Origin of the sequence: Clostridium moutaii (assembly GCF_041205085.1) — a bacterium.
In the GTDB taxonomy this organism is placed as follows: Bacteria; Bacillota; Clostridia; order Clostridiales; family Clostridiaceae; genus Clostridium_B; species Clostridium_B moutaii.
Genome location: NZ_JBGEWD010000012.1, coordinates 1 through 57,671, shown reverse-complemented (window position 1 = coordinate 57,671; position 57,671 = coordinate 1). Strand labels below are relative to the sequence as shown.

55 protein-coding genes, 3 tRNA genes, 4 riboswitches and 1 other annotated feature (1 of these 63 running past the window's edge) are annotated in these 57,671 nt (G+C 32.4%); of the genes, 51 read left to right on the top strand and 7 right to left on the bottom strand.

All coding sequences use genetic code 11. From position 1 onward, the window contains the following. The 12 genes from pheA to AB8U03_RS12545 form a co-directional block, all read left to right on the top strand. Nucleotides 1-796 carry the 3' portion of a prephenate dehydratase gene (gene pheA, locus AB8U03_RS12600; RefSeq protein ID WP_369704907.1) on the top strand. It extends 344 nt beyond the left edge of the window, so the window shows 796 of its 1,140 coding nt (coding positions 345-1,140); the start codon falls outside the window, past its left edge; its stop codon occupies nt 794-796. Then, nucleotides 793-1,632, top strand: a complete 840-nt coding sequence (gene aroE, locus AB8U03_RS12595) for a shikimate dehydrogenase (RefSeq protein ID WP_369704906.1) — start codon at nt 793-795, stop codon at nt 1,630-1,632. The genes pheA and aroE overlap by 4 nt, the downstream gene beginning before the upstream one ends. Nucleotides 1,633-1,635: 3 nt before the next feature. Continuing rightward, nucleotides 1,636-2,145 (top strand): shikimate kinase, encoded by a 510-nt coding sequence (locus AB8U03_RS12590; protein ID WP_369704905.1) that lies wholly within the window; start codon nt 1,636-1,638, stop codon nt 2,143-2,145. Nucleotides 2,146-2,318: 173 nt separating this feature from the next. Further along, nucleotides 2,319-2,750 carry a hypothetical protein gene (locus tag AB8U03_RS12585; RefSeq protein ID WP_369704904.1) on the top strand — a complete coding sequence of 144 codons (432 nt, stop codon included), beginning with the start codon at nt 2,319-2,321 and terminating at the stop codon, nt 2,748-2,750. A gap of 50 nt (nt 2,751-2,800) precedes the next feature. Continuing rightward, on the top strand, nt 2,801-3,454 hold the full coding sequence (locus tag AB8U03_RS12580) for a L,D-transpeptidase family protein (RefSeq protein ID WP_369704903.1): 654 nt from the start codon (nt 2,801-2,803) through the stop codon (nt 3,452-3,454). Nucleotides 3,455-3,542: 88 nt separating this feature from the next. After that, a complete protein-coding gene (locus tag AB8U03_RS12575) occupies nt 3,543-4,301 on the top strand; it encodes a YncE family protein (protein ID WP_369704902.1) in 759 nt (252 codons plus the stop codon). Between the two features lie 215 nt (nt 4,302-4,516). After that, nucleotides 4,517-4,789, top strand: coding sequence for a metal-sensing transcriptional repressor (locus tag AB8U03_RS12570; RefSeq protein WP_369704901.1), 273 nt, complete (start codon nt 4,517-4,519; stop codon nt 4,787-4,789). Nucleotides 4,790-4,819: 30 nt separating this feature from the next. Beyond that, nucleotides 4,820-7,060, top strand: a complete 2,241-nt coding sequence (locus AB8U03_RS12565) for a heavy metal translocating P-type ATPase (RefSeq protein WP_369704900.1) — start codon at nt 4,820-4,822, stop codon at nt 7,058-7,060. An 85-nt stretch (nt 7,061-7,145) separates the two neighbouring features. Next, complete coding sequence (locus AB8U03_RS12560) at nt 7,146-7,373, top strand: heavy-metal-associated domain-containing protein (protein ID WP_369704899.1); 228 nt, start codon at nt 7,146-7,148, stop codon at nt 7,371-7,373. Between the two features lie 266 nt (nt 7,374-7,639). Then, the gene (locus AB8U03_RS12555; protein WP_369704898.1) at nt 7,640-9,820 is read left to right on the top strand and encodes a heavy metal translocating P-type ATPase; all 2,181 of its coding nucleotides are present in this window, start codon (nt 7,640-7,642) and stop codon (nt 9,818-9,820) included. Nucleotides 9,821-9,988: 168 nt separating this feature from the next. Next, nucleotides 9,989-11,503, top strand: coding sequence for a phosphohexomutase domain-containing protein (locus AB8U03_RS12550; protein ID WP_369704897.1), 1,515 nt, complete (start codon nt 9,989-9,991; stop codon nt 11,501-11,503). Nucleotides 11,504-11,643: 140 nt separating this feature from the next. Then, on the top strand, nt 11,644-13,644 hold the full coding sequence (locus AB8U03_RS12545; protein ID WP_369704896.1) for a fructose-1,6-bisphosphatase: 2,001 nt from the start codon (nt 11,644-11,646) through the stop codon (nt 13,642-13,644). Nucleotides 13,645-13,697: 53 nt separating this feature from the next. Here AB8U03_RS12545 and cls read toward each other — a convergent pair whose 3' ends face one another. Continuing rightward, nucleotides 13,698-15,125 carry a cardiolipin synthase gene (cls, locus tag AB8U03_RS12540; RefSeq protein WP_369704895.1) on the bottom strand — a complete coding sequence of 476 codons (1,428 nt, stop codon included), beginning with the start codon at nt 15,123-15,125 and terminating at the stop codon, nt 13,698-13,700. Nucleotides 15,126-15,663: 538 nt separating this feature from the next. On the opposite strand from cls, the gene AB8U03_RS12535 reads away from it, so the two are divergent. The 4 genes from AB8U03_RS12535 (at nt 15,664) to AB8U03_RS12520 (ending at nt 18,105) form a co-directional block, all read left to right on the top strand. Continuing rightward, complete coding sequence (locus AB8U03_RS12535) at nt 15,664-16,059, top strand: HNH endonuclease (protein ID WP_369704894.1); 396 nt, start codon at nt 15,664-15,666, stop codon at nt 16,057-16,059. A gap of 237 nt (nt 16,060-16,296) precedes the next feature. After that, nucleotides 16,297-16,476 carry a hypothetical protein gene (locus AB8U03_RS12530; protein ID WP_369704893.1) on the top strand — a complete coding sequence of 60 codons (180 nt, stop codon included), beginning with the start codon at nt 16,297-16,299 and terminating at the stop codon, nt 16,474-16,476. A gap of 204 nt (nt 16,477-16,680) precedes the next feature. Next, a complete protein-coding gene (locus tag AB8U03_RS12525; RefSeq protein ID WP_369704892.1) occupies nt 16,681-17,118 on the top strand; it encodes a CBS domain-containing protein in 438 nt (145 codons plus the stop codon). A gap of 80 nt (nt 17,119-17,198) precedes the next feature. Beyond that, nucleotides 17,199-17,439, top strand: a binding site (T-box leader). A 150-nt stretch (nt 17,440-17,589) separates the two neighbouring features. Then, nucleotides 17,590-18,105: a tryptophan transporter gene (locus AB8U03_RS12520; RefSeq protein WP_369704891.1), complete on the top strand. Its 516-nt coding sequence runs from the start codon at nt 17,590-17,592 to the stop codon at nt 18,103-18,105. Between the two features lie 49 nt (nt 18,106-18,154). On the opposite strand, the gene AB8U03_RS12515 is transcribed toward AB8U03_RS12520, so the two are convergent. Then, the gene (locus AB8U03_RS12515) at nt 18,155-18,550 is read right to left on the bottom strand and encodes a ferritin family protein (protein ID WP_369704890.1); all 396 of its coding nucleotides are present in this window, start codon (nt 18,548-18,550) and stop codon (nt 18,155-18,157) included. 254 nt (nt 18,551-18,804) lie between these two features. Next, a riboswitch (cobalamin riboswitch) is annotated at nt 18,805-18,977 on the top strand. A gap of 153 nt (nt 18,978-19,130) precedes the next feature. Between AB8U03_RS12515 and AB8U03_RS12510 the strand changes: the two genes are divergently transcribed. The 20 genes from AB8U03_RS12510 (at nt 19,131) to AB8U03_RS12415 (ending at nt 36,766) form a co-directional block, all read left to right on the top strand. Continuing rightward, nucleotides 19,131-19,799: an energy-coupling factor ABC transporter permease gene (locus AB8U03_RS12510; RefSeq protein WP_369704889.1), complete on the top strand. Its 669-nt coding sequence runs from the start codon at nt 19,131-19,133 to the stop codon at nt 19,797-19,799. 2 nt (nt 19,800-19,801) lie between these two features. After that, a complete protein-coding gene (locus AB8U03_RS12505; protein ID WP_369704888.1) occupies nt 19,802-20,140 on the top strand; it encodes a hypothetical protein in 339 nt (112 codons plus the stop codon). A gap of 3 nt (nt 20,141-20,143) precedes the next feature. Next, on the top strand, nt 20,144-20,923 hold the full coding sequence (cbiQ, locus tag AB8U03_RS12500) for a cobalt ECF transporter T component CbiQ (protein WP_369704887.1): 780 nt from the start codon (nt 20,144-20,146) through the stop codon (nt 20,921-20,923). Nucleotides 20,924-20,936: 13 nt separating this feature from the next. Then, nucleotides 20,937-21,770, top strand: a complete 834-nt coding sequence (locus AB8U03_RS12495) for an energy-coupling factor ABC transporter ATP-binding protein (RefSeq protein WP_369704886.1) — start codon at nt 20,937-20,939, stop codon at nt 21,768-21,770. Nucleotides 21,771-22,016: 246 nt separating this feature from the next. After that, entirely contained in the window at nt 22,017-22,802 is a 786-nt protein-coding gene (locus AB8U03_RS12490; protein WP_369704885.1) for an ABC transporter permease, read from the top strand. Then, nucleotides 22,771-23,514 (top strand): ABC transporter ATP-binding protein, encoded by a 744-nt coding sequence (locus AB8U03_RS12485; protein ID WP_369704884.1) that lies wholly within the window; start codon nt 22,771-22,773, stop codon nt 23,512-23,514. Before AB8U03_RS12490 ends, AB8U03_RS12485 begins: the two co-directional genes overlap by 32 nt. Beyond that, nucleotides 23,507-24,490, top strand: coding sequence for an ABC transporter substrate-binding protein (locus AB8U03_RS12480; protein ID WP_369704883.1), 984 nt, complete (start codon nt 23,507-23,509; stop codon nt 24,488-24,490). Before AB8U03_RS12485 ends, AB8U03_RS12480 begins: the two co-directional genes overlap by 8 nt. A gap of 162 nt (nt 24,491-24,652) precedes the next feature. Further along, entirely contained in the window at nt 24,653-24,850 is a 198-nt protein-coding gene (locus AB8U03_RS12475; protein ID WP_369704882.1) for an alpha/beta-type small acid-soluble spore protein, read from the top strand. Between the two features lie 80 nt (nt 24,851-24,930). Next, nucleotides 24,931-25,107: riboswitch (cobalamin riboswitch) on the top strand. A 263-nt stretch (nt 25,108-25,370) separates the two neighbouring features. Further along, the gene (locus AB8U03_RS12470) at nt 25,371-26,888 is read left to right on the top strand and encodes a hypothetical protein (protein WP_369704881.1); all 1,518 of its coding nucleotides are present in this window, start codon (nt 25,371-25,373) and stop codon (nt 26,886-26,888) included. 147 nt (nt 26,889-27,035) lie between these two features. After that, entirely contained in the window at nt 27,036-27,626 is a 591-nt protein-coding gene (locus AB8U03_RS12465) for an ECF transporter S component (RefSeq protein ID WP_369704880.1), read from the top strand. Between the two features lie 58 nt (nt 27,627-27,684). Next, nucleotides 27,685-28,656, top strand: a complete 972-nt coding sequence (locus AB8U03_RS12460) for a P1 family peptidase (protein WP_369704879.1) — start codon at nt 27,685-27,687, stop codon at nt 28,654-28,656. 121 nt (nt 28,657-28,777) lie between these two features. Continuing rightward, on the top strand, nt 28,778-29,956 hold the full coding sequence (rpsA, locus tag AB8U03_RS12455; RefSeq protein ID WP_369704878.1) for a 30S ribosomal protein S1: 1,179 nt from the start codon (nt 28,778-28,780) through the stop codon (nt 29,954-29,956). Between the two features lie 174 nt (nt 29,957-30,130). Next, the gene (locus tag AB8U03_RS12450) at nt 30,131-32,035 is read left to right on the top strand and encodes an EAL domain-containing protein (protein ID WP_369704877.1); all 1,905 of its coding nucleotides are present in this window, start codon (nt 30,131-30,133) and stop codon (nt 32,033-32,035) included. Nucleotides 32,036-32,178: 143 nt separating this feature from the next. Then, a tRNA-Gln gene (locus tag AB8U03_RS12445) sits at nt 32,179-32,253 on the top strand. A 2-nt stretch (nt 32,254-32,255) separates the two neighbouring features. Then, nucleotides 32,256-32,331, top strand: a tRNA-Lys gene (locus AB8U03_RS12440). Between the two features lie 69 nt (nt 32,332-32,400). After that, nucleotides 32,401-32,484, top strand: a tRNA-Leu gene (locus AB8U03_RS12435). A 154-nt stretch (nt 32,485-32,638) separates the two neighbouring features. Then, nucleotides 32,639-33,958, top strand: a complete 1,320-nt coding sequence (locus tag AB8U03_RS12430; RefSeq protein WP_369704876.1) for a hemolysin family protein — start codon at nt 32,639-32,641, stop codon at nt 33,956-33,958. Between the two features lie 44 nt (nt 33,959-34,002). After that, on the top strand, nt 34,003-35,187 hold the full coding sequence (locus AB8U03_RS12425) for a class I SAM-dependent methyltransferase (RefSeq protein WP_369704875.1): 1,185 nt from the start codon (nt 34,003-34,005) through the stop codon (nt 35,185-35,187). A gap of 225 nt (nt 35,188-35,412) precedes the next feature. After that, nucleotides 35,413-36,072: an HAD family hydrolase gene (locus AB8U03_RS12420; RefSeq protein ID WP_369704874.1), complete on the top strand. Its 660-nt coding sequence runs from the start codon at nt 35,413-35,415 to the stop codon at nt 36,070-36,072. Between the two features lie 82 nt (nt 36,073-36,154). Continuing rightward, nucleotides 36,155-36,766, top strand: a complete 612-nt coding sequence (locus AB8U03_RS12415; protein WP_369704873.1) for an IDEAL domain-containing protein — start codon at nt 36,155-36,157, stop codon at nt 36,764-36,766. A gap of 184 nt (nt 36,767-36,950) precedes the next feature. Here AB8U03_RS12415 and AB8U03_RS12410 read toward each other — a convergent pair whose 3' ends face one another. Next, nucleotides 36,951-37,703, bottom strand: coding sequence for a polysaccharide deacetylase family protein (locus AB8U03_RS12410; protein WP_369704872.1), 753 nt, complete (start codon nt 37,701-37,703; stop codon nt 36,951-36,953). A 129-nt stretch (nt 37,704-37,832) separates the two neighbouring features. On the opposite strand from AB8U03_RS12410, the gene AB8U03_RS12405 reads away from it, so the two are divergent. Together AB8U03_RS12405 and thiI are read left to right on the top strand one after the other, a co-directional pair. Next, nucleotides 37,833-38,969: a cysteine desulfurase family protein gene (locus AB8U03_RS12405; RefSeq protein WP_369704871.1), complete on the top strand. Its 1,137-nt coding sequence runs from the start codon at nt 37,833-37,835 to the stop codon at nt 38,967-38,969. Then, nucleotides 38,966-40,108: a tRNA uracil 4-sulfurtransferase ThiI gene (gene thiI / locus AB8U03_RS12400; RefSeq protein ID WP_369704870.1), complete on the top strand. Its 1,143-nt coding sequence runs from the start codon at nt 38,966-38,968 to the stop codon at nt 40,106-40,108. Before AB8U03_RS12405 ends, thiI begins: the two co-directional genes overlap by 4 nt. 48 nt (nt 40,109-40,156) lie before the next feature. Here the strand turns inward: thiI and AB8U03_RS12395 are convergent, their stop codons facing one another. Genes AB8U03_RS12395 through AB8U03_RS12385 form a run of 3 tightly spaced genes read right to left on the bottom strand, consistent with a single transcriptional unit; the run spans nt 40,157 to nt 42,969 of the window. Next, nucleotides 40,157-41,296 carry a S1C family serine protease gene (locus tag AB8U03_RS12395; RefSeq protein ID WP_369704869.1) on the bottom strand — a complete coding sequence of 380 codons (1,140 nt, stop codon included), beginning with the start codon at nt 41,294-41,296 and terminating at the stop codon, nt 40,157-40,159. Then, nucleotides 41,283-42,608, bottom strand: coding sequence for an FxLYD domain-containing protein (locus AB8U03_RS12390; RefSeq protein ID WP_369704868.1), 1,326 nt, complete (start codon nt 42,606-42,608; stop codon nt 41,283-41,285). Before AB8U03_RS12390 ends, AB8U03_RS12395 begins: the two co-directional genes overlap by 14 nt. 22 nt (nt 42,609-42,630) lie before the next feature. Continuing rightward, a complete protein-coding gene (locus AB8U03_RS12385; RefSeq protein ID WP_369704867.1) occupies nt 42,631-42,969 on the bottom strand; it encodes a HesB-like protein in 339 nt (112 codons plus the stop codon). A gap of 185 nt (nt 42,970-43,154) precedes the next feature. Here AB8U03_RS12385 and AB8U03_RS12380 point away from each other — a divergent pair, with 185 nt between their 5' ends. The 12 genes from AB8U03_RS12380 (at nt 43,155) to sufU (ending at nt 55,853) form a co-directional block, all read left to right on the top strand. Next, nucleotides 43,155-44,339 carry a DUF4317 domain-containing protein gene (locus AB8U03_RS12380; RefSeq protein ID WP_369704866.1) on the top strand — a complete coding sequence of 395 codons (1,185 nt, stop codon included), beginning with the start codon at nt 43,155-43,157 and terminating at the stop codon, nt 44,337-44,339. A gap of 83 nt (nt 44,340-44,422) precedes the next feature. Beyond that, nucleotides 44,423-44,526, top strand: a riboswitch (SAM riboswitch). A gap of 210 nt (nt 44,527-44,736) precedes the next feature. Next, entirely contained in the window at nt 44,737-45,516 is a 780-nt protein-coding gene (locus AB8U03_RS12375; RefSeq protein WP_369704865.1) for a methionine ABC transporter ATP-binding protein, read from the top strand. After that, entirely contained in the window at nt 45,513-46,181 is a 669-nt protein-coding gene (locus AB8U03_RS12370) for a methionine ABC transporter permease (protein WP_369704864.1), read from the top strand. Before AB8U03_RS12375 ends, AB8U03_RS12370 begins: the two co-directional genes overlap by 4 nt. A gap of 24 nt (nt 46,182-46,205) precedes the next feature. Beyond that, on the top strand, nt 46,206-47,039 hold the full coding sequence (locus AB8U03_RS12365; RefSeq protein WP_369704863.1) for a MetQ/NlpA family ABC transporter substrate-binding protein: 834 nt from the start codon (nt 46,206-46,208) through the stop codon (nt 47,037-47,039). 15 nt (nt 47,040-47,054) lie between these two features. Next, nucleotides 47,055-48,527, top strand: coding sequence for a nitrogenase component 1 (locus tag AB8U03_RS12360; RefSeq protein WP_369704862.1), 1,473 nt, complete (start codon nt 47,055-47,057; stop codon nt 48,525-48,527). Further along, complete coding sequence (locus tag AB8U03_RS12355; RefSeq protein ID WP_369704861.1) at nt 48,520-49,857, top strand: nitrogenase component 1; 1,338 nt, start codon at nt 48,520-48,522, stop codon at nt 49,855-49,857. Before AB8U03_RS12360 ends, AB8U03_RS12355 begins: the two co-directional genes overlap by 8 nt. Before the next feature lie 79 nt (nt 49,858-49,936). After that, a riboswitch (SAM riboswitch) is annotated at nt 49,937-50,045 on the top strand. Nucleotides 50,046-50,355: 310 nt separating this feature from the next. After that, the gene (locus tag AB8U03_RS12350; RefSeq protein WP_369704860.1) at nt 50,356-50,517 is read left to right on the top strand and encodes a DUF2292 domain-containing protein; all 162 of its coding nucleotides are present in this window, start codon (nt 50,356-50,358) and stop codon (nt 50,515-50,517) included. Nucleotides 50,518-50,786: 269 nt separating this feature from the next. Then, nucleotides 50,787-51,533 (top strand): Fe-S cluster assembly ATPase SufC, encoded by a 747-nt coding sequence (sufC, locus tag AB8U03_RS12345; RefSeq protein ID WP_369704859.1) that lies wholly within the window; start codon nt 50,787-50,789, stop codon nt 51,531-51,533. Between the two features lie 29 nt (nt 51,534-51,562). Then, a complete protein-coding gene (gene sufB, locus AB8U03_RS12340) occupies nt 51,563-52,969 on the top strand; it encodes a Fe-S cluster assembly protein SufB (protein ID WP_369704858.1) in 1,407 nt (468 codons plus the stop codon). A gap of 11 nt (nt 52,970-52,980) precedes the next feature. Then, a complete protein-coding gene (gene sufD / locus AB8U03_RS12335; protein ID WP_369704857.1) occupies nt 52,981-54,159 on the top strand; it encodes a Fe-S cluster assembly protein SufD in 1,179 nt (392 codons plus the stop codon). Continuing rightward, nucleotides 54,152-55,414 carry a cysteine desulfurase gene (locus AB8U03_RS12330; RefSeq protein WP_369704856.1) on the top strand — a complete coding sequence of 421 codons (1,263 nt, stop codon included), beginning with the start codon at nt 54,152-54,154 and terminating at the stop codon, nt 55,412-55,414. Before sufD ends, AB8U03_RS12330 begins: the two co-directional genes overlap by 8 nt. Beyond that, entirely contained in the window at nt 55,401-55,853 is a 453-nt protein-coding gene (sufU, locus tag AB8U03_RS12325) for a Fe-S cluster assembly sulfur transfer protein SufU (protein WP_369704855.1), read from the top strand. Before AB8U03_RS12330 ends, sufU begins: the two co-directional genes overlap by 14 nt. Nucleotides 55,854-55,910: 57 nt before the next feature. Here the strand turns inward: sufU and add are convergent, their stop codons facing one another. Continuing rightward, nucleotides 55,911-56,945, bottom strand: a complete 1,035-nt coding sequence (add, locus tag AB8U03_RS12320; protein WP_369704854.1) for an adenosine deaminase — start codon at nt 56,943-56,945, stop codon at nt 55,911-55,913. Nucleotides 56,946-57,198: 253 nt separating this feature from the next. On the opposite strand from add, the gene AB8U03_RS12315 reads away from it, so the two are divergent. Beyond that, entirely contained in the window at nt 57,199-57,366 is a 168-nt protein-coding gene (locus AB8U03_RS12315; RefSeq protein WP_369704853.1) for a Spo0E family sporulation regulatory protein-aspartic acid phosphatase, read from the top strand. Nucleotides 57,367-57,671 lie beyond the last annotated feature (305 nt).

The following is a 57,671-nucleotide window of genomic DNA, read 5'->3' as shown; positions in this document are numbered from 1 at the left end:
GGCATCTTTTAGCCATGAAGCCCTAATTAATTATTTTGGAGATAAAGTAAAAACTGTAGGTTTTGATAATTTTAAAGATGTATTTCAAGCTTTAGAAAATGGAAATATAGATTATGGAGTTCTTCCTATTGAAAATTCTTCTACAGGAGGTATTTCTGAGGTTTATGATCTGCTGGAAAAACATAAATTTTATATAGTGGGAGAAAAATGTATTAAAGTAAATCACAATTTGATAGGCATTGAGGGAGCTTCAATTCAAGATATAAAGGAAGTGTATTCACACAGTCAGGCATTTATGCAGTGCAGCAGGTTTTTAGAAAGACATAAGGAATGGAGGCTTATTCCCTATTTTAATACAGCTAGAAGTGCTGAATATGTAAAGAAAGAAAATAATAAGAGCAGAGCTTCCATAGCCAGTAAAAAAGCGGCAGAATTTTATGGGCTGAATATATTGGAAGAAAATATAAATTACAACAGTGATAATTATACCAGGTTTATAATAATAGGCAGGAATATGGAATATGATAAAAAATATGATAAAATCAGTATTCTCGTTACCTTGCCCCATAAATCAGGCAGTTTATATAATATACTTAAGTTTTTTTGGCAAAATAATTTAAACATGACTAAAATAGAATCAAGACCCATGATAAATAGGCCCTGGCAATATTTCTTTTATATTGATTTCTGTGGAAACATAATGGAGAAGGGTACTAAAAATGCCATGGAGGGAATAGAAAGAGAGAGTTCCTATTTTAAATTATTGGGGAATTACAAGGGAGATGATTTAAGTTGAGTAATTTTTATGGACTTATAGGTAAAAGATTAATACACAGCTTTTCTGGTGTAATACATCATTTGATCTTAAAAAAAATAGGTAAAAATGGAGAATACAATCTTTTTGAAGTAGAAGAAAAAAACTTGAACAGATCTGTAGAGGCATTAAAAATTTTAGGATGCAGGGGTGCTAATGTAACCATACCTTATAAGGTCGGAATCATAAAATATATGGATGAGATATCTGAAGAAGCAGAGAATATAGGGGCTGTGAATACTATAGAGTTTACACGTAATAAACTAACAGGTTATAATACTGATTATTATGGGTTTGGGTTGACTTTAAAGAGATATGATATAGATGTATTGAATAAAGATGTAATATTATTGGGTACAGGAGGAGCATCTAAAGCTGTAGCCAGTTATATTTTAGATAAGGGAGCAAAAAGTATCATATATGTAAGCAGAAATCCTCATAAATTATGCAGTGATAAATTTAAAATTATTTCCTATGAAGAATTACATAAAATAAAAGGGGGAGATATTATAATAAATTGTACACCTTGTGGAATGTATCCAAATGTAGATAATTGCCCTGTAGATGAAGGTATTATAAGCAAGTTTAACACAGCTGTGGATTTAATATACAATCCCCAAAATACTTTGTTTTTGAAATTGGGAAACAAATTGGGACTTAATACTGTGAATGGATTGTATATGTTGGTAGCTCAGGCTGTGGCATCCCAGGAGATATGGCAAAAAAGAAAAATACCTTTAAAGATTGTGGATGAAATATATGATGAATTGTTAAATACATATAAAAATTTCAATTTAATGCATGAGGATATTGTGTAATCTATGAAAAGAGAATTTAAAAATATAGTTCTCATAGGTATGCCCGGTTCAGGTAAAACTACAATAGGTAAAATGTTATCTGATAAATTAAACAAAAAACTTATAGATATAGATGGGTGTATAGAAAAACAGCAGGGACGTACTATTTCGGAGATTTTTAAAGGTGGAGAAGAATATTTTAGAAATTTAGAATTAAAGGCAGTGGAACAAGCTAGTGAGAAAGAAGATGTTATAATATCTACTGGAGGAGGAGTAATAAAAAATAAAAAAAACATATTAAATCTCAGAAAAAAAGGATTGATAATTTTTATAGACAGGCCATTGAGGAATATAATTAGTGATTTGGATATAATGAACAGGCCTCTTTTAAAAAATGATATAGGACAAATTGAGAAAGTTTTTGAAGATAGGTACCATATTTATAAAAATTACTGTGACTTTTTTGTTGAAAATATATATACTATTGAAAAAGTATTGAAGGATATAATTAAAATTTATAATGACAATATGTAGCTCTATGATAAGAAGCTGATAGTAAATTTATTTTGCTGTCGGTTTTTTTATCATATTTTTTATCATAATAATAGTATTATATAGTATATAAGATTATTACAGCTATAAATGCAGCAGATTTATGGGTGAATTAAATTAGAGTAGTTTAGCTTCTAGACCGGGGGAGGGTATTTATGGAAAAATTAAAGTCCATTATAACCGAAATTTTAGTTGCGGTTATAATATTGCTGATTATATGTATGGCATCACTGGTGGATGTGAAATCCAGGGAGTCCTCCAAAACCTCTCAGGTGGTGCAGAGTATGTATAGTACGCTTCAACAGTATAAGAAGTCAGTAGATAATTTAGGAAATACTGTGCAAAAAGAAAGTATAGAGTTGAAAAAATTAAAAAATGACATGGATGCCGCACAATCAGGAGACACTTATAAATGGAACGAGGCAGTGGTAGCATATAATAGCAAATTGACAGAATATAATATGCATATGGATGAATACAATAAAAAAATGAATATTTATAATAAAAGCTACCAACAATATGAAAATATGAAAAAGAAAAATGAAAATATAATAGAATGGATTAAAACCATAATTGGAATAAGTTGAAAATTAATGTAAAATGAAATGTAGTAGAGGATAAAAATGGAGGGATGAAAATGAAAAATAAATACAAAAGGTTTCCTGTTCTATTTTTAATTTTTGGACTGATTTTAATAGGAACTATTTCAACAATATCCATAAAAAAGTATACTAGAGCAAATGCCAATGGAAAAATAACCTCGAAAAGTATTTTACCTCAAGAAAATAAAAATAAAAAAATATTTTTTAAAAAGCCTGAAAAATCTCCAGATAAAACTTCTATAAAAATATACAAGAGTAAAAGAATAATGGAACTTTATGGAGATGGGTATTTGATAGGAAGGTTTAAAATCGGTCTTGGAAGAAATCCACAGGGCGTAAAAGAAACAGAAGGAGACAACAAGACACCAGAAGGAGATTACTACATATGTTATATAAATTCTCAAACTAAATATACATATTTTTTAGGAATAAGCTATCCCAATATAGAAGATGCACAAAATGCATTGAATAAAAATATTATCAATAAATCTGAATATGAAAAAATAAAATCTGCTGCGGAAAATAAAAGACAACCACCTTGGAATACCCCACTTGGTGGTGCGGTAGGCATACATGGCGGGGGCTCTAAGTATGATTGGACATATGGATGTGTGGCTTTATCCAATGAAGATATAAATATATTAAAGAAATATGCACCTCTTAAAACACCTGTGGAAATATATAAATAGAAAATCTTGATTTATTATCATAAACAGGAATATATAGGACAAAAAAAGCACAAAATAAAATGAAAAACATATGAAAGGGTGCTTTATTATGTTCAAATATAAACATTATAAAATTTTATTGGCTTTGAGTTTATTGGTAGTATTTTTAATTGTTGTATTTGTAACCGTAGGTTACAGGGCAAAATCCTTGGCAAAAGAGGCACAAAATCCTAGAAGTTATTATTTTGTAGTTACTGGAGAAAAAACTATATGTAAAATGGATACAGTCACAAACCAAATTGTAAGCAAGATCAATGTGGAGGGCACACCTGAAGATATGAAAATCTCTTCAGATGGAAAAACTTTAGTGGTAGTGGTGTCAAATATTAAGGATGAAGATAATAATGGATTTGTATTATTTTATAATATTAAAGACAATAAACTTATAAAAAAATTAGAAATTGGAAAACATCCTTCACGCATTGCCTTTGTTCCCAATAAAAATTATATAATGATAACCAATACCAAAAGTAATGATATATCTCTAATCGATGTTGAAAATTATACTGTACTTCAGCCTATATCTGTTGGAAGAAGGCCTAAAGGCCTTTGTCTGTCTGCCGATGGTAGATATTGCTATGTGGCAAACACCGGCGAGGATACCATAACTGTGGTGGATATGAATAATTTTAAAAACATAAAAAAAATAAGGGTGGGAAGATATCCTGTAGATATATCTTTAAATAAGGACAGTGGTAACATTATGGTAACTTTAAGCAGAGAAAAAGCTGTGGCACTGATAAATCCCCATACAGAGGATATTGAAAAAGTTGATTTAGCTGATGAACCTAAAAACATTTATAGATAAAGACAAAATATAAATGGTCAAATAGTATATATGTATTTAATATTTTATCTGTGAATATATTTTAAAAAAGTATATACAAAATTATAATTTGAGTTATAATATATGTATAGAATGATTATCAATCAATAACAAAATTTAAACAAAAAAATATTTTTCTTGTTTAAATTTTATATTTTTTATAAAATACCACCCCACAGGGGTGGGGGGAGGTAAAAGTGAATGAAGAAAAAGAGAAAGCTTTTCAGGCATTAAAAACTTCAAAAGGACAAATTGAGGGAATAATGAAAATGATAGAAGACGGAAGGTATTGTATTGATATATCTAATCAAATAGTAGCAGCTCAGGCACTTTTGAAAAAAGCAAATCTATTAATACTGAAGCAGCATTTAAATCATTGTGTAAAAGATGCCTTTCTTCATAATTCTGGAGAAGAAAAGGTAGATGAAATAATGAGTTTATTGGGAAAACTATTGGATAAGAACGGGTAAAAACCAGGTATGATAAAAGGAGGTATTAAAATGAAAAGCAGAACTTTTCAAATAGAGGGAATGAGCTGTGCAGCTTGCGCCAGAACAATAGAAAAGGTAAGCAAAAAATTAGATGGAGTGGAAGAAGCTAATGTAAATTTTGCTACTGAAAAGTTAACTATAACCTTCGATCCTTCTAAAATGAAGGTTGATGATTTAAAAAAGGATGTTGAAAGGGCAGGATATAAGATTATTGAAGAAGGAAGCAATATTGACAAGAACAAGAAAAAAGAAGAAGAAATCAAAGAGTTAAAGCGAAGATTTATAGTATCAGCTGTATTTACAATTCCCCTTCTTGTCGTAGCCATGGGCCCCATGATAACTGAAAAATTGAATATAATGCTTCCGGGAGTAATAGATCCTATGGTACATCCCCGGGAATTTGCAGTAATTCAGCTTTTATTGGTTCTTCCGGTAATAACAGTTGGAAGAAAATATTTCACAGTGGGATTTAAATCTCTATTTAGAAGAAGCCCTAATATGGATTCTCTTATAGCTATAGGAACATCGGCAGCGTTTTTGTATAGTTTGTTCTCTGTATTCAAAATATTACTGGACAATAATTATTATCATATGTATTTTGAATCGGCAGGAGTTATACTCACTCTTATAACTTTGGGAAAGTATTTTGAAAATGTGGCTAAAGGAAAAACTTCTGAAGCCATAAAGAAGTTAATGGATTTAGCACCTAAAACTGCAAATGTAATAAAAGATGGAGAAGAGATAAAGGTTCCAATTGATGAGGTAGAAGTTTCCGATGTGATTGTTGTGAGACCGGGAGAAAAAATCCCGGTAGATGGTGAAGTTATAGATGGAATGACTTCTGTGGACGAATCAATGCTTACGGGAGAAAGTATACCAGTGGAGAAAACCCCAGGAAGTAAAATTATAGGTGCAAGTATAAATAAAAATGGCTCTATAAAATACAGGGCTACTAGAGTTGGAAAGGATACTGCACTTTCTCAGATAATAAAATTGGTTGAAGAGGCTCAAGGATCAAAGGCGCCTATTGCAAAACTGGCAGATGTAATAGCTGGTTATTTTGTACCTGTAGTTTTGATATTGGGCATAATAGCTTCAATAGCCTGGTATATATCCGGGCAATCCGGAGTATTTGCAATAACTATATTTATATCCGTACTTGTAATAGCTTGTCCATGTGCCTTGGGATTGGCCACTCCAACAGCTATAATGGTGGGAACAGGCAAGGGTGCAGAGTATGGAGTGCTTATAAAAAGTGGTGGAGCTTTAGAGATTGCGCATAGAATACAGACAGTGGTATTTGATAAAACTGGTACTATAACTGAGGGAAAGCCCAAGGTCACAGATATAGTGCTGTCAAGTGATTTAAAAGAGGATTATTTGATCCAAATTGCTGCATCTGCTGAGAAAGCATCAGAACATCCATTGGGGGAAGCCATAGTTAAAGAAGCTGAAAAAAGGAATATTCCATTAAAAAAAATAGAGTCCTTTCTTGCTGTACCTGGTTATGGCATCGAGGTCACACTGGAAGGCGACGACGTGCTTTTAGGTAATAAAAAGCTTATTATGGATAGAAAAATTTTTCTAAAAGATATGAAAGAAGTATCACAAAAACTGTCCAGTGAAGGTAAGACACCTATGTATATAGCATTAAATAATAAATTGATAGGAATAATAGCTGTGGCAGATACTGTTAAAGAAAATAGCAAAAAGGCCATAGAAAAGCTTCATTCTCTTGGAATAGAAGTAGTTATGATAACTGGTGACAATAAAAATACAGCTCAGGCTATATCAAAGCAAGTTGGAATAGACAGAATACTTGCGGAGGTACTTCCACAGGATAAGGCCAATGAAGTAAAAAAGCTGCAAAATGAGAATAAGAAGGTAGCTATGGTGGGAGATGGAATAAATGATGCTCCGGCTTTGGCTCAGGCAGATGTAGGTATAGCAATAGGTTCAGGGACGGATGTAGCTATGGAATCAGCAGATATCGTACTTATGAAAAGTGATTTGATGGATGTGGTTACAGCTATAGATTTAAGCAAAAAAACAATAAAAAATATAAAAGAAAATTTATTTTGGGCTTTTGGATATAATTCTTTAGGTATACCTGTTGCCATGGGAGTGCTTTTCATATTTGGCGGTCCACTTTTAAATCCTATGATAGCAGCATTGGCCATGAGCTTTAGTTCAGTTTCAGTGCTTTTAAATGCACTTAGGTTGAAGAGATTTAGACCAATGTATAATTAAAAAAATTTAAATTGATAATTTAAGTTGACAGCTTAATTATGGCTGCCAATTTAAAATAAATATAAAAATATAAAGAGGTGTAATTATGTTTTTTAAAGGAAAGATAAAGAAGATTGTACATGTAGAGGGAATGAGCTGTCAGCATTGTGTTAATCATGTAAAGTCAGCATTGGAGTCAATAGAAGGTGTTTCAAATGCCAAGGTGGATTTGGACAGTAAGACTGCCATTATAAAATCTTCGTCTGAAATCAATAACTCTGATATAGAAGCAGCTGTCAAGGATGCAGGTTATGAAGTAAAAAGCATAGAATAAGCAAATTTAATATGTCTTAATTGAATATTAAAATGGCCAATGAACAATTTTTCATTGGCTGTTTTAATTTATTCAGGTTCATTTAGATAAATTATTGACATTTATGAAGTATTAAAATATACTAATGGTATAAACATATGAACAAGTACTCATATATTCATATGTATATTTATACTTACATACTCATAATTTCGATTTTGCTAAAACTTTGAAAAGTAAAAGGAACTATTAGAACGGAATAAAAATAACAGGGGGAGGGAACTTAAATGAATGTCGTTGCTGATGGAAAGCTAAATGACAGTAGAATTATAAATATTAAAGATAATAATAAAAAGAGAGAGTTCATGCTGGAAAATTTATGCTGTGCCAATTGTGCTAATAAAATTGAAAATCAAGTAAAAAATATTCCCGAAATAAAAACTGCATATTTGAATTTCTTATCTAAAAAACTTATTGTACAATTGGAAGATGAAGAAAAACTGGATTGTGTTATAAAAAAGATAGAAAAAATAGTCCACAAAATAGAACCAGAAGTAAAGGTATTATATGAGATGAAAAACGGTGAATTAGAAAAAAACGAAGATGGCTCTGAGAAAAAAAAGTATAATATTGAAAATATAATTTTGGGTATAGGTGTTCTGATTTATGCCAGTGCCATAATCTTTAAGTTTCAATTTAGAATAGAATTGGCATTATATTTAATAAGCTACCTTATAATCGGGCAAGAAGTGTTATTAAAAGCGATTAAGAATATAGGCAGAGGTCAGGTGTTTGATGAAAATTTTTTAATGTGCATTGCAAGTATTGGGGCTTTTTGCATTAAACAGTTCCCAGAGGCTGTGGCAGTAATGTTGTTTTATAGAATTGGTGAATATTTTCAGGATAGAGCAGTAGATCATTCTAGAAAGTCTATATCTGATTTGATGAATATAAAGCCGGATTTTGCCAACGTAAAATCAAATGGTGAGATAAAGAAAGTAGATCCGGAAGATGTAAATGTGGGAGATATAATATTAGTTAAGCCTGGAGAAAAAATACCTCTGGATGGAGAAATAGTAGAGGGTAATTCTATGATAGATACCTCAGCGCTGACTGGTGAATCACTTCCTAGGGAGGTTTCCATAGATGACGAGGTATTGGGAGGATTTATAAATAAAAATGGAGTCATGTCTGTAAAAGTAACTAAAGCATTTGGACAATCTACTGTAGCCAAAATATTGGATTTGGTTGAAAATGCCAGCAGTAAAAAAGCTCCTACTGAAAATTTTATAACTAAATTTGCCAGATATTATACTCCCGCAGTAGTTGTATTATCTTTTATGCTGGCAGTACTGCCACCACTTTTGGTAACCGGGGCAACTTTTTCAACTTGGTTTTACAGGGCATTGGTATTTCTAGTTGTATCCTGTCCATGTGCATTGGTTATATCCGTGCCTCTAGGATTTTTTGGAGGTATAGGAAGTGCTTCTAAAAATGGCATTCTCATAAAAGGAGGGAATTATTTAGAAGCATTAAATTATGTAAATACAGTTGTATTCGATAAAACTGGAACTTTAACTAAAGGAGTATTTAAGGTCACAAAAGTTAAAGCCTATGGTAATTTTAAGGAGGAGGATGTTTTGAAATATGCATCATTTGCGGAAGCGTATTCTAATCATCCTATTGCCGTCTCCATTTTAAAAGCTTATAACCAAGAAGTAGAAAGAAATTTAATAAAAGACTACAGTGAAATTCCAGGTAAAGGCATAAGGGCCACCATAGATGAATGTGAAATATTAGCGGGAAACGAAAATTTTATGTCTGATAAAGGAATTTTATGTGAGCAGGTTGAGTCAGTGGGGACTATAGTGCATGTGGCTTTGAATAACAGCTATGTTGGGTATGTAATCATATCTGATGAGCTGAGAGAAGATTCTCGAAAGGCAGTAAAAGATTTAAAAAATCAAGAGATAAAAAAAGTGGCAATGTTAACTGGAGATAATTCTTTGGTGGGGAAAAAGATAGCTGAAAGTATTGGGTTAGATGAGGTGTATGCGGAGCTTCTCCCAGATGAAAAGGTAGAAAAATTAGAAGAAATATATAATGAAAACGGTAAAAATGGGAAATTAATATTTGTAGGAGATGGAATTAATGATGCTCCGGTACTTGCAAGAGCAGATGTGGGAGTGGCTATGGGAGGTATTGGTTCAGATGCGGCTATAGAAGCTGCAGATGTAGTTATAATGACGGATGAACCTTCTAAAGTATCAGTGGCCATCAAAATAGCCAGGAACACAAAAAAAATAGTTACACAAAATATAGTATTTGCCCTAGGGGTAAAGTTTATAATTATGATTTTGGGAGCTGTGGGAATTGCAAATATATGGGAAGCTGTATTTGGAGATGTGGGAGTTGCCCTTATAGCAGTGTTGAATTCCATGAGAACCATGAAATTTGACAATGAATAAGTTGAGAATATCAAGAAAATTGTACTATGCAGGCAGGGCTTTATATAAGCATCTGCCTGTTGTGAATTTAGGAAAGAAGTAATTGGAGATATTTTGCCATATGGGGATGTGTATGCTCTGTATTTTGTTATATAATATATATAAGAATTGGAGAGTAGGAGGACAAATATGCTAGAAAAGTTGTATGAGTTGCAAAATGGTACGGATATAAGAGGAATCGCCATTGAAAATAGGGAAAAAGATATAAATTTGACTGCTGAAAGGGTAAAGAAGATAATTCGGGGATTTGTAATATGGCTTGAAAACAAAAAAGGTATAGGAAGCGATAAACTAAAAATTGCAGTAGGCATGGATTCAAGGTTGTCAGGTCCTGAGCTTAAAGATGTTATATCAAGGGAACTTTTGAATTTAGGATGTACTGTATATGATTGTGATCTTTGCACTACACCAGCTATGTTTATGACTACTGTGCACCCTAGTTATAAATGCCAGGGTTCTATTATGATAACAGCAAGTCACTTGCCATATTATTATAACGGATTAAAATTTTTTACTGAAAGTGGTGGGTGTGAGAAGGAAGATATAAAGTATATATTGACAGAGGCTTCAAATAATAATTGTAAAATAACCTGTGATAAAGGTAAAATTTTAAAAGTAGATTTTATAACTGAATATTCCAATCTATTGGTTAAAAAGATCAGAAAAGGTATAAATTCAAAGATCAATTATGACAAACCGTTATTGGGATTTAAAATTATTGTAGATGGAGGTAATGGAGCAGGGGGATTTTTTACAAGTAAGGTTTTAGAACCTTTGGGAGCAGAGACTGATGGAAGCCAATTCATTGATCCAGATGGAAGATTTCCCAATCATATCCCGAATCCGGAGGCTAAAGAAGCCATGGAATCTATAAAAAGTGCAGTAATTGAAAATAAAGCAGATATGGGTATAGTGTTTGATGCGGATGTGGATAGGGCAGCTATTGTAGATGACAGTGGTAAAGGTATAAACAGAAATACACTGATAGCTTTAGTATCTTCCATAGTTTTGGAAGAACATCCAGGTACTACTATAGTCACTGATTCTGTAACTTCAAAAGGGCTAAATGAATTTATTCAAAATTTAGGTGGAAAACACCATAGATTTAAAAGAGGCTATAGAAATGTTATAAACGAGGGTATAAGGTTAAACCATGAAGGGGAAAAGTGCTTTTTAGCCATTGAGACTTCAGGTCATGCAGCTCTAAAGGAGAACTATTTTTTAGATGACGGAGCTTATTTAATAGCCAAAATATTGGTGAAAATGGCCAAAATACAAGAAAAGGGAAAAAATATAGAAAGTTTAATAGATACTTTAAAGATTCCCCTGGAGAGTTTAGAATTTAGATTTGATATTTTAAATGAGAATTTTAAAGATTATGGCTTTAAAATAATAGAAAATTTAGGAAAATATGTAAAAGAAATTAAGAGATGGAATGTAGCACCTCATAATTACGAGGGAATAAGAGTGGATTGTGACAGGTCAAATGGAGATGGATGGTTTTTGCTGAGGCTTTCACTTCACGAACCAGTATTATGCCTAAATATTGAATCGGACGTTACAGGAGGATCAAAAATAATCATAGATAAGTTAAAATCCTTTTTAATGAATTATAAAGATTTAAATATTAATAGCTTTAAATAAGCGTATATTTTTAAGATATATGTAGTGATGTGTTATATTAAATCCTGCAATTTATACTATACATGTTAAAAATGATATACTATAATATAATATAGTATATCATTTTTATATCTATAATATTTAAGAAGGAGAAAACAAGCATGATTTTCTATGATGATAACAATTTAGATATAATAGAAAAAGATTTAAGATATCTTCAATTATTATCTAGGGAATATCCAACAATATCCAGTGCAAGTACGGAGATTATAAATCTTCAGGCTATATTGAACCTGCCTAAAGCTACGGAACATTTTATAAGTGATATTCATGGGGAGTATGAATCCTTTACTCACATGCTTCGAAATGCATCTGGAGTAATAAAGAGAAAAATAGACGATGTATTTGGAAATTCACTGAGAGAGGAACAAAAGGCGGCACTGGCAACAGTAGTATATTATCCGGAAAGAAAATTGGAGTTAATTAAGGAAAAAGAAGAGAATCTACAGGATTGGTATAGAATAACCTTATATCAGTTAATTGAATTGTGTAAAAATGTATCTTCAAAATATACTCGTTCTAAAGTTAGAAAGGCTTTGCCCAAAGATTTTTCATATATAATAGAAGAGCTTCTTCATGAGCAGGATGACAGAGTGGACAAACAAGCTTACTATAATGGTATAATAAAGACTATTATAGATATTGATCGTGCTCCTGAATTTATTATAGTAATCTCAAATGTAATACAGAGATTAGTAGTTGATAGGCTGCATATTATAGGGGATATATATGACAGGGGACCTGGAGCTGAAATCATAGTTGATGCGCTTATGAAGCATCATTCTGTAGATGTTCAATGGGGAAATCATGATATGTTATGGATGGGGGCGGCTTCTGGCTGCAGATCCTGTGTAGCTAACGTATTGAGAATATCACTTAGGTATGCAAACTTAAATACTGTTGAAGATGGATATGGAATAAATCTGCTTCCTCTTGCAACTTTTGCCTTGGAATTTTATAATAATGATCCTTGTAAAAATTTTATTCCTAAAACTTTAGACAAGGATATAAATAAAAATGAGCTTCAGTTATTGGCAAAAATGCATAAGGCCATATCTATAATGCAGTTTAAAATAGAAGGTCAGATAATAAAAAGACATCCTGAATTTAAAATGGAAGACAGGTTATTACTGGATAAAATAAATAGAGAAAAATGGGAAATAAGTATATATGGTCATATTTATAAATTGAATGACACTGAATTTCCTACTGTAGACTGGAATGATCCTTATAAATTGACGGATAGAGAACAGGAAATTATTGAAAAGCTGACTAGCTCTTTTGTAAACAGTGAAAAACTACAGAGACATATTAAATTTTTATATGGAAAAGGCAGTATGTATTTAGTTTATAATTCAAATCTTCTCTATCATGGATGCATTCCGCTGAATAAGGATGGGAGTCTTAGAGAAGTCAAGATAGGAAAAATAAGTTACAGGGGAAAGGAACTTTTAGACAGATATGATCGTATAGCCAGGGATGCATTTTTCCTTAAATGCAATAGCAAGGGCAAAAAATATGCTATGGACATGATGTGGTATATGTGGTGCGGAGAGGATTCACCTATGTTTGGAAAAATCAGGATGACCACTTTTGAAAGATATTTCATTGATGATGATAAGGCTCATTGCGAACCAAAAAACTATTATTATCAATATAGGGACAATGAGCAGGTATGTAGAAATATATTATCGGAATTCAATTTAGACCCAGATAGCTCCCATATTATAAATGGACACATTCCAGTAAAGACCAAGGAAGGTGAAAGCCCCATAAAGGCAAATGGAAAACTGCTTGTAATAGATGGAGGATTTTGCAAGGCATATCAGCCTGAGACTGGAATTGCAGGATATACTTTAATATATAATTCCTATGGATTATTACTTACTTCTCACGAACCTTTTTCAGCTATAAAAAATGCTATAGAAGAGGACAAGGATATTATATCATCTACAATAATTTTGGAACATGTAGCTAAAAGAAAAAGAGTAGCAGATACGGATATAGGAAAAGAACTTAAAAAACAGATAGCCGATCTGGAGAAACTTTTAATAGCCTACAGAAAGGGACTTATCAAAGAATATAATAACCAGGTGGAATGAGGTTATAGATTGATAGCTGCTTCACAGCAATCTTAATATTTGCCGTGAAGCAGTTATAACAATGAAGAAAATATTTTGCAAAAAGCCTCAAAAGCTTTAATGAGAGGTGATAAACTGTCAAAGTATTTATCAGAAATCCTCTTGCTGTTTTGAAGATCTTGAAAAAATAAGTTTTCAAGTTCCTCTGTGGTTTCCTGGTCGTAAATCATTGCATTTATCTCATAATTTAATTCATAACTTCTTATATCCATATTGGCAGTGCCTATAGTACATATTTTGCCGTCTATACTAGTGGTTTTAGAATGGACAAAACAGTTCTTATTGTAGAAATAAACTTTTACTCCGTTTTTAATTAAGTCCTCAAGATAAGTCCTGGATGCATAGTATACAAGTATGTGATCATATCTGCCAGGGAATAGAATACGTACGTCTACTCCGCTTAAGGATGCAACTTTGATTGCATTCAATATGCTTTCTGTAGGCACAAAATAAGGGGTGGTAATGTAGATATGTTCTTTAGCCATACTTATCATTTTTAAAACTGATTGTTCGATAGCTGGAAATTCAGAATCCGGGCCGCTCTTTACAAGTTGCATTAATTTGTTATTACTATTAGAGGAAGCCTGGGGAAAAAATTCTTCAAAATTTCCATCATAGAAAAAGTATTCTTCATTTGCAGCTTTTATTGTAGCAAAGTCATCTATAAATACAGCCTGGAGGCCCAATACAAAATCTCCCTTTACCATTATATGAGTATCGCGCCAATAGCCATATTTACTTTTCCCGACGTATTCATTTCCTATATTTATTCCACCTACAAAGCCCACCTTGCCATCGATAACTACTATTTTTCTATGATCTCTATAGTTTATTTGAGTATTTATATGTCTTAAAATTGGAGCTAAGAAATATGAATATTGCACTAAGTCGACACCAGCTTTTTTTAGATCCTGTATAAAATTTTTGCTTAATTTTATACATCCTACCCTATCAAGTATAAGTCTTACAGTTACTCCTTCTAAGGCTTTTTTTATCAATATGTCCTTTATTTCATTTCCTGTTTCATCACTTTTTATTATAAAATATTCCATGTGAATATGATGTTTTGCTTTTAAAAGCTCTTTTTTTAAACAGATGAATTTTTCCAACCCATTTTTAAATAGCACTATGGAGTTGTTTGTAAATAAAGGCGATTCACTGTTTTTGGAAAGAAGTTCAATTAGGGGAGTATAAGTATTGTCTCCTATGTTTTTTGTAGCTTCATATATTAATTCCTCTATGTTTATATTTGTCTGGTCATGAAGTTTGTGCTTTTTCCAGTTTCTTCCCAAAAACATGTAAGCTATTAAACCAAAAGGCGGTAATAGTATGAAAACAGCTAACCAGGCAATTGTTTTTTCAGGATTTTTTCTTTCCAAAATTATAACGATTATAGATAGTATGGCGTTAATTAAAAATGTAAGGTAAAAAATATTACGCATTTTTTATTACCTCCTGAGTATTTGATTTTATCAAGTGATTCTTGGGTTTAAGCGGAGTTTGCCCATAAGGAATACTTTTCCGTACCTGAACCATTCAGGGTCACAGCAATTGCTTATCCACACCTTGCAAAGCTGCGGCCTTAGCAATGATATCCATTGGATAAATAAAAATATTATAAGTAATTTTTTTATTATAACATATATATTTACAAAATTTATAAATGTATGGATAAAAATAATTTTTTACTTTTTAAAGGATTTTTATTTTCAGTGTAGAAATTCTATAAATAGAAAATATAATAAAGGGGACTGAACTGATGAATTTTGATTTTGACGAAATAATATATTATTCTGCAGTACCTATTTTTGTAGTGTTATTTATTTTCCTTTTAATAGTTTTTATTAAAAATTTAAAAAATAATAAGAAATAATTCAAATAAATTTCACAAATTTTTATAAGTGAAATACAGTACAACCTGTGTTATAATGTTAATATAAATTATAATAAAATCCATTATAAAAACTGGGAGGGAAGAAATTGTTAAAATGCCAAGTATGTGGTAAACCAGCGGATAAGCATCATATAGTTTATAGAAGTCAGGGAGGCGTAGATTTTCCTTTGAATTTTAAATATTTATGTCCAGAACATCATAGGGGAGAATACGGACCGCATAAAAATAAAAAGTTGGATTTAGAATATAAACTGGAAATGCAGAAAAAGCTTGAAGAATTGCTTTGTAAGGAGTTTTATACGTTGGATGAATTAGTAACCCTTCTTCAAATAAATAAGGGTATGTTAAAAAAACTTTTAAAAGAATATAAATTATATAAAGAGGGATATAGAAGTTTTGATGTGATATACAGACTTATGGGGAGAAAGACATACACAGAATATATGATGGAAGAATATTATGATTTTATAGCAAATTTCTAATAACAGCTGTTTCAAAATACACTTTATAGTAAGGGTATTAAATGAAATTAAAGATAAATTGCAAGTTGATCATTTTAAACTTGCAAGTTATTATAAAAATATCTACTAAAACACTAATTAATAAAATTATCTCTAAATAAGCACTTTATATTAACTTAAATTTTACAAAATAAAATAAAGGGATAATGGATATAGTCGCTTTCCAAAAAAATTAAGTTAGATAAGGGGGTTATTGACATGAAAGAGAATATACTTATGTTGTTAACGCTGGAGGAAATAAGTAATATAACTAAAGGCTTGAAAATTGCAATTGATGCTGTAAATGAGGACAATGTAAAGATTGATGAAAAGTTAGTGGATAATATAGAGGACGTGCTTAGAAAATTACTTCAAGTAGAAGCTGAATGTTCGAAGTAGTATTTACTAAAATCCTATGCTGTTAGGTCAATTATTATCTGGAATCTATATTTTTCTATAATAAATATTAGTAGTGATAATTGGCCTATTAGTAAGGCTTAAATTTCGATGAACATTCTAGCTGTCTAATTGAGTTATTATAATGACTTGAAAAGAAATACAGAATTTTAGCATTAAAATAAAGATATTAAGGAGTAGAAATATATGAATATAGCATTTTTTCTCACACCTAAGGCAGATGTAGTTTATGAGACACCACACTCAACTATGAGACAAGCACTGGAGAGAATGGAGTTGTATAGGTATACAGCTATTCCACTTATTGATAATAAAGGTAAATATGTGGGTACGCTCACAGAAGGAGATTTACTTTGGAAGTTGAAAAACACTCCTGATTTGAACTTTAAGAATACAGACAAGGTACTTCTAAAAGAAATTTCCATGCGGATGAACAATAAATCAGTTCGAATTAATTCTGATATGAAAGATTTGATATCACTTGCTGTAAATCAAAATTTCGTACCAGTCATAGATGATAAAGATGTATTTATAGGAATTATAAAACGAAGTGATATAATAAATTATTGTTATAAAGGGTTATTTAATAAAAATTGCAGCCTAGCTGGTAAAATAGAAGAATGATTTTAATTAAAATCATTCTTCTATAAAAATACATGTTGACATTATAAAATTCAAGTGATATCATATACTTAATTTAAATATTAAATCCTTTGACGAGGAAGAGTAACTATATAATTAAGTTATAGAGAGTTGAGAATGGTGAAATCTCAATACTGGATATGTAGTGAATGGACCTAAGAGGAGTAAATTGAAATCTACTCAGGTAGAAAGTAGTGGTTAACGTTAGCCGTACGTTATAACGGATAGGATATGTTTGTATCTGAAAAAGGGGTGTTTAATAGACACAATTTAGGTGGTACCGCGGATATCTCCGTCCTAGTTTTTAGGATGGAGTTTTTTTATGGAAAAATATAGACATTGGTGGTGTTTATTATGTTATGAAAGAAATATTTCTCTCTCAATTATTGTATAAACTTAGGGATTGGCTTAGGGTTTAATATTTAAAATTATAATTTTAGGAGAGTGCCAATTATGAACTTAAAAAAAATGATTATAAATTCTATACTGCTTGCGATTGGTGCAGTATTGCATCAAGTTGTGCCTCCAATATTATTTGGAATGAAACCAGATATATCTCTTGCCATGCTTTTTATAATACTTATATTGAACAGGGATTACAAGACTTGTGTTTGTTCGGGTGTTGTGGCAGGTATTTTAGCGGCAGCAACTACAACTTTTCCCGGAGGACAATTTGCAAATGTAATTGACAAATTCATAACTATAAATGTAATGTTTATTTTAGTAAAACCTTTTAGGGATAAAGTGAATAATCAGATAAATATTGTATTGACTACAGCAATTGGAACAATAGTAAGTGGTACTGCATTTTTAACTGTGGTTTTGCTTACAGTAGGACTTGGGACTAGCTTTACGGCATTATTTTTAACTGTAGTTTTACCCGCAGCTGTTGTAAATACCATAGTGGGTGCAGTTTTATTTAATATAATAAATGTAGCAGTAAAAAGAGGGGCAGTAAAACAAATATAAATTATTAAAAAAATCAAGGGTGTGATTTTATATCCCTTGATTTTTTAAGTTATTTATTATATTTTTTTAATATTCCTTCAAGTATTCTGGCATAACGGCCTTTGTCTTTAGAAGCAGAGTTAAAAAACTCTCTTGCAGAATGAACCTTTAATTCTTCCGAGTGAAGTGCATCTTCACGTTTTGACTTATTTGCAAAAATTTCTCCTTCCAGCATCTGTCTTATATCCTGGAAGCAATCTCCCGCTATCATATTGTTTAATTCAGCACATGTGGCAGCATGTTCTATTTCTTCTTTTGCAAGAACTTTTAGTATTTCTGCAATTTCTCCATATCCCTGCCTTTGAGCTTGACGTGCTATAGCAGTATATAAACCAGCTTCTTTTGTTTCACCTTTAAAGGTTTGCTTTATTGATCTTTGGACATCAGTGCCTTCTGTATCTCCCAAGGTTGTTTCATAAGTTAGTTTTACATCAACAACAATTTCTTACTGACGTTATGAGATAATTAAAATTTATTTCTGTTTCCAATTTATTACCCCTCAGAAGTTTATGGTAATAATTATGTAATATTTACTATTATATTGTAAAGCATTTTTGACAAGTATTTAAGACTTTAATTACAGCTTGACAGTACAATAAATTTGTGAGAAACTTAACTTAATTGTTACATGTAATAGTTTTAAAAGTAAATATGACAAAAATAATATTAAAATATATAGGTGTATTTTTACTTAAAAGGGAAGTTAGATGAGAAGTCTACACGGTCCCGCCGCTGTAAAAGAGGAGTCCTTATAGATATACCACTGGGAAACTGGGAAGGTTATAAGGATGATGATCCCAAGTCAGAAGACCTGCCTATATTATTTGGAAACCGTTAAACTCTACGAGTGATAGGGAGGTGACTGTAATATAGAAATTTATATTGTTTTTTATAAATTTTAACCCCTCAGCGCTTCTAGCTAAGGGGTTAAATTTTTATTTAGAATTAAAATTGATTTTTAAATCTAAAATTGGAGGTAATAAGAAATGCATATTGAAGATGGTATTTTATCACCACAGGCTTGGGGAACATGGTATGCTATAAGTGCTATATTTATGATACCGGGCGTTAAAGAGATAAAAAAAAGAGTTAAAGAGAACTTATATTATAAACCTTTTTTGGCAATGGTAGGTGTAGCCGTATTTATTATATCTGTTATGCATATTCCTGTTCCTGTAACTGGTTCCAGTTCTCACCCCTGTGGTACGGCACTGGCGGCTATTATCGTGGGACCTTTTGCAACTGGTGTTATCTCAGCTATAGTATTGTTTTTCCAGGCAATATTCCTGGGACATGGAGGCATAACCACCATCGGCGCAAACACTTTTTCCATGGGTATAGCAGGAGGAATTTTAGGATATTTGTCATGGAAACTATTCAGATACTTTAAAAGCCCGATTTGGCTGGCCGCAGGAGTGGCAGGTTTTGTGGGAGATATAGTTACATATTTGGTAGCTGCTCTTGAACTTGCAATCAGCTTGCATGGAAATGTTCCTTTAGTTAAACAGTGGATGATATTCTTTTTAGGTTATGGTCCTACTCAATTGCCTTTAGCTATAGCAGAAGCAGTATTTACAGCATTGGTTCTTCAGGTCATGGTAAAAAGGCGTCCTGATTTGTTGCCGGGTGTACTTAGAAAGGAGGAGGCAAAATAATTATGGAATCAAGTGATAATATAAAAAATGGAAAGGGTACAAGCGTTAAATTTCTAGATGGATTTACTAGGGTTGTATTAATAGTAATGATAATTATATTTATTGTTATATTTGGGGCATCAAAATATATGGTCAATCATAAAATGAAAGCCGGAGGTACAGATGATAAGGTAAATACCATGGCATCCAATAAGCACAAACCCTTTATTGAATTACCTGGTGATGCACAGGTAGGAGCATTTACTGTAGCAGGTTTTTTTTCAGGTTTAATAGTGGGACATCACTGGGAAAAATTATTTGGTGAATCAGCTAGAAATAAAAAATCGTTAAAGGAAGAATAAATTATGGAACTATCTTCATTTGGTAAAATATCTGGTAATAAAAGTTTTTTACACCGTTTGGATGGAAGGGTAAAAACAACATTGTTTTTAAGTGCAATTATAATTGTAACTTTTTTTTCACACTGGTATCTAATAGTTTCTCTGTGGGTACTCTCTATAATTGGATATTATACCTTGAATATGCCCTGGAAAAGACTTATAAAGAGGCTTCTTATGCCCTTTAGTATAGCTTGGCTTGTGTTTGCAAGCATGTTATTTACAAATGGAGAACATGTTTTAACTTATATTCCATTTGCAGGATATCATTTTAATATCTACGGGGAAGGTCTTGTACTGGGAATTTTGTTAATGCTTAGAATAATGACAGCGGTTAGCCTGGCATGTGTACTTTCTTTCTGCACTCCGATGATTGAAATACTTGAAACACTCAGAATATTTAAAGTACCTTCAATTATGATAGATTTAGCCGATATGATGTACAGATATATATTTATAATTGAGGATACGGGAAAAAGTATGAGGCATGCTCAATTGAGCCGCATGGGGGATAATTCCGGCTGGATGCACCGTGCTGAAGATGCGGGGAAAATAGCAGTGTATATCATAATAGAATCCTTAGATCGCAGTGTGAGGGTTTACAATGCCATGTTGTCAAGAGGATATAACGAAGAGAGTAAACAAGCTAAATTTTTTACATACCCCATTCCAGCTAAGGACTTTCGCTTTGGAATATTAGGAACAGTTTTATTGGCAGCTTTAATTATTGCAAATATATTCATTTAAAGGAGAATAATATATGGAACTTATTGATGTGGACAAAGTCAGCTATGCTTATGGTGATGGAAGCTTGGCACTTAAAGATGTTAATATGAAAATAAAAAGTGGAGAAAAGGTAGCAATACTTGGCCCAAATGGTGCAGGTAAATCCACTCTTTTTCATCTGTTTAATGGAATTTTAAAGCCTAAATCGGGCACTATTACAATAAATGGACTTCAGGTATGTAAAAAGAATTTAGTTGAAATAAGGCGTATGGTGGGCATGGTATTTCAAGACTCTGATGATCAGCTTTTTAATTCTACAGTTCGACAGGAAATTGCCTATGGGCTTTTGAACATGGGTATGAGCGGGAAAGAATTGGAGGATACAATAGCATGGTCATTGAAGGTGGTTGGAATGACAGGTTATGATGACAAAAGCCCACATAATTTAAGTGGAGGACAAAAAAAGAGAATTGCACTTGCAAGTGTCCTGGCCATGAAGCCTAAAGTAATGGTTTTAGACGAGCCCACGGCAGCTCTTGATCCCAGGGGAGTATATAAATTAATCAAACTTCTTGATGTAATAAATAAAAAACTTGGAATTACTTTGATTTTTGCCACCCATGATGTGGATACAGTTCCTCTTTTAGCTGATACAGTTTATCTTTTGGATAAAGGGAAAATTGTAAAGGGAGGTACAACCCAGGAAGTGTTTAATCAAAAAGAATTTATTCGAAAAATCGATTTAAGGCTTCCAAGAGTAGCTCATTTAGTTGAAATTCTAGATAGAGATGGAGCAATAAATGTAGATACTCTACCCCTTACTATCAGTCAGGCCAAAAATGTTTTAGAAAGTCAAAATAAAAATTGACATGAAAAGATATAGTGTTATAATAAATACTAATATATACGTTTTCATTATTTGGGATATTTTAGAGGATTTCCGGGGTATTCCTATGGATTTATGATATTTGCAATGGACCTGAGAGAGAAGATTTATACATCTGATCTAAAGGAATTATGTAAATATTATTTTAGTAGTTATTAGATGGCAATCTAAACTTTCCCTGATTTTTAGGGAAGGTTTTTTATTTTGGGAAGATAGGAAGAAAATAAGATGAAAAAATTTAAAGGCATTGCAATACCTTTAATTGTATTTGCAATATGGGAGATAGGTTCCAAACTTCATATTTTTAACGATTACATAATTCCATCACCTGCGGAAATAATAACAGCTGCACTGGAATTAATAAAAAAGGGAATACTTTTAAAAAATCTTTTGGTGAGCTTTTTACGGGTTGCATCTGGATTTGGCATAACTTTTGCAATAGCTTTTCCACTGGCTGTATTAGTTGGAATGAATAAAAAGCTTATGCCTTATTTTAATCCAATGTTAGAATTTATAAGGCATATACCTCCAATTGCCGTTATTCCAATTTTAATACTTTGGTTTGGCATAGGCGAAACTTCAAAGCTTGCAGTAATTGTTTTGGCTACTTTTTTCCCCATATTTTCAAATACGTTAAATGGAGTTCTAAATTATGACATAAATCTTTTAGAGGTTGGAGAAGTATTTGAATTTTCCCCCTGGGATAAGTTTTTTAAAATAATTTTTCCTCAGGCGCTTCCATCTATAGTGACAGGAATTCAACTGGGACTTGGTTATAGCTGGAGGGCACTCATGGGAGCAGAACTTATAGCGGCATCTTCTGGAATAGGGTATATGATAATGGATGCGGAGCAACTTTCAAGGCCTGATATAATAATTGTAGGAATTTTTTCTATTGGATTGCTTGGTTATGGGATAGATTATATTTTTTTGTTTGTAGCAAATAAATTTATTTTAAGTCCTTATAGGAGAGGAGCACAAAGTGAAAAAGCTTGTAATAAAAAATCTACATAAAATATTTAATATAGAAAATAAGAAGGTGAAAGCCTTAAACAACGTAGATCTTTCTATAGGAGATGGAGAAATTGTCACAATTGTTGGTAGAAGTGGATGTGGAAAAACCACTCTTTTAAGAATCCTATGTGGACTTGAACAAAAAACTAGTGGTGATATGGAGATAATAAGTAAGGATAATAATAAATCCAATAAAATAGGAATAGTGTTTCAAGAACCGCGACTTATGCCCTGGCTTACTGTGGAAGAAAATATGGCATTTTCACTCATAAAAAACAAAAATAAAGATGAAGTTAGAACAAAGGTTAATAAATATCTGCATATGTTTGGACTTGAAAACTTCAGGAATGCCTATCCTGCTCAAATTTCAGGTGGCATGGCACAGAGGGTGTCTCTTGGAAGGACAATGTGTTATGATCCCGAAATAATTTTAATGGATGAACCTCTTGGGGCGTTAGATGCATTCAACAGAAGGAAACTCCAGAATGAATTTATAAATATATTTATAAAAAATGACAAGACTATTATTTTTGTAACACATGATGTAGAAGAAGCCGTTTATATTGGACAAAGGGTAATAGTGCTTGAAAATGGAAGTGTAGTCAATGATATACCTATACCTTTAGATTATTATAGAGATGTAACTTCCATAAGATTTGTAAAAATAAAAGAAAAAATTTTAAATAATTTTAGGGGGAATAATATTGGATAGAGTTAAAAAATTAGTATGCATTTTATCTAGTGTATTTTTAGCATCAGCTGTATTGGCAGGTTGTGGGTCATCCAGTACTAAAGGAAGCAGTACAGCAAAGGAAAAACTAAAGAATGTAAATATTTCTTATGTAAAATCACCTTTGAATGTACCATCTATTGTAGAAAAAAAGGAAAATTTATTTCAGAAAGAATTTGATAAAGATGGCATAAAGGTTACTTTTCCCGAAATAACTGAGGGGGGAAAGATGACTGAAGCTATGGCAGCAGGATCTCTGGATTTTGCAAATGCAATAGGAGCTACTTCGGTTATTTTAGCTGCTTCAAATGGGGTACCTATACGAATAATAGGTATGTACAGCAGGGCGCCTAAAGCTTTTACTATAATGAGCAAAGATCAAAACATAACTAAGATTTCAGATTTAAAGGGCAAAAAAGTGGCAGGTCCTAAGGGAACTATACTTCATCAGCTTTTACTTGGAGCCTTGAGCAAAGAAAATATGAAAATAAATGATGTACAATTTATAAACATGGGAATACCTCAGGCTGTTTCCGCTTTAATGGCAGGAGATGTGGATGTGGCACTTGTAGCAGGTGCGTCAGTACCTCAGGCGGAAGCAAAGGGAGCTCATGTAATAACTACAGGAGAGGGAATACTTGATGCTACCATAGTTATAGCCGCAAGGAAGGATTTTTTAGATAAACACAAAGATATAGCTAAAAGGTATATGAAGGTACATGATGAAAGTTTAAAATTTATGAAGGATAACCCTGATGAAACTTATAGGCTGGCATCGGAAGAAACAAATATATCAATAGATCAGGTAAAACAGATGTATGGATGGTATGATTTCAATCCTAAAATAACAGATGCAGATATGAAGGACTTGGAAGCAACTCAAGATTTTCTGAAACAAAATGATATGCTTAAAAAAACTATAGATATTAAATCAATTATTTATAATTTAAATAAATAGAAATAGAATCGCTGGAATTTTTTAATAAGATTTCAGTGATTTTTTCATATTTGTCATGAATTCAATAGTTTATAAAACTTTAAATTACATAAACTCTAGATACACAATTAAATAAAATACTTCAATAAAAAAATCTATGAGAATGTGAAGGAGGAATTCACTATGGCAAGTAATGGAAATAAAACTTTAGTTCCAGAGGCAAAGGAAGGTCTTAATAGATTTAAGATGGAAGCAGCTAGAGAAGTAGGAGTAAATCTAAAAGATGGATATAATGGTGATATTACATCAAGGGAAGCAGGCTCAATAGGAGGACAGATGGTAAAAAAGATGATAGAGGCTTATGAGCAAGGATTAAAGTAACTACATGTATTAAGATAAATGAAAAAAGATATAAATAGTTACTTGACGAATATAAATAATAAGAATATAATTAATCTATAATTTGATAATAAAGTATACGGTTTATATTATAATTAAAAGGGAATATGGTGAAATACCATTACAGCCCCCGCTACTGTATCAGGTGACGATTTTAAATTTCCACTGGAGTATTTTCTGGGAAGGAAAAAAGAGGATGATCCGATAGTCAGGAAACCTGCCTATACTTGTATAGAGATCTTTCGGAGGGAAGGATTTATCAATTGTAATACTGGTACTATTTTTTAATAGTGCAGTTTTGTAATATGGTAATCAGGGACTTCCAAAAGAAGTCCCTTTTTATATATATGTTTGGTGTTAACTTAAACATATCTAATCCCTTTAATAATGCACTTATTATGGATGAATAAGTGCATTTTTTGTGTTTTAAAGATCTTATATTAGGTTATAATATTTTAAAAATAGCTATTGCTTCAAATAAATTTAAAAGGAAGGATACATCATGTCTGAAAAATATTGGCCTGAAACAGTTATACTTTGGGGAGCGGGTGCAACTAAAAGCTTAGGGCTTCATGCAACTAATGAGTTGATGCAGCTTATTTTAAAAATAAGTAAAAGGGATTTTTCCTTTTTGAATGGAAAAGATGAAAAATTGGCTAATGCTTTTGAAAAATTAATCATGGAGGATTTAACTAAAGACTCTAAGATGTCTAAGATATATGATTTAAAAGCTCTTGAGGCTATAATAAACACCAACACCAAGTTTAACATGCACGAACTTTTTACTATGCTTGATCAACTTATTGACAATAATATGGGATTTAACGCTTTTTCCCATGGAAAAACACAATTTTTAAGGGTGGAAAGGGTTCAGGCAGCCAAGAGATGTCTTATTTTGATTATTGAAGAGATGGAGAGGTTTAGTATACAAAATACTCCTGGATATGCAGACAGAGAAAAAATGGAACCTTATTATCAATTTGCAAAAATACTTGTAGATCTTATGATAGAAGAGGCACAGGCATTTGAAAACAGAGGTTATAGAAGGGATACAAGACGATTTTATCTTTATTCCTATGCCATAATATCTTTTAATTGGGATCCTATAATACTCTGGAATTTATTCAATGCCAATAAAGAGAAAAACGAAAAACCTATTAGACTAAAAGATGGTCTAAAATTGCAGTTATATGATGATTTTGGAACTCAGATATCTTCTGCCCAATTGAATGATGATGAATCTGGTATATGGTATGTCACGGATGAACCTCAATGTAAAAGCATAAATGATTATAATTATCCTTCTAGAATAATGAGGATAGGAAAGATACTGTTTCCCCATGGTATGTTTGGTTCCAGGGTCTGCCCTGAATGCGGTAAATCCATAATTAGCTTTGCAAAAAGATGGGATAGACTATCTACAGAGGTTTTTGGACCATCTATTTTAAAAACATTACAAAAAAACTGGAAGTATACAACGGAAAAAGAAAAAATATATAAAAGAGGGGCCATAGAGTGTCCTTATTGTGGACAAATAACTTATCCTTATGATATGACTCTTATAATACAGAGTCTTTCAAGGGAAAAAAGTGTACCAACTTTAGAAGAATTGAAAACTGAAATGGGACTTCTTATGAAAAATGCAAAACATATAATTTTTGCAGGGTATAGTTTGCCGCTGGATGACATTATGGTTAAAACCTTTTTCATGTCTTCTATATCTGGAAATGACAAAGATAAGTTGAAATGTACTGTAGTGAATTATGATGACGGGTATAGAGGTTCAGGTTGGTTGAAGGGCGATAAGATAGTGGAATATATAAAAAGATCAAAAAATAATTCTGTGGCTGAGTGTATAAAAAACATATGTGATATATTTCCATTAAAAAATATAAGGATAAATTTAAATGGAATACCTGAGATATTTATGGAAGATGGAAAATGCAGCAGGAGAAAAACAGTAGATTTATTGTATCCCGAAGAGTATTTTAAGGAGGGATTTCCAATACATAGAGATTGAAAAAAAGATTGTGTTTTTTTGACTAGTTTATTGCACTTTCCATTAAAAGTGGTAAAATAAAATCGTCAGTATTTGTTAAAAAACTGAACTAAATTTTATAAAGGAGGTTCCGTGTTATATCAAAATGAATAACAACGGAGAAAACTTATGGAAAGACAATTAAAAACATGGTCAAAGCTTAGTATTAGACAGATTGCCATAATTGGCATGCTGTCTGCAATTTCTATTGTACTTGGTGTAACTGGATTGGGTTTTATACCTATTCCACCGGTGAAAGCCACTATAATGCATGTACCTGTTATAATAGGGGCTGTTTTAGAAGGGCCACTTGTAGGTGCTATGGTAGGACTTATCTTTGGTATATTTAGCGTGATTCAATCTATAACTACGCCTACCCCTGTTTCTTTTGTATTTATGAATCCTCTGGTATCTGTTTTGCCAAGAATACTTATAGGAGTGGGAAGTTATTACGTATTTAAGCTTATAAGAATGAAAAAAGAAGTTTTATCTATAGGAATAGCTGCTGCCATTGGGTCATTAATAAATACCATAGGTGTGCTGGGCATGATATATATTATATATTTGGGTCCTTATGCCAAGGCACTAAATATAAGTTTAAGTGCAGCTAAAAAGGGAATATTAGTTGTAGCTTTTACAAATGGGATGCCTGAAATGATTTTATCTATACTTATTACGGTATCTGTTGTCACTGCCATTACTAAGATGAGACATAAATAAAATATGAAATTAACCCTGAGCCTGTATAAGCTTGGGGTTTTATAATATGGAGGTAAAAATGAGGGAAATTTCATTTAATAGTATAGAGGAAATAAGAATAGGAAATGCTCAAAATTTAAAGGGCCCTACAGGATGTACTGTAGTTATATGTGAAAATGGAGCAGTTGCTGGAGTGGATGTAAGAGGGGGATCACCTGGTACCCGTGAGACGGATCTGTTAAATCCTGTTAATTTAGTGGATAGAATTCATGCAGTAGTTCTTGCAGGAGGAAGTGCCTTTGGATTGGATGCAGCAGGCGGAGTAATGCAGTATTTAGAAGAAAGAAATATTGGCTTTGATGTAACCGTTACAAAAGTACCTATAGTTTGTGGGGCAGTTCTATTTGATCTCAACATAGGTGATTATAAAATAAGACCGGATAAGTCCATGGGATATGAAGCTTGTATAAATTCCAAGCTGAATTTATGTGAAAATGGTAACATAGGAGCAGGAACAGGAGCAACTGTTGGAAAAATATTAGGAGGTAAGTATGCAATGAAAGGAGGACTTGGTTCCTTTGCTCTTCAAGTAGGTGAACTTAAAGTGGGGGCAGTAGTTGCAGTAAATTGTCTTGGGGATGTAATAGACAGCAGCAGCGGAAATATAATAGCAGGTGCTTTAAGGAAAGATAAAAGATCTTTTGCAGGTACCGAAAGTATAATGATTTCAAGATATTCCAATAAGAAAAATTTATTTACCGGAAATACTACCATTGGAGTTGTAGCCACTAATGGCAAATTTACAAAATCTGAAATGAATAAAGTTGCATCTATGGCACATAATGGTTATGGAAGAGCCATGAGGCCGGCGCACTCAATGTTTGATGGGGATACCATATTTTCCATGGGTACGGGAAAAGTTGAGGCGGATTTGAGCGTTGTAGGATTCTTGGCAGCTGAAGTTGTAGAAAAAGCTATTGTAAGAGCTGTAAAAAGCGCAGACTCAATTTTAGGATATAAAAGCTATAAAGATATCCAGCATACCAAGTAATTACTTGATAATTATTGAAAGTTAGAGTTAAAGTTTGACTTTATGGCTAGTATTTGTGATAAAATATAACTGTTGACTGCTGAAATGCTGTAATTATAAATATAAAAGGAGAGATATTTTAATGCCATATGATAAGGAAGTAAGTTCAATGAATGAAATTATAGATCAAATCGATTCAACTATGGAGAATGTAAAAAATGGAGAAATAGTAAAAGGAAAGGTTATTTCCATAACTGATAAAGAGGCTATGGTAAATATCGGTTACATGGTGGACGGAGTATTGCCTAAAAATGAAATATGCAAAGAAGAAGATACAAATATGGAAGAACTTTTGAAAGTTGGAGATGAAATATATGTATATATAGTTAACATAAATAGTGGGGAAGAGGGCTTGTTATTGTCAAAGGTAAAAGCTGATGAAATAAGAGCCTGGAATAAAATTGAAGACTTGTTTAAAAACAGGGAAACCTTTGAGGTAGTTGTAAAGGAAGTAGTAAAAGGTGGTGTACTGGCGGGTTTATATGATTTAAGAGCTTTTATACCTGCATCTCAGCTTTCGGTAAAATATGTAAATAATTTAAAGGATTTTATAAATAGAACTTTATCTGTAAGGATAATTGAATTAGATAAGAGTAAGCATAAAATTGTGTTGTCCAGAAGGGAAGTTGAACAAATAGAACTGGGGAAAAAAGCGGAACAGCTGTGGAATAATATACACAAGGGTGAGGAAAGGGAAGGAATTGTAAGTAGACTCACAGGATTTGGAGCATTTATTGATTTAGGTGGCGTAGATGGATTAGTACATGTTTCTCAACTTTCATGGAAGAGAATAAAAAATCCTTCTGAAGTGGTATCTATAGGAGACCATGTTAAGGTTTATGTTTTAGATGTGGATAAAGAAAAAAATAGAATTTCACTTTCTATGAAGAATCAGGAGGATAATCCCTGGGGTAAAGTAAATGAAAAATATAAATTAAATGATATAGTTCAAGGAACTGTGATCAAAATTATAAATATAGGTGCTTTTGTGGAAATTCAATCTGGGTTGGAAGGATTTGTGCACATATCTGAGATATCTCAAGAACATATTGTGAAACCTTCGGATGTTTTAAGTGTAGGAGATGTGGTAAAAGTAAAAATACTCAATATAGATGCAAAAGCCAATAGAATGTCACTCAGCATAAAAGAGGCTGAAGATAGCTCTAAAGGGGACTTTAAAGAATATGTAGATAATGCTAATGGGGAAGTTACTTTAGGTGATCTATTTAAAGATAAATTAAAGAATATAAAATTTGATTAAAGAGCGCTTATATAATCTATAAAATGATTATATACTTTCCATATGGGGCATATAAATAATAAGAGTATTTAAAGAACAAAACAAATTTTAATATGATATATTATGTAATGCTTATATGTATATAACACAGTCACAGTAGACGTTTAAATAGGTTTTTTAAAATATGCAGTATAGATGAAAGTTGGTGTTAATATGGAATATAGGTTGTCAAATGTGGTAGACATACCTGAGTTTAAAGATTTAATGGAGAGTTTTTACTCTATAACGGGGATATCATGTTTAATAAAATATATTAATGGAGATGTATTTAATGTACCATTTAAATCTCATTTATATCCTGGATCGGTATGTGATGGGCATGAAGAGGATATACTTAAGCAGATTGATAGGGGAAATAAGATCGGAATTTATAAACATTATAATGGTCTGATTTACATAGGCATACCTATAATTATAAATAAAAAACATATTGCAACAACTTTTTTAAACCCAGTATTTTTTGAGGAAAGTTATAGAAAAAATGCTATAGAAGAATCAGATGAATTTGGCCCGGGAAATAGGGAATATATCAATAGGATTATGAGAGTACCTGTTATTTCAGAAAAAAATATGAAAAAAATTATTAACTTCTTTCGTAATGAATTCATGGTATTAGCCAAATTGGAATATAGATTGATTGAAGACTCAGACAGAACCAAAGTTACAAGTGAAAATTATACAGAACTTTACAGTACATACGAACAATTATATGCATCATATAAAAAGTTTAGACTTCGATATGATGAAATGGCAAAGATGGCTTATTATGATCAGCTGACTAATTTATATAATTGGAATTATTTTATGAAAGAGGTTGAGAATCAAATTAAAAAATACCCCAGAAGCAGTTTTTCAATATTTCAAATCGAATTGAACAATTTTAAAAGTATAAATGACATTTTCGGATACGAGTATGGTGATAAATTATTAAAAAAAATAGGAAACACCCTGAAAAAATTGAATATTGGAATAGTTTCAAGAATGGGTGGAGATGGATTTTTGCTTTTGAAACGTGAGATGAATGATAAAATAGAATTAAATGATTTAGCTAAATATATAGTGGATACAATAAGTGGACTGTGGAATTTTGATGGAAATGAAGCCTTGGTGTCAGCTAATATAGGCATAACAGTTTTTCCTAGAGATGGGAATAAAGTTGCGAAGCTAATTAGAAATGCAGATATAGCGTTAAATAAAGCTAAATTATCAGGCCAAAATTCTTATAGGTTATTTGAAAAATCTATGTATGATGAGATTTTAAAGAAGACAGAACTTGAGAGAGAATTGAGAAAAGCAATAAAGAACAATGAATTTATATTATATTATCAACCTCAAGTTGATATAAAAACTAAAAAGGTAGTTGGATTTGAAGCTTTAATTAGATGGAACAGTCCCATACTTGGATGGGTTATGCCTCTGGAATTTATAAACCTGGCAGAAGAAACAGGGATCATAGTGTCTATAGGCGAGTGGGTCCTTAAAACTGCTTGTATACAAAATAAGAAATGGAAAGATAAGGGGTATTCTTATGATTTTATATCCATAAATGTTTCTCCAATACAGCTTAAGGACAGTAATTTTTTAAGTACAGTTAGAAAGGTTTTAGAAGAAACGGATTTAAAACCTGAATATTTGGAAGTGGAAATAACTGAAAGTGTTATGATGGAGTCCCTTGAATTGAATCTAGGGGTAATAACTGAACTTAAAAATATGGGAGTCAGAGTGGCATTGGATGATTTCGGAAGTGGATATTCTTCTTTAAATTACTTAAAAAGTATTCCAATAAATACTCTTAAAATTGATAAGACTTTTATAGATGGTATATGTAAGCACTCATATGAAGATATTATAACTGGAGAAATAATAAAACTTGCCCATAAGATGAAATTAGAAGTGGTGGCAGAGGGAGTGGAGATGGAAGAACAAATTAAATACTTAGAGGGAGAAAATTGTAATAAAATTCAGGGATATTATTTTGGCAAACCAATGCCTCCAGAAGATATAAATATGTTTTTAGAGAAAAAGGACCTTCAGCTTTAGTTATCTGTTGGAGAAGAAAAAGGCTATTGACATTCCAAAAATTGTGCTTTATAATTTATCTTGCAGTTACAAAAAATTCTAATTTAAATATGGGAATTATTTAACAAGTAATTTATCTTGTTGTAAATATAAGATTAAATTATTGGGGTGTAGCCAAGTGGTAAGGCAGTGGACTTTGACTCCATCATTCGTAGGTTCAAATCCTGCCATCCCAGCCAAGGGTTTACTAGCTCAGTTGGTAGAGCACATGACTTTTAATCATGGTGTCCGGGGTTCGATTCCCCGGTAAGCCACCATTGAACTGAGATTATAAATTTTGCGGTATAGATTAACATGATAAAATCCTAATATTTATTTTTATATATGCAGGTGTGGCGGAATTGGCAGACGCACTAGACTTAGGATCTAGCGCCTATGGCGTGGGGGTTCGACTCCCTTCACCTGCACCACTTATTTACAATAAAATTCATTTTAAATGATAAGAATGGTTTACAGATTATATAGTACTATAGAATGGTTGAGAATTTTATTGCAGGAATTAGACTTATCATCTAATTCCTATTTATTATCTTAAAAAATAGATGAAAGGGCGTTTGATTTAGCATGGATGTTACCTGGCAGAGTATAGTATTTGAACTTATGTTAATATTAGTACTCACGGTGATTAATGCATTTTTTTCAGCCATAGAAATGGCCATAGTCGCTTTAAATAGGAGCAGAATTAGTTATTTAGCAGAAGAAGGGAATAAAAGGGCAGAAATAATATTACAATTATTAAAAGAACCTAGTAATTTTTTAGCTACTATACAGGTAGGAATAACTCTTGCTGGATTTTTTGCCAGTGCATTTGCAGCTACTACCCTGTCAACAAAATTTGCGGTTTTTTTAGATAAATTGAGCATTCCCTATAGTGATAAAGTATCCGTAATTGTCATTACAATATTATTATCATATGTTACCCTTGTGTTTGGAGAATTACTTCCAAAGAGAATTGCACTTCAAAATTCAGAAGCAATGTCAATGGCATTGATAAAACCTATTTTATTTATAAGTAAAATAATGCTGCCATTTGTGAAATTGCTATCAGGATCCACTACTATTCTCATGAAATTGTTCAATGTAAGTACAGAAGACATTGAAAATAGAGTATCAGAAGAAGAAATCAGATCTATGCTGGAAGAAGGGCAGGAAACCGGTGTATTTAATCAATCTGAAAAGGAAATGATAGAAGGAGTATTTAAGTTTGATGACAAACTGGCAAAGGAAGTCATGACTCCGAGGACGGAAGTATTTGTTATAGATATAGATGATCTGGATTCAAACACCGTGGAAAGCATTATTGAAGAAAAGTATTCCAGAATACCTGTGTACAAAGATGATATAGACAATATAATAGGAATACTCTATATTAAGGACTTGTTTGCCAAATTGATGAAGACTTCAGTCAATAATATAGACATAAAATCAATGCTTAGAACTCCATATTTTGTACCGGAGAACAAAAATATAGATGTACTTTTTAAAGAACTCCAAAGTACTAAAAATCATATGGCCATTTTAATTGATGAATATGGAGGATTTTCAGGAATTGTAACCATAGAGGATTTAATTGAAGAGGTAATGGGAAACATATTTGATGAATATGACGATAATGAACAGTATATAAATAAAATTGATCAAAATACTTATCTGGTCAGTGGACTATTATCCATAGATGAGGTAAATGAATTTTTGAATTTAGATTTAAAATCAGATAATTCAGATACTATAGGAGGATTTGTGGTAGAACTTTTGGGAAGTATCCCAAAAGAAGGAGAGGAAAACACAGTAGAATATGGGGATGTAATTTTTAAAGTGGAAAAAGTAGATGAGAAAAGAATAGAAAGTTTGAAGATATATACCCCTAAAAAAACAAATTCTTAGCTGTGCCTGTTTGTATATGAGTTATATAAAAGGAGAGATGTAAGATGAATTTAGACAAAATATTTTTTGGAAATTTTTTGAAAAATGTATTTTCAGACACTGTCCAGGTTAGATACTGGGACGGTACAGAAGAAAAATATGGAGAGGGAGAGGTGAAATTTAAGATATACATAAATGAAGATATACCTAAGAAGGATATTATAAGAGATCCTTTTCTCACTCTTGGAGAAGCTTATATGAATAATATTCTGGACTTTCAGGGAAATATTAGAGAAATTATAGAATCAGTATATAAAAATAAGGAAAGTTTTTTAAATAAAGCGGATATGTTTTCGAAATTGTATAAAGTTATTCCTAATACCTTAAAGAAAAGCAAGAAGGATGTACAATATCATTATGATTTAGGAAATGATTTCTACAGTCTTTGGCTCGATAAAACCATGACTTATTCTTGTGCATATTTTAAGGATGAAAATGATTCTATTTATCAAGCACAGATAAACAAGGTAAATTATATATTGAAAAAACTGAACTTAAAAAAAGATCAAAGGCTTTTGGATATAGGCTGCGGCTGGGGAGAACTTGTTATTGAGGCTGCAAAGCAATATGGAGTAAATGCCCTGGGAATAACTTTAAGTGAAGAACAATATAAAAAAGCTACTGAAAGAGTGAGTGAAAATAATTTGCAGGGAAAAGTTGAAATAAAGTTATTGGATTATAGAGAACTTTTAGGTAAAACGGATAAATTTGATAGAATAGTAAGTGTGGGAATGATCGAACATTCAGGAAAGAAAAATTTGCCTGTTTATATGGAAGATGTAAAAGAGATGTTAAATGAAGGTGGAGTATCTCTTCTTCATTGTATTACTGCACAGACAGAGGGAGAAGCAAATGAATGGATAAAAAAATATATATTCCCTGGTGGATATATTCCATCTATAAGAGAATTAGTTAGTTTGATGGCAGATAACGATCTTCATCTAGTTGATGCAGAGAGTTTGAGGCTGCATTATTTTAAAACATTGAAATGCTGGGCTGAAAATTTTGAAAAGAATTTAGATGAAATAAAAAAAATTAAGGATGACAGATTTATAAGGATGTGGAGGCTTTATCTAAATGCTTGTGCAGCTTCATTTCACTATGGAGTAGTTGATATACATCAATTTGTGTTTACTAAAGGACTTAATAATGAGCTTCCTATGACTAGAAAATATTTGTATGAAGATTAAATTATGTTGTAAAATCAGAGCTGTATACTCTGATTTTTTTATACCATGGTTATCATTGCTGGCCTCCCCAGAATATAAGCAATGTTACGTTCCTGGAGAAGTTCTTCTAAGGTTTAAGGCACGGCAAAAGTATTCTTTATGAGCAAATTTACCCTTGAACCTAAGAATGACTTGATATAAGCTGAAAGTCAGTATATATTGTAAAATATAAAGAGGAGATAATGTATGATTATAGATGCAGTTATTTTTGACATGGATGGAGTTATCATAGACAGTGAACCATTGCACAAAAAATTAAATGACGAGTTGTTAGCTGAATATGGTGTAAAAATGGGTAAGGAAGAACAACTTAGTTTTATAGGAACCACAAGTTATTATGAATGGAAAACAATTAAAAGAAGATATAATTTATCTAACTCTCTAGAGGAACTGGTGAAAAGAGATAGAGATTTGTATTTAACCAATTTAAAAAAAAATGAAGATATAAAACCAATAGAAGGTGTGGATGAACTTATAAAGTTCCTTTACAGCAAAAATTTAAAATTAGCTGTAGCATCTTCATCTCCAATAAATGTTATAGAAATTGTCATTAAAAGACTTAAATTGGAAGAATATTTCTGCCGGCTTGTTACAGGTGACGATGTTAAAAATAGCAAGCCTGCTCCAGATATATTTTTAAGAGCAGCGAGACTTCTAGATGTAAGACCGGAACATTGTATAGTGGTAGAGGATTCTAAAAATGGAGTGGAGGCTTCAAAAAAAGCTGGAATGTACTGCATGGCATTTAAAAATTTGAATTCGGGAAACCAAGAATTGTCAAAGGCAGATTTTATATGCAACTCTTTTTGCTGCATGTTAAGGGAATTTAAAAAAATTGTTTTTTAAACTTTTTTAATATTGTGGATAAACGCAAAAAATTACTTTTTTCGTTTATAATAATACAATAATGTAAAAAAGGAGATAAACTATGGATATAAGTAATTTTGTTGTTCACAGTAAAAAGGAAAACAGGAGATTTGAATATGGAGTGAAACTTGTTCCGAATTTAGCAATGGATAGATTTGTAGACAGTATTTTGACTTCAACAGAAAAAAATGCTAAGGGATGTAATAAATATAAAGCTTCTTTTAAGAGAAGATGTGGTATTAAAACTATTTTAAATAATTTTGAGTTTGATGAAAAAAATTTCTTGAGATATATAGAGTTTTTAACTTCTTTTAAGGATTCAAATATAAAAAGCAAAAAATTTGAAATAAAAAAATATGGAGAAATAGAATTGATGTTTCTCAATAAAAGGATGATAAAAATATCTTCAAGAAATAATTGTACTAAGTTATTTTTTGTCATCTCAAGAAAAGAATTGGGATCCTATATAAATATACTAAAAAGTGTGCATTTAACTGAGGTAAGTGACTCTTTTATATATTATATGAATTATATTATAAATCCTTTAAGTAAGATAGAAAGAGATAAATTGCATGCAGAAGTTTTATATATATTGATAGATGGAGCATTGGATGCTAAAGATAAGGAGCTGTTTAATTTTCTCTGCGATGAATTAAAAAATAGAGGAAGATGATATTTTGAACAAAATTTGTATTTGCTCATGAGGATAAAAGGGATAATATACAATATTATGTTATACAGGTTTTTGACAGTATGGAAGCTCATTCAGCTAAATGTATGATATTATGAAAATAAAAAGGATGACAGTGCATGTCGATGGACTGGGACTTGGGAGAAAATAAACTTATTCCTGAAAATTAATGGATTTGATTTGTGACTCTAAAATGGTATTCAGGAGTATTTTCCGTAATAGCATTAAACTGATAGCCTAAATTACTATAGTAGTCTATTATTTTGGGCAATGCCTGACAGGTATTTTCATTTTTACTGTCACAATGTGCCAGTAAAAATATTTTATTTGGATTAATACATTTTTTTGTACCTTCCTGGTATAGTTTACTGACAGATGTTCTATAATCTATGCCATCTGACAGGCATAGATTCCAGTCATATATTTTATACCCGGAATAATGTAATCTTTCTAAAAGAGATTCATCTAGATGACCTTTACTTCCGGTGGGAAACCTTATTATTTTAGAACTAAAGCCTAAAACATTTTCTACTTCTTCATCAGTTTTATCCATTTCATTTAAGAAAAAATCAGGACTTGAATATATCTTGCTGCATTTATGGGTATATGTATGAAGTCCTATGCTGTGTCCCTCATTTTCCATTCTTTTCAGTATTTCTTCATGACCTTTTATTTTATATCCTATTACAAAAAATGTTGCTTTTACGTTTTTATCCTTTAGTATATCCAGTATTTTTCCGGTGACTTCTGTGCTGGGACCGTCGTCAAAAGTAAGATATATCATCTTGTTTTTAGGGCAGGCAGTTAGGTCGTTTCCTGAAGAAGGTGAAATTCCTGAAAAAGCGTTCACAGAAGCCGTGCAGTTTAATGATATATATAAAGTGTATAGTAGAGCTGATAAAAAATATTTGAATTTCATTTTAAATCTCCTTTTATTTTATTTCTTTAATTAGTATTTACTCTTATTATTTTTTTATAAGTGTGATAATATATGTTATATTAGTTTTATTATATTTTAATCATTTTACATATATAAGGAGTGACAATAGTGGAAGTTTACTTTGATAATAGTGCTACAACCAGGCCCTATTCTGAAGTTATAGATTCAATGGTAGATGCTATGAAAAATTATTATGGAAATCCATCCTCAGCATATTCCCTAGGATTAAAAGCAGAGTTGAAGATGAATGAGAGTAGAGATATAGTTGCAGGAACTTTGAATTGTGATAAAGATGAGATAATATTTACTTCTGGAGGAAGCGAGAGCAATAATTTCTTAATAAGAGGTTTTGTAAAATCTGGTGGACAGGTTATAACAAGCAAAATAGAACATCCCAGTGTCTTAAATACCTGTAAGGCTCTGGAAGATAAGGGAGTAGAGGTTATCTACCTTGATGTGAACAGCAGAGGACAGGTTGACCTGAATCAGCTTGACAATAGTATAAATAAACAAACACAGGTAGTCAGCATAATGCATACCAATAATGAAATAGGAACAGTTCAAAATATTGAAGCTATAGGAAAGCTCATAAAAGAAAAAAGCAGCAGGGTAAAATTTCATGTAGATGCAGTTCAGGCTTATGGAAAGTATGACATAGATGTTAAAAAATCAAATATAGATTTGCTATCCGCCAGTGGTCATAAAATACATGGTCCCCGGGGGATAGGAATTGCCTATGTTAGAAGAGGACTTTTACCCACACCTCTCATATATGGAGGAGGACAGGAGAAAGGTTTTAGGTCAGGCACTGAAAATCTGGCTGCTGCTGTTGGGTTTGCAAAAGCTGCTGAGAAAATATACAAAAATATAGAGGAAAATTTTCATAGGGTATCTGACATAAAAGAATATTTCATGAAAGAACTTAAAGGAATAAAAGGAATAAAAATAAACAGTCAGGGCATGGAATATTCACCTTATGTATTGAGTGTTTCTTTTATAGGGGTCAGAGGAGAAGTATTGCTTCATATGTTGGAGGAAAAAGGTATTTATGTTTCCACAGGATCCGCCTGCTCTGCTAAAAGCAGCAAGGACAGCCATGTATTAGAGGCCATTGGACTTCCAAAAGAAGAGTTAAAGGGTACTATAAGATTTAGTTTTGGTGATGGCAATTCAAAAGATGAAGTGGATTATACTTTAGAGGTGCTGGATAAATCTTTAAAGTTTTTAAGGAGAGTAGGTAGATGAGAAAGTTATTGCTTGTAAAGTATGCTCCGGAAATATTCTTGAAAGGATTGAACAAGGGAAAATTTGAAAGAAAATTAAAAGACAATATAAAAAATGTTTTTAATGACAGTAAGTATGATTTTGTAATAGATCAGGGAAGATGGTTTATAGAATGTTGTGATCTGGAAGATGGAATAAAAAGACTCAAAAGGGTATGCGGAGTGTCGGAAATATGTGTGGTAGATGAAATAGACTCCAATATGGAAAGTATAAAAAAACAGGCACTTAAAAGTGTTTTTGAAAACGAGGGAAAAACTTTTAAAATTGTAACTAAAAGGGCAGATAAAAGTTTTCCTGAAACTTCCATGGATGTAAGCAGAGAAGTTGGGGCCTATATTTTACAAAATACTGAAAAATTAACTGTAGATGTGAAAAAACCGGATTTTTTTGTAAATATAGAGATAAGGGAAAAAACCTATGTGTATTCAAAGAGAATAAAGGGGATAGGTGGAATGCCTTACGGTACTAACGGCAGTACCATGCTTATGCTCTCAGGAGGCATAGATTCTCCGGTAGCTGGTTATATGATGGCGAGAAGAGGGGTTCAGTTAAATTGTGTGTACTTTCACAGTCATCCTTATACCAGCGAAAGGGCCAAGGAAAAAGTTAAGGAATTGGCGGGAATATTGAAGAAATATACGGGAAGTATAAACCTCTATGTTGCACCCTTTACAAAAATACAAATGGGTATAATTGAGAACTGCAGGGAAGATGAATTAACTATAATAATGAGAAGATTTATGATGAGAATAGCCTGCAATTTAGCAAGCAAATATAATATAGATTCTGTGACTACAGGTGAGAGTATAGGTCAAGTTGCCAGCCAGACTATGGAGGGCCTCATTGTAAGCAATGATGCAGCAGACAGACCGGTGTTCAGGCCCTTAATAGCCATGGACAAAGTGGATATAATGGATGTGGCAAGGCAGATTGGCACTTATGAAACTTCCATATTGCCCTACGAGGATTGTTGTACTATATTTGTGCCAAAACATCCTAAAATTAAACCAAAGGTTGAAGAAATAAGGAAAGCAGAAAGTGTATTGGATATAGACGGTTTGGTAAAAGAGGCTGTGGAAAATACTGAGTTTTTTAATTAAGGTCAGTTAAAAAGTGCAGTTCACTTGTATTTTAGTGAACTGCACTTTTTATTCTATGATTGTGCTTTTACCGTTTAAAATTTTCAGATTATTGTTTTCATACCCCACGTTATATATAACATTATATTTGCTTGTTTTAGAATTGGGTTCATTTCCCTCAACGGCCTGGATTGTGGCTGAAACTTCTATATTCCCATTATCTGTTCCACGACAGAGCATATTATCTATTTTTACAGATACGGTTTGGAGATAACCTTTCCTAAAATCTTCATAGGCCGTGCTTTGCTGCCAGCTTGCTCCAAGAAGAGAATAGGCAGTTACATAGTCATTAGAATTTAAGCTGTTGTAAAAATATGAAACTAAGTAAGCGGCATCTTCATTAGTGGGTTTCTGGTTTTTATCTGAAGTGATATCCTGAGATGAAAATTCATATGTAGTAGGATTAGCCGCCCAGTTATTTATCATGGAATCAACCTGAGTTATTGGTATGCTGAAACCTATGGATTCATCATCTATTTTTGCAGAATTTATGCCTATAACCTGTCCTGTATTTCTATCCAGAAGAGGACCACCGCTGTTGCCGGGAGATATAGGAGCAGAAATCTGATAAACATTTTTATACTGATAATTTTCCAGAGTGAAGCTTCTGTTTAATCCACTTATTATACCGGTGGTAGCTGTGTTTTGAAACCCAAGTGGACTTCCAAGAGCTATTATTTCGTCTCCTATGTCAGCCTTTTTATTTTTCAAAATCTTCATAGGGCTTTTTCCACTTAAGTTATCAACTCTGACTAAAGCCACATCTGTGATTTCGCTTTTGCCTATGAGTTTACCTTTATATGTTGTAGTATCAGCCATTTTTACGGTTATGGAAGATCCATTGTTCACCACGTGTGCATTGGTTACTATATCTCCTTTTGTATCATATAAAAAGCCAGAACCGGTTATATTTTCGCTGCCATTTTTTACTTCCAGGGATACAACCAGTTTTTGATTTTCATGTATTATTGCCTTTAAATTTTTGGGCTTAGGAGCACTTAGTGCTTCAGCCACATCTCCTAATTTAGATGAACTTCTAGAGGATTTAAGACTTATATTTCTATGTATAATTATACATGCAACAGCACCAAATACTACAAGGGCTATTGTTATAAGAAGGGAGATTACAAAATTTCTATTTATTTTCATAATTGTCCTCCTGTGGCAAGACCCAGGTTATATTTGTAATTTTAATATGATGGCCTTTTGATGTCCCATATTCTGTATTCTCAAATTGACCTGTGTCATTTATATCCAGATGGTTAGGATATACGTAAGTAGAGTCACTTCCCAGTTCAGTATTGTTGGAATCATACATGGTATAGTATATCTGCACTGAACTTATTGGCTTTGTAGCTATATTTTTAATATTTCCCTTGATTACAAAATCCCCATATTTATTTACAGAAGTGGAAGTGGAAGTTACTTCTACTGCATTGGTCTTATTATTTTTGTCTTCCATAGCTGCTGAGGCCATGGCATTCTGAAGTCTGGTTTGTTCAGCCGCTTCAAAGGAATTTTTTTCAGATATTATAATTTGTTTAAAATTAATTAATTTCTTATCATTTGGATTATAAGTAATACCCTTGTTTAAAGTTTGAAGGGCAGAAGTAAAATCATTTTTCTTCAAGTATTCGTTTGCAGTATCATAAGCTATGCTGCTTATTCTCTTTCTGAGTTCCGCAGCAGTTTCACTGGCTTCTTTTACATTGTAATTGGATATTTTATTGAGGAGTTCAGCCAAATCCTCTATACTGCTTTTATTATTCATTTCGTTTTTTATCTGTAGTACAGTTATACCCATCTTCTTATTGTCTATGTTTTTATTTAATAGGGAATAAAAAGCTCCAGCTTTATCTGATATTAAATTACTGGTCTCATCCAGTTCATTTAAAGCTTTATTATAATCTTTTTTCTTTATGTAACTGTCTAGAACATTTATATGGGAGTTTACAATTTCACCATCCTGTAAAAATTTTTTATCCGCCTTTAAAGTTTCATTATTTGGACGTAAGCTTAAAGCTTTGTCTATTATTGGATAAGCACCTGATATATTACCTTGAAGTGCCATGTTTTCAGCAGTTATTCTATTTTTTTCTACACTTTTTGAAATAGAAACCTGATAGAAATAATAGGTACAGGTTAAACTTACAGTAATTACTGCGGATAAAAGAGGCATGACCACATTTATATTTTTATAAAAAGGAATTTTACAGCAAGTTTTATTGTTATCTTCTTTATTTAAATTAGAATCTGTTATATTGACATTTGGTTTATCTAGAGTTAAAGCATTCACCCGATCCTTTTCTATGTTTTGTTTTAGGGCTTGCCTTATATTATGAACTTGAATGGTGCTGTCATTTAAATTTTCCTCTTTAGTATTATCTTTTAAATTGGTTCCACATTTTTCACAAAATAAAGCTTCACTGGAAACTCTAGTTCCGCATTTATAACAAAACATTGTGTTATTCTCCTTAAAATTATTAATTTTCGCATCCATGGCAGCTTTCGCAATTTGAAACATCAGGATTAAATACAGGTGCTATAGTGAATTTCCCGTCTCCAAGGCCATTTTCACTTCCACAAAGGAATATAAAACCACTAAATTGTACGAATAAATTCTTATCTACTATAAAGCTTATATCCTTTACCTGTTGAATTAAATCATTATCAGTTTTATTGTCCACACTTATGTTGAAACGGGGACCATGACAGGACATACCTTCTAAATAGATTCTTATTACATCACAAGTTATATTGTTTTCAGTCAAAAACTTTTTAAATTCGCTATAGGCTATATCGCTTATTTTTATAAAATTCATATAAAACCCTCTCTTATATATAATAATTTATTTTTTGTAAGTAGATAAATATACTTTATATGTATTGTATCAAAAATTTTATATTTGTACTATAGTAATTTATTTATAGCAAATATTATTATATTTTGTTAAAATAAGTATGTATAAGATAGAATCACTTAATTTCATAGAGCGGAGATGTAAACATGAATAAAAAAGATTTAGCAAATATAAGGAAGGAATTTAAATTGGGAAGCTATAAGCTGCCTATTAAAGAGGTCTACAGCGTATATTTAAAAAAAGATAATGGAGAAATAATAACCAGAGAATTGGAACATTTTGAAATGATGGAAATAGAAAAAAGAGAACTTTATTTAAATAATTTTAAGAAGGTGCTCACAGGTTCCCTGGATTCCAAGATATTTGAATTGAATTTTAGAGAAATGGAAAAGGAAAAAAATCCAGATGATAGTGAAAATACTCAGCGTATATTGTATAATGCTTTAAATTCCAAGGAGAGCATAGCTGAATTCGGAGATAAAGTAGTGGATAAAATATCTAAAAATTACACTTACGATACAGATGTAGTGATAAATTTTATAAAAGCAGAGTATTACAGCAGCAATAAAAAAAATGAGGATGAAGGAGATAGTGACATAGAGGATTATGTGCAGGCCGTAGAATTTTTATTGTGTAGTGTAAATAAAGTGGAAATTCCCAAGAAAGTATTAAAATTTGACTATACTGAAATGAAATTCAAGCCAAATTCTGCACTGGACATGATTATAAATTTAAATTCTCCCCTAGATGGATTTATGTTTCCAAGTTTTACATGTCAGTATGTAGATGTAAATAAGATAATATATTACTCTTCAAAGGCCAAACAAATTAATGGTACTTTTGTAGAGAAGGTACTGGATTGTACAATAAAACCTACAGCAGTAGAAGAAAAAGAAAATTTTAATGCCATATTGGGCACTGCAGTAGGAGGCAAAATAAAACCGGATATTATGCAGGATATATATGAAAAGATAAATGAAAAGCTTGATGAAGAAGACAGGGAAGAAGAACCAACCTTAGATATGAATGAAGTTACAAGGGTACTGGGTGAAAGTGGTGTAGAAAGTGTACAATCTATTAAAAATGCCTTTCAGGAAGTATGCGGGGAAGATTATGAGTTTAAAGCCAGGAATGTAGTTCCTGATTTTAAAAGTAAATCTATAAAGATTGAGAATGAAAATACAAGCATAACCATAAAACCACAGGATTTAAGCAGTGTAAGGCAGGTAGTGGATAAAAAAGGCAGGAAATGTCTATTAATAGAGCTGAAAGAAGATATGGTTGTAAATGGACTTAACCTGGAGACTGAGGAGATAGAGGATTATATTTAAATTTTTAATTTTCCAGTAAAAAATTTATTGACAATGTTTAATATTGCTGATATACTGATTGTCATAATATTAAATATTGAATAAACTTATTAAGAGAGGTGGAGGGAAAGGCCCTATGAAACCCAGCAACCAGTATTGATTAATGCATTGGTGCTAATTCCTGCAGCCTATAGCTGAGAGATGAGGTAATCATGAGAATATAAACTCAGGGGTTTCCTCTGAGTTTTTTATAATTTAATTAAATACAAATTTTAAAGGTTGACCAGAAAAACTGGAGACTAAATTTTGATTTTTATAAGATTTAGTCTCTTTTTTGTTTTGCCGCAATTTATTTTAATTAAAGAGAAAGATGGTATATAGGCAATTATTAAAAGAAAGGAGGAGGAAGGAAATTATTATGATAAGTGTACAAAATTTAAGTAAAACCTTTAGTACGCCTAAAGGTAAAATTCAAGTACTAAAAGATATAAATCTTAAAGTGGAGAAAGGAGATATTTTCGGAATAATAGGCTTTAGCGGAGCTGGAAAGTCTACAATGATACGCTGCTTAAATAGGCTTGAAGAACCTACTTCAGGCACTGTACTCATTGGAGACAAAGATATTACTGCTATGGATAAAAACGAACTTAGAGAAGCTAGAAAAAAAATTGGAATAATATTTCAAGACTTTAATTTATTTGATTCAATGACTGTATATAAGAACGTAGCTTTTCCTCTAAAGATATCTGGTTATCCTGAACAAAAGATAAAGAATAGAGTGCATGAAATATTGAATTTAGTAGAGCTGAGTGACAAGGTGGATTCTTATCCTGCCCAATTAAGCGGAGGTCAGAAGCAGAGAGTGGGTATAGCCAGGGCACTGGCCAATGAACCAGATGTGTTATTAAGTGATGAAGCTACCTCCGCATTAGATCCACAGACCACTTATTCCATATTGGAGCTTTTAAGGGATATAAATAAAAAACTTAATTTAACTATTCTGCTTATAACCCATGAGTTGGATGTTATTAAATATATCTGCAATAATATGGCAGTGATTGAAGAAGGTAAGATTGTGGAAACAGGAAGCACAAATTCAGTATTTTTAAATCCTAAAAGTGATACTGCTAAAAAGTTTGTTAAAATAATGAGAAATCTCAGTGTGAATTCCGATTATCCTGGAGGTGAGGTAATATGACTGATGATTTTAAAATGTTGATTCTAAAAGGATTGTCGGAAACCATAGAAATGGTAATTATAGCTGGCTGCATAGCACTGCTCATCGGGCTGCCGCTTGGAATTATTTTGGTTGTTACTAAAAAAGGACATATTTTAGAGCATGAAAAATTAAATAAAGTATTGGCTGCTATAGTAAATGCAATAAGATCCCTTCCTTCTATAATATTAATTGTGGTTTTACTGCCATTAGCCAGATTGATTGTAGGAACTACATTGGGTATGAAGGCAGCTATTGTTCCCATATCCATAGGAATAGCACCTTTTTTAGCTAGAATTATTGAAACATCAATAGAAGAAGTAGAATGGGGAAAAATTGAAGCAGCTTTGGCTGTGGGAGCAAAACCATTTCAAATTATATTAAAAGTTTTAATACCAGAAGCACTGCCTTCACTTATAAGAGGGATTACAATTTCAATTATATCCATTATTGAATTTACTGCTGTAGCTGGTGCTATAGGAGCAGGAGGATTGGGAAGCCTGGCAATACGTTTTGGATATGAGAGATTTCGTGAAGATATTATGGTAGCTACTGTTGTGCTGTTAATTTGCCTGGTGCAGATCATACAGTTTTCAGGAGACCATATTTCTAGATATGTAAATAAAAAAAGATATAAATTTGATTGATTATTTTAAGGGAGATGAATTAATATGAAAAAGAAAAGTGTAATATCATTGATGCTGGTGTTGGTTGTAGGATTGTTTTCAGGCTGTGGAAACAGCAGTGATTCAAAGAGTACAAGCAGTTCAAGCGATAAGAGCAAGAGTGTTACAGTGAAGATAGGAGCTGCAGCAGTGCCCCATGCGGAAATATTAAACCACATAAAACCTGCTCTGGCAAAAGAGGGAATCAATTTGGATGTTGTGGTACTGGATGATGAGGATCAGTTAAATCCAGCTTTACAGGAAAAACAGATAGATGCAAATTATTTTCAGCATTTACCTTATTTGGAGTCTGTAGCTAAAGAAAAAGGATACAATTTTGCAGTAGCTGGAAAGGTTCATGTGGAGCCAATAGGTTTTTATTCTGATAAAATTAAATCAAAAGATGAGCTCAAAAGTGGAGCCAAAATTGCAATACCTAATAATCCCTCCAATGAATACAGGGCTTTGGAACTTCTTCAGGAACAGGGATTAATTAAATTAAAATCTGGAATAGCTAACTATAGTGCTACACCTTCGGATATTGTGGATAACCCTAAAAATCTTCAGTTTGTAGAAGTTGATGCAGCTCAGCTTCCCAGAGTATTGCCGGATGTAGATGGTTCCATAATAAATACAAATCTTGTACTTGAGGCAAAAATGGATCCTAATAAAGCATTATTTAGAGAGGATAGTAAATCACCTTATGCTAATCTTATTGTAGTAAGAAAGGGCGATGAAAATAAAAAGGAAATAAAAGAAATAGTAAAAAAGCTTAATTCAGAGGATGTAAGAAATTTTATAAAGAGTAAATATGGAGTTGCAGTAGTGCCAGCTTTTTAAAGGGGAGGTATAGCGTTGAGTATTAACATAAAATCTCCGGAAGTGGAAATAAGGGAATCCAGACTAGGTTCAATTACGGGATTTGGTGGAAGTGCTAAAGAATTATGCAGCAAATCCAGAAGTGGAAAGTTATGCGAAAAGAGAAGAAGTTTTAGCCAATGCCTGGGATGCAGTTCGGGAAATGCACTATGCCAATTGGTTATGATACAGGATGCGGTAGTAATAAATCATGCGCCTATAGGGTGTGCAGCCGACTTTCAGGATTATAATTTCACAAATAGAGTAGGACAGAGAAAGAGAAAATTACCTTTAAAAAATGCCAGGTTGTTAAATACCAATTTGAAGGAAAAAGATATGATATACGGTGGAATTTTTAAACTGGAAAAGACTATAGAAGAAGCCTACAAAAGGTTTAAGCCTAAAGCAATTTTTGTAACTACTTCCTGTGCATCTGGAATTATTGGAGATGATGTAGAAGAGGTAACTGATGAAGCACAAAAAAAATTGGGGATACCTGTGGTGTTTGTGGCTTGTGAAGGATTTAGATCCAGAATTTGGACAACAGGTTTTGATGCTGCATACCATGGTATTCTGCGGAAAATAGTCAAACCGCCGGTTAAAAAAAGAGAGGATATGGTAAATGTAATTAATTTTTGGGGAAGTGATATATTTACGGAGCTATTTGGACAAATAGGATTAAAGCCCAATTACATTGTGCCTTTTTCGACCATAGATCAACTGGAAAAAATATCTGAAGCTGCAGCTACAGTACAAATATGTCCTACACTGGGGACATATTTGGCAGCTGGATTGGAACAGGAATATGGTGTACCTGAAGTTAAAGCCCCACCAGCTTATGGCATTAAAGGTGCGGATATGTGGTTTAGAGAACTGGGTAAAGTTACCCATAGAGAAAAAGAAGTTGAAAAACTTATAAAATCTGAAAAAGATAAAATTGCTCCTGGGCTTGAAGAGCTTAGGAGCAAATTGAAAGGAAAAAGGGTATACGTCACAGCTGGAGCAGCTCATGGGCACAGTTTAATAGCTCTTCTTAAAGATCTCCATATGGAAGTAGTAGGTGCAGCTATATTTCACCATGATCCCTGTTATGACAATATGGATCCAAAAAGCGACAGCTTAGGATATGTTGTGAAAAATTATGGAGATGTGAAGAATTTTAATATTTGCAATAAACAGCCTTTTGAATTGGTAAATATATTGAATAGATTAAAACCAGATCTATTGGTGGCACGCCATGGAGGAATGTCTTCCTGGGGACCAAAATTGGGAATACCCACATTCCTGATGGGGGATGAGCAGTTTGGATTAGGATATGAAGGCCTGATAAATTATGGAAATAAAATAGTGGATGTACTGGCAACTAAGGAATTTGTGAAGAATATTGCTGCACACTGTGAATTGCCCTATACTGATTGGTGGCTAAAACAGGATCCTTATAGCTTTTTGGGAGGTGGTCATAGTGACTAAAACAACTGAAATAATAGAACAACCCAGGTACTATTGTGCATTGGGAGCGCAGCAGTCAGTACTGGCTATTAAAAGGGCCATACCCATATTACATTCCGGACCAGGATGTGGAATTAAACTTCATGATGGTCTCAGTGTTGCATCAGGATATCAGGGCATAGGGTATTCGGGAGGAAGTGCCGTACCTTGTACCAATACAACGGAGAGAGAAGTGGTGTTTGGAGGAGAACACAGGTTAAGACAGGTAATAGATGGGTCTCTAAAGGTTTTAAAGGGCGATCTATTTGTGGTTTTAACAGGATGTACTGCAGATATAATAGGGGATGATGTGGGGCAGGTAGTAAGTGAATATAAAAGTAAGGGGATTCCTATAGTTTATGCAGAAACAGGCGGATTTAAAGGAAGCAATTTCAAAGGACATGAATTGGTAATTGAAGCCATTATAGATCAGTTTATAGGTGAAAGAAAACCAGAGGTGGAGAAGGGGCTTGTAAATGTTTGGTCCGTAGTTCCATATCAGGATTCCTTTTGGACAGGTAATTTGGCGGAAATAAAAAAATTGCTTCAGTCAATAGGTCTGAAAGTCAACATACTTTTTGGGACGGAATCCAATGGTGTAGATGAATGGAAAACAATTCCCAATGCCCAGTTTAATTTAGTCCTCTCTCCCTGGGTAGGATTAAATATAGCCAAACAGTTAAATGAAAAATATGGTACTCCTTATCTGCATTATCCAGTGTTACCTATAGGGGCAAAGGAAACCAGCAAATTTCTAAGGACTGTGGCGGAATTTTCACAATTGGATAAAAAAAGGGTTGAAGATTTTATAAGCAGGGAAGAAAAAAGATTTTATTATTATATTGAAAGATCACTAGATTTTTTCATAGAATTTAGATATGATATGGCAGATAGATTTTTTAATATAACAGACTCCTTTTATGCACTTGGAATAAGCAAGTATTTAGTGAATGAACTTGGAATTGTTCCAGGAGAACAATATATTACAGATGATGCCCCGGAAGAATATAGAAAAAAAATAGAGTATGAATTTGCACATCTATCCCAGGATATATTTTCTAAAGTAATATTTGAAACTGATGGAGGTAAAATACATGAAGGGTTAAGAAAATATAATCATGGTAATTATACACCATTGATTTTGGGAAGTTCCTGGGATAGAGATATAGTATCAGAATTAAAGGGTTTTGGAATAAACATATCCTTGCCAGTGATGCATAGGTTAGTACTTAATAGGACTTATGTAGGATATAATGGTGGATTGACATTGACAGAAGATATATACAGCAATATATTGGAAAGTTATAAATAATTAAATACAATTTAATTAAAAAATTAATTGACCCTAGAAACATTATACGGTATAATTAAAAGCAATAATTTAATATTGATCCTTATCAAGAGAAACTTAGGGAATGGCCCGATGAAGTTTCAGCAACCCATGTGAGTATTACATGTAAGGTGCTAAGTCCATCAGAACACAGTTCTGGAAGATGAGGTAAAGGTAAAACTTTAATGCAAATCTTTTATGTTTATTGCCATATAAGTTAATCCTCTTCATCTGAAGAGGATTTTTTTAGTTTATCAAGTTATTTTTAGGTACGGTGGAGTTTGCCCATAAGGAATGCTTTTATACCGAACCTTATTAACAGTATTCTTAGTGTCTTTAGCACTTAGAATACGTTATCCTTTAGGGGAAGAATAAATCCAGGGGCACAGCAGTACTTGTCATACCTAGATTTGAAAAAGCTGGGGGGTATTAGCAATGGTAGCCATTGGATAAATTATTATAAAAGGGGGTAATATAAAAATGGAGGCAAAAATTATACGGGAAAAAAACCAGATTTCAGAGCAGTATATTAAGAAAATATTGCAATCATTAAAAAGTATAAGCTATGGTTCAATAACTTTAGTGATTCAAGACGGAATAGTAATTCAGGTAGAGACAAAGGAAAAAATAAGACTTAAATAAATGGCGGATTTGTTTAATTATCTAAAGAATAAAAATTGAGATAATTTAAATTGGATTAAGTTATTATCAGAAAATAAAAACTTTTAGAGAAAAATATAAAATGCATATTTTCATTATTGATTATCCTTTGAATAAATAGTAAAATGTAATCAGGTACAATGTTGAGTATTTAAGTCGGATATTCTATCTCATCTAATTACTCATTTATATTGTAGCTGATTTTTAAAATTAAACATGACTCAAATACTCGGATATAAAGGAGAGGTATAATGGGAAAAAAGTTACTGGAAATAAACAATCTAAGAACAAAAGTTGAAGATAAGGAGATATTGAAAGGACTTAATTTACAAATTGGGAAGGGTGAAGTTCATGCCATAATGGGTCCCAATGGGGCAGGAAAGTCCACTCTTGTAAATACTATAATGGGCCATCCCAAATATGTTATATCAGCAGGAGATATAGTATTTGAAGAGGAGAAAATAAATGATTTAAAAGTAGATGAAAGGGCAAGACGTGGGATATTTATGTCTTTTCAATATCCAGAAGAGATACAGGGAATAACTGTTGAAAATTTTTTGCGAAGTGCAAAGGCTGCTGTTACGGGAGAAAGAAGTGGCATATTGGCATTTAAAAGAGCTTTAAAAGAAAAATTGAAACTTTTAAAAATAGATGAAAGTTATGCACAGAGATATTTAAACGTGGGATTTTCAGGTGGGGAAAAGAAAAAAAACGAAATACTTCAGATGGCAGTACTTGAACCTAAACTTGCCATGCTTGATGAAACAGATTCAGGACTTGATGTAGATGCAGTTAGAATAGTATCAGAAGGAGTAAGCAAACTTAGGACAAAAGATAATTCAATACTTATAATTACACATCATGACAGTATTTTGGAACATTTAAAACCGGACTATGTTCATATACTTGTAGACGGTAGAATAGTTAAGACCGGTGATGCATCCTTGGCTGAAGAAATAGAGAAAAATGGATATGACAAGTTTAAGGCACTGGTTTAGCGGATTGTCTTGGAAGAGAGGTGTTTTTATTGGAAAAAGATAAAACTCATATAGAAGATGTAAAAAGAAGTATTTATGATATAAAAAATGAAGATAAATCCAGTTATAAAACTGGCTCAGGTCTTACAAAAAAAATAATAGAAGAAATATCTGAGGAGAAAAATGATCCTGATTGGATGAGGGAGTTTAGACTTAAATCTCTGGATATTTACAATAATATGTCAATGCCATCCTGGGGACCTGACTTAACAGACTTGGATATGAATAACATAGTTACCTATGTAAGACCGGATACCAGTATGAAACATGATTGGAAGGATGTGCCGAGGGATATAAAGAAAACATTTGACTTACTTGGAATACCTAAGGCAGAGCACGAATCACTGGCGGGAGTTGGCGCACAATATGATTCAGAAGTGGTTTATCACAATGTAAGTGAAGAACTTAAAAAACAGGGCGTTTTATACATGGATATGGAGACGGCAATAAGGGATTATGGAGAACTTGTAAAGCCACTTTTTATGAGACTTGTGCCTCCAACAGACCATAAGTTTGCAGCACTTCATGGAGCAGTGTGGTCCGGTGGTTCTTTTGTATATGTTCCAGAAGGAGTGCAAGTTGAAATACCAATTCAATCTTATTTTAGATTAAACGCCCCTGGGGCAGGTCAATTTGAACATACACTTATAGTAGTTGAAAAAGGAGCAAAAATTCATTATATAGAAGGTTGTTCAGCACCTAAATACTATGTAAACAATCTGCATGCAGGATGTGTTGAATGTTATATAAGAGAGGGAGCTTCCCTAAAATACAGCACTATAGAAAACTGGTCAAGAAATATGTACAATTTAAACACTAAAAGGGCAGCAGTAGATAAAAATGGTCACATAGAATGGGTAACAGGTTCTTTTGGTTCCAAAGTATCCATGTTGTATCCCATGAGCATACTAAGAGGAGAAGGAGCAAGATGTGATTTTACAGGAATAACTTTTGCAGGTGCGGGACAATATCTGGATACTGGTTCGAAAGTAGTGCATGCGGCACCAAATACCACATCTGTGGTTAATTCAAAGTCCATATCTAAAGATGGAGGGGTTTCCATCTACAGAGGCCTTTTAAGTTCCACAAAAAATGCAGTGAATTCCAGATCCAGTGTATCCTGCGAATCATTGATGCTTGATAGTGAATCCAGATCGGATACAGTACCTATTATAAGTGTGGCAAATAACAATGTGGATGTGGGTCATGAAGCCAAAATAGGGAGAATAAGTGATGATGCTATTTTCTATCTCATGAGCAGAGGACTTACGGAAGAAGAGGCAAGGGGCATGATAGTTACGGGATTTGTTGAACCTGTAGCTAAGGAACTTCCTCTTGAATATGCAGTAGAAATGAACAATTTAATTAAACTAGAATTAAAGGGAACTATAGGATAAGGAGGTACTGTATGATAGATAGTAAGGAAAATTTTAGTGACAGCAAGAATATAATTTCCACATTGCAAAATAAAAGAGATTTTAGATTAAATCAAGCCTATGTACCTACATGGAAGCATCTTGGATTGAATAATTTTCATATTGACAATTATAAACTTCCGGATATACGGGAATATGATGCAGATTATATGGATTTTAAAGCTGAAGATTTTAGGGATGTTACCATAGTACCTATAAAAGAAGCCGCAAGTGAAAACTGCCTTTGCAAATATTCCAGTTTTAAAGATGCCACTTCCGTGTCAAAGGATTTTGTGAAACTTGCGGAAGATGGATTTAATTCAGGAGTATTTATAAAAGCTCCGGAAAATAGAATTTTAAACTCTTATGTGAGGCTTAATTTTAATTTAGATAAACATAACCCTACAGTGGTAGATCACAATATAATTATAGCTGAACCAAACAGCAAAATTACTTTAGTAGTAGATTATTATACTAGGGAAAAAGAAATAAATGCTTTTCATGATGGATTGACCAAGGTGTTTGCTAAAAGCGGATCTCAGGTAAATGTCGTAAAAATTCAAAGAATGAATGATAAATCTACTCATTTTGATTCAAATATGGCACAAGTTGATGAAGGTGCAAAGGTAAATTGGATTACTATAGAAATAGGCAGCCATATAAATGTTACAAATTATAACTCGGATTTAAAAGGGGAACGCAGCAGTTCCGATATATATTCAGCTTATTTGGTAGATGGAGATAGAAGACAAGATCTTTATTATACTGCCAACCATTTTGGAAAGAAGAGCGTCAGCAATATGGTTATAGAAGGAGTATTAAAAGATAAAGCAAGGAAAGTGTTTAAGGGAAATATAGATTTTAAGAGGGGATCTTCTAAGTCCAAGGGATCTCAAGCTGAAGAAGTGCTTCTTTTAGATCCAACGGTTAAGACGGATACTATTCCAATGCTTCTCTGTCAGGAGGAAGATGTAGATGGGCAGCATGCAGCTAGTGTAGGTAAAATAGATGAAAATCAGCTTTTTTATTTAATGAGCAGAGGGTTTGATTATGGCGAAGCGGAGAAACTAGTTATAGAAGCCAGGTTTAGTCCTATTTTTGATAAAATTCCTGCAGAGGATTTAAAGAAATTTTTATCTGAAGAACTTAAAAGGAGGATTATAAATGAGTAATGGGAATGTAATACAAACGGGTATAGATGTAAAAAAGATAAGAAAGGATTTTCCAATACTTTCTATAAAGGTAGAAGGCAAGGATTTGGTGTATTTTGACAATGGAGCAACTACACAAAAACCACTATCCGTTATAAAAGCTGTGGAACATTACAATGAAAATTTAAATGGCAATCCTCATAGAGGAGCCCATTACTTAGGAGTTACATCCACAGAAGCTTATGAGGGAGCCCGTGAGAAGGTAAGAGAATTTATTGGAGCAGAGAAATCTTCTGAAATAATATTTACAAGAAATACTACGGAATCATTGAATTTAATAGCTTACAGCTATGGGCTCGATTCTATAAATAAGGGAGATGAGATAGTAATTGCTATTTCAGAGCATCACAGCAATATACTTCCATGGCAGATGGTGGTAAAGGCCAAAGGTGCAGTACTTAAATACATGTATGTTAATGAAGATGGGAGAATAACTGAAGAAGAGTATAAGAGCAAAATTACTGATAGAACAAAAATTGTATCTATTGCACAGGTGTCAAATGTACTTGGAACAAAGTATCCAGCTAAAGATATTGTGAAATATGCCCATGAAAAGGGAGCTATAGCTATAGTAGATGGGGCTCAGAGCACACCTCATATGAAAGTAGATGTATCTGATCTTGACGCTGATTTCTTTGTGTTTTCAGGCCATAAGATGTTAGCCTCCATGGGAATAGGAGTACTTTATGGAAAAGAGGATCTTCTCTTAAAAATGTCTCCATTTTTGAGAGGTGGAGATATGATAGAGTATGTTACAGAACAGAATGCCACATTTGCAGAACTGCCTTTTAAATTTGAAGCTGGTACCCAGAACGTAGAAGGAGCAGTGTCCCTTGGAGCAGCTATTGATTATTTGAACTCAATAGGACTTGATAAGATTGAAGCTTATGAGGAAGAGCTTACGGAATATGCCCTTAGAAAAATTTCGGATATAGATTATGTTACAGTGTATGGTCCTAAAGATGTAAAAAACAGGGCAGGAATTATTTCATTTAATGTAAAAGGTGTTCACCCTCATGATGTTGCAACTATATTAAACAGCTATGGGGTGGCAGTAAGATCAGGACATCACTGTGCACAGCCACTTATGAAACATTTGGGAATTCAAGCATCTTCCAGAGCCAGTTTTTATTTTTACAACACTTATGAGGAAGTAGACAAATTTATAGAAGCTCTTAAAAATGTGAGGAAGTGGTTAGGATATGGACGATCTTAGTCTTATATATTCTGAAATAATAACAGAGCACAATCAGGATACAACAAACAAAAGAGAACTGGAAAATCCAGATCTAAAAGAAAGAGGTCATAATCCAAGTTGTGGGGATGATATAACTCTTTCACTGAAATTCAAAGGAGATGTTATAGATGATATAGCCTATGAGGGAAGCGGATGTGCCATATCCCAGGCTTCTACATCTATGATGATAGATTTGATTAAAGGCAAAACCATTGAGGAAGCTTTAAATTATGTTAAAACTTTTATAGGAATGATAAAAAAAGAAATTACAGATGAAAAAGAACTGGAAAAATTAGAGGATGCCATAGCGCTTAAAAATATATCAATGATGCCTGCCAGGGTAAAATGTGCGGTGCTTGCCTGGCATACATTGGAAGAAGCTATAAAAAAAAGGGGAAAAGATAGCTCTAACAATTAAAAATCTAATTATTAAGAAATACCCCAAAGGTTTTGCTTTTGGGGTATTTCTTAATAATCAATTGTTTTTATATCTATTTATAAAGGAATTGTATTCATTTCGCAGATCATTTTTATCTTCTTCAGATGCAAAGGAATAATCTATTCCATTTTCTATAACTTTTTTTATGTCGCCAAAACTAAAATTTTGATATTTTACAAGGTACTCAAACTCTTGAATTATATCTGTATTTGACACTGTGGTATTATCTGTATTTACAGTTATGACAAGACCTTCATCCAAATATTTTTTTACAGGGTGCTCATTGTAACAGTTTACGGCAGATGTATTTACGTTGCTGGTCATGCACACTTCAAGAGGGATTTTGTTTTCTTTCATATATTCAACTATTTTGTTGTCTTTATATGCATAGGTACCATGACCTATTCTTTCAGCATATAATGTTTTTATAGATTTTATTATATTTTGTGATATACCTGTTTCACCTGCATGAACTGTACGGTGAATACCATATTCCTTTGCCAGCTTGAAAGATTCCCGGTGAATTTCAGGTGGAAAATCCGATTCATTTCCTGCAAGATCTATGGCAACTACACCCCTGCCAAAAAATTTTTTTGCCAGATTGACAAGAGCTATTCCATATTTAACAGGTTCCTGTCTTAAAATACATAGAATTAAATTTGACTTGATACCTAGATTATTTCTATTATATTTCATGGCAGATATCACGGTTTCTACAACCTGTTCTGGATTTAATTTATCATTCAAATGATTAAAAGGAGCAAAGCGTATCTCTATGTATTTAATGTTTTTTTGGGAGGCATCTTCTAGTAATTCAGTAGTTACTCTATATATATTTTTTTCACTTTGCATAATTTTTATAGGTAAATTGAATTTGTCCAGATAGTCTTTTAAAGAACTGCATTTTCCAAAAACTTTAACTTGTTTTTCAAAAGTGTTTAAATTATTGCTTAAAACAGGTATGTTTTCTCTGGAAGCTATGTCTAAAATAGTTTCAGGCCTTAAACTTCCGTCTAGGTGGCAGTGAAGATCTGTTTTCGGAATGAGTTTTATTATTTCATCAAGATTCATTATATCGTGCTCCTTATTAGTTATTTAAGATATATTAACATTATATATCTTAAACATTAATATATGATATGTTATATTTAAAAATTCTTAAGGAAAATTAAGCTACTGTACAGAGCATATTTACTGGGTATTTATTATAATTGCATATTTTTTAAGAGAGATTACAAAATATTTTCATTAGGTGTTGTAATTTACACAATAAAGTAATACAATAAATAAGGTTGTTAAAATTTATAAGAAAGATGGTAAATTTATGGAACAAATAGAACAATTAAGAGAAAAATTAAATTCATTGGTTATTAAAGATGATGTTTTATACAATGGAGAAATATTGGAGATAAGCCAACAGTTGGACAAATTAATTTATCTTCAATATAGGAATGTTAAGGATTATGGAAGTAATTTGATTTTTAATATGTAGTCATTGTGTGTTAACTAGCAGGTTGTGATATGTTTTTTACTATGTGGTTGATAATGGAATTGGTGAAGGAAATAAGTAGCTTTGGTTTGTTCTATGATACAATGTTTCATCTAAATTTGCGGTTGATTCTTAAGTCATACTCTTGGAATCATGATAAATTTGTAGCTGTAAAAATTATATTAGTAGTTGATAAAATTAATTTTAAAATATGTTGACAAATATGAAATTAAATGATACACTATACAAGCTGTCTTAAGAGAGGCAGGTAATTGAAGATGATCCTTGAAAATTAAACAGAATAAAAT

What these genes read in the sequence shown, in the direction of transcription:
- AB8U03_RS12590 (WP_369704905.1), top strand. Translation starts at nt 1,636, where the DNA reads ATGAAAAGAGAATTTAAAAATATAGTTCTCATAGGTATGCCCGGTTCA.
- AB8U03_RS12585 (WP_369704904.1), top strand. Translation starts at nt 2,319, where the DNA reads ATGGAAAAATTAAAGTCCATTATAACCGAAATTTTAGTTGCGGTTATA.
- AB8U03_RS12580 (WP_369704903.1), top strand. Translation starts at nt 2,801, where the DNA reads ATGAAAAATAAATACAAAAGGTTTCCTGTTCTATTTTTAATTTTTGGA.
- AB8U03_RS12575 (WP_369704902.1), top strand. Translation starts at nt 3,543, where the DNA reads ATGTTCAAATATAAACATTATAAAATTTTATTGGCTTTGAGTTTATTG.
- AB8U03_RS12565 (WP_369704900.1), top strand. Translation starts at nt 4,820, where the DNA reads ATGAAAAGCAGAACTTTTCAAATAGAGGGAATGAGCTGTGCAGCTTGC.
- AB8U03_RS12560 (WP_369704899.1), top strand. Translation starts at nt 7,146, where the DNA reads ATGTTTTTTAAAGGAAAGATAAAGAAGATTGTACATGTAGAGGGAATG.
- AB8U03_RS12555 (WP_369704898.1), top strand. Translation starts at nt 7,640, where the DNA reads ATGAATGTCGTTGCTGATGGAAAGCTAAATGACAGTAGAATTATAAAT.
- AB8U03_RS12550 (WP_369704897.1), top strand. Translation starts at nt 9,989, where the DNA reads ATGCTAGAAAAGTTGTATGAGTTGCAAAATGGTACGGATATAAGAGGA.
- AB8U03_RS12545 (WP_369704896.1), top strand. Translation starts at nt 11,644, where the DNA reads ATGATTTTCTATGATGATAACAATTTAGATATAATAGAAAAAGATTTA.
- cls (WP_369704895.1), bottom strand. Translation starts at nt 15,125, where the DNA reads ATGCGTAATATTTTTTACCTTACATTTTTAATTAACGCCATACTATCT.
- AB8U03_RS12530 (WP_369704893.1), top strand. Translation starts at nt 16,297, where the DNA reads ATGAAAGAGAATATACTTATGTTGTTAACGCTGGAGGAAATAAGTAAT.
- AB8U03_RS12525 (WP_369704892.1), top strand. Translation starts at nt 16,681, where the DNA reads ATGAATATAGCATTTTTTCTCACACCTAAGGCAGATGTAGTTTATGAG.
- AB8U03_RS12520 (WP_369704891.1), top strand. Translation starts at nt 17,590, where the DNA reads ATGAACTTAAAAAAAATGATTATAAATTCTATACTGCTTGCGATTGGT.
- AB8U03_RS12510 (WP_369704889.1), top strand. Translation starts at nt 19,131, where the DNA reads ATGCATATTGAAGATGGTATTTTATCACCACAGGCTTGGGGAACATGG.
- AB8U03_RS12505 (WP_369704888.1), top strand. Translation starts at nt 19,802, where the DNA reads ATGGAATCAAGTGATAATATAAAAAATGGAAAGGGTACAAGCGTTAAA.
- cbiQ (WP_369704887.1), top strand. Translation starts at nt 20,144, where the DNA reads ATGGAACTATCTTCATTTGGTAAAATATCTGGTAATAAAAGTTTTTTA.
- AB8U03_RS12495 (WP_369704886.1), top strand. Translation starts at nt 20,937, where the DNA reads ATGGAACTTATTGATGTGGACAAAGTCAGCTATGCTTATGGTGATGGA.
- AB8U03_RS12490 (WP_369704885.1), top strand. Translation starts at nt 22,017, where the DNA reads ATGAAAAAATTTAAAGGCATTGCAATACCTTTAATTGTATTTGCAATA.
- AB8U03_RS12475 (WP_369704882.1), top strand. Translation starts at nt 24,653, where the DNA reads ATGGCAAGTAATGGAAATAAAACTTTAGTTCCAGAGGCAAAGGAAGGT.
- AB8U03_RS12470 (WP_369704881.1), top strand. Translation starts at nt 25,371, where the DNA reads ATGTCTGAAAAATATTGGCCTGAAACAGTTATACTTTGGGGAGCGGGT.
- AB8U03_RS12465 (WP_369704880.1), top strand. Translation starts at nt 27,036, where the DNA reads ATGGAAAGACAATTAAAAACATGGTCAAAGCTTAGTATTAGACAGATT.
- AB8U03_RS12460 (WP_369704879.1), top strand. Translation starts at nt 27,685, where the DNA reads ATGAGGGAAATTTCATTTAATAGTATAGAGGAAATAAGAATAGGAAAT.
- rpsA (WP_369704878.1), top strand. Translation starts at nt 28,778, where the DNA reads ATGCCATATGATAAGGAAGTAAGTTCAATGAATGAAATTATAGATCAA.
- AB8U03_RS12450 (WP_369704877.1), top strand. Translation starts at nt 30,131, where the DNA reads ATGAAAGTTGGTGTTAATATGGAATATAGGTTGTCAAATGTGGTAGAC.
- AB8U03_RS12430 (WP_369704876.1), top strand. Translation starts at nt 32,639, where the DNA reads ATGGATGTTACCTGGCAGAGTATAGTATTTGAACTTATGTTAATATTA.
- AB8U03_RS12425 (WP_369704875.1), top strand. Translation starts at nt 34,003, where the DNA reads ATGAATTTAGACAAAATATTTTTTGGAAATTTTTTGAAAAATGTATTT.
- AB8U03_RS12420 (WP_369704874.1), top strand. Translation starts at nt 35,413, where the DNA reads ATGATTATAGATGCAGTTATTTTTGACATGGATGGAGTTATCATAGAC.
- AB8U03_RS12415 (WP_369704873.1), top strand. Translation starts at nt 36,155, where the DNA reads ATGGATATAAGTAATTTTGTTGTTCACAGTAAAAAGGAAAACAGGAGA.
- AB8U03_RS12410 (WP_369704872.1), bottom strand. Translation starts at nt 37,703, where the DNA reads ATGAAATTCAAATATTTTTTATCAGCTCTACTATACACTTTATATATA.
- thiI (WP_369704870.1), top strand. Translation starts at nt 38,966, where the DNA reads ATGAGAAAGTTATTGCTTGTAAAGTATGCTCCGGAAATATTCTTGAAA.
- AB8U03_RS12395 (WP_369704869.1), bottom strand. Translation starts at nt 41,296, where the DNA reads ATGAAAATAAATAGAAATTTTGTAATCTCCCTTCTTATAACAATAGCC.
- AB8U03_RS12390 (WP_369704868.1), bottom strand. Translation starts at nt 42,608, where the DNA reads ATGTTTTGTTATAAATGCGGAACTAGAGTTTCCAGTGAAGCTTTATTT.
- AB8U03_RS12385 (WP_369704867.1), bottom strand. Translation starts at nt 42,969, where the DNA reads ATGAATTTTATAAAAATAAGCGATATAGCCTATAGCGAATTTAAAAAG.
- AB8U03_RS12380 (WP_369704866.1), top strand. Translation starts at nt 43,155, where the DNA reads ATGAATAAAAAAGATTTAGCAAATATAAGGAAGGAATTTAAATTGGGA.
- AB8U03_RS12375 (WP_369704865.1), top strand. Translation starts at nt 44,737, where the DNA reads ATGATAAGTGTACAAAATTTAAGTAAAACCTTTAGTACGCCTAAAGGT.
- AB8U03_RS12370 (WP_369704864.1), top strand. Translation starts at nt 45,513, where the DNA reads ATGACTGATGATTTTAAAATGTTGATTCTAAAAGGATTGTCGGAAACC.
- AB8U03_RS12365 (WP_369704863.1), top strand. Translation starts at nt 46,206, where the DNA reads ATGAAAAAGAAAAGTGTAATATCATTGATGCTGGTGTTGGTTGTAGGA.
- AB8U03_RS12350 (WP_369704860.1), top strand. Translation starts at nt 50,356, where the DNA reads ATGGAGGCAAAAATTATACGGGAAAAAAACCAGATTTCAGAGCAGTAT.
- sufC (WP_369704859.1), top strand. Translation starts at nt 50,787, where the DNA reads ATGGGAAAAAAGTTACTGGAAATAAACAATCTAAGAACAAAAGTTGAA.
- sufD (WP_369704857.1), top strand. Translation starts at nt 52,981, where the DNA reads ATGATAGATAGTAAGGAAAATTTTAGTGACAGCAAGAATATAATTTCC.
- AB8U03_RS12330 (WP_369704856.1), top strand. Translation starts at nt 54,152, where the DNA reads ATGAGTAATGGGAATGTAATACAAACGGGTATAGATGTAAAAAAGATA.
- sufU (WP_369704855.1), top strand. Translation starts at nt 55,401, where the DNA reads ATGGACGATCTTAGTCTTATATATTCTGAAATAATAACAGAGCACAAT.
- add (WP_369704854.1), bottom strand. Translation starts at nt 56,945, where the DNA reads ATGAATCTTGATGAAATAATAAAACTCATTCCGAAAACAGATCTTCAC.
- AB8U03_RS12315 (WP_369704853.1), top strand. Translation starts at nt 57,199, where the DNA reads ATGGAACAAATAGAACAATTAAGAGAAAAATTAAATTCATTGGTTATT.